The organism is Kitasatospora purpeofusca, from assembly GCF_000718025.1.
Taxonomy (GTDB): domain Bacteria; phylum Actinomycetota; class Actinomycetes; order Streptomycetales; family Streptomycetaceae; genus Kitasatospora; species Kitasatospora purpeofusca.
In genome coordinates, this window is sequence record NZ_JODS01000015.1 from 55530 (window position 1) to 112041 (window position 56512).

50 protein-coding genes (2 of these 50 only partly in view) are annotated in these 56512 nt (G+C 74.7%); 22 read left to right on the top strand and 28 right to left on the bottom strand.

The features are described 5' to 3' along the window. Positions 1–371: the 5' portion of a cold-shock protein gene (locus IF01_RS0121765; RefSeq protein WP_030395157.1), read on the bottom strand. The gene continues 58 nt to the left of window position 1, outside the view; the window shows 371 of its 429 coding nt (coding positions 1–371); its start codon is at positions 369–371; its stop codon lies off the left edge, out of view. 136 nt (positions 372–507) lie between these two features. Then, entirely contained in the window at positions 508–1164 is a 657-nt protein-coding gene (locus tag IF01_RS0121770; protein WP_030395158.1) for a hypothetical protein, read from the bottom strand. Between the two features lie 960 nt (positions 1165–2124). Here IF01_RS0121770 and IF01_RS0121775 point away from each other — a divergent pair. Continuing rightward, a complete protein-coding gene (locus tag IF01_RS0121775) occupies positions 2125–3252 on the top strand; it encodes a nucleotide disphospho-sugar-binding domain-containing protein (protein ID WP_030395159.1) in 1128 nt (375 codons plus the stop codon). A 109-nt stretch (positions 3253–3361) separates the two neighbouring features. On the opposite strand, the gene IF01_RS0121780 is transcribed toward IF01_RS0121775, so the two are convergent. Together IF01_RS0121780 and IF01_RS0121785 are read right to left on the bottom strand one after the other, a co-directional pair. Then, complete coding sequence (locus IF01_RS0121780) at positions 3362–3799, bottom strand: hypothetical protein (RefSeq protein ID WP_051755849.1); 438 nt, start codon at positions 3797–3799, stop codon at positions 3362–3364. Beyond that, positions 3796–4230 carry a MarR family winged helix-turn-helix transcriptional regulator gene (locus tag IF01_RS0121785; protein ID WP_051755850.1) on the bottom strand — a complete coding sequence of 145 codons (435 nt, stop codon included), beginning with the start codon at positions 4228–4230 and terminating at the stop codon, positions 3796–3798. The genes IF01_RS0121780 and IF01_RS0121785 overlap by 4 nt, the downstream gene beginning before the upstream one ends. 170 nt (positions 4231–4400) lie before the next feature. On the opposite strand from IF01_RS0121785, the gene IF01_RS0121790 reads away from it, so the two are divergent. From IF01_RS0121790 to IF01_RS0121810, 5 genes are all read left to right on the top strand, one after another. Continuing rightward, on the top strand, positions 4401–5339 hold the full coding sequence (locus IF01_RS0121790) for an FAD binding domain-containing protein (protein WP_078880177.1): 939 nt from the start codon (positions 4401–4403) through the stop codon (positions 5337–5339). Next, a complete protein-coding gene (locus IF01_RS0121795; protein WP_078880178.1) occupies positions 5336–8161 on the top strand; it encodes a molybdopterin-dependent oxidoreductase in 2826 nt (941 codons plus the stop codon). The genes IF01_RS0121790 and IF01_RS0121795 overlap by 4 nt, the downstream gene beginning before the upstream one ends. Positions 8162–8398: 237 nt before the next feature. Continuing rightward, positions 8399–10153: a helix-turn-helix domain-containing protein gene (locus tag IF01_RS51100; protein WP_051755852.1), complete on the top strand. Its 1755-nt coding sequence runs from the start codon at positions 8399–8401 to the stop codon at positions 10151–10153. A gap of 152 nt (positions 10154–10305) precedes the next feature. Next, a complete protein-coding gene (locus IF01_RS0121805; protein WP_167349764.1) occupies positions 10306–12372 on the top strand; it encodes a hypothetical protein in 2067 nt (688 codons plus the stop codon). Positions 12373–12460: 88 nt separating this feature from the next. Further along, positions 12461–13993 (top strand): hypothetical protein, encoded by a 1533-nt coding sequence (locus IF01_RS0121810; protein WP_030395166.1) that lies wholly within the window; start codon positions 12461–12463, stop codon positions 13991–13993. 71 nt (positions 13994–14064) lie between these two features. On the opposite strand, the gene IF01_RS0121815 is transcribed toward IF01_RS0121810, so the two are convergent. From IF01_RS0121815 to IF01_RS44150, 8 genes are all read right to left on the bottom strand, one after another. Continuing rightward, the gene (locus tag IF01_RS0121815) at positions 14065–15459 is read right to left on the bottom strand and encodes a HAMP domain-containing sensor histidine kinase (protein ID WP_051755854.1); all 1395 of its coding nucleotides are present in this window, start codon (positions 15457–15459) and stop codon (positions 14065–14067) included. Beyond that, positions 15459–16157 carry a response regulator transcription factor gene (locus tag IF01_RS0121820; protein WP_030395168.1) on the bottom strand — a complete coding sequence of 233 codons (699 nt, stop codon included), beginning with the start codon at positions 16155–16157 and terminating at the stop codon, positions 15459–15461. Before IF01_RS0121820 ends, IF01_RS0121815 begins: the two co-directional genes overlap by 1 nt. Before the next feature lie 58 nt (positions 16158–16215). Then, complete coding sequence (locus IF01_RS0121825) at positions 16216–17760, bottom strand: alpha/beta fold hydrolase (protein WP_051755856.1); 1545 nt, start codon at positions 17758–17760, stop codon at positions 16216–16218. Positions 17761–17904: 144 nt separating this feature from the next. Next, a complete protein-coding gene (locus tag IF01_RS0121830) occupies positions 17905–18627 on the bottom strand; it encodes a polysaccharide deacetylase family protein (protein WP_208624340.1) in 723 nt (240 codons plus the stop codon). A 138-nt stretch (positions 18628–18765) separates the two neighbouring features. Further along, the gene (locus IF01_RS0121835; protein ID WP_030395171.1) at positions 18766–20127 is read right to left on the bottom strand and encodes an FAD/NAD(P)-binding protein; all 1362 of its coding nucleotides are present in this window, start codon (positions 20125–20127) and stop codon (positions 18766–18768) included. Positions 20128–20306: 179 nt separating this feature from the next. Then, positions 20307–21218 (bottom strand): arginase family protein, encoded by a 912-nt coding sequence (locus IF01_RS0121840; RefSeq protein ID WP_030395172.1) that lies wholly within the window; start codon positions 21216–21218, stop codon positions 20307–20309. Between the two features lie 201 nt (positions 21219–21419). Then, the gene (locus tag IF01_RS0121845; protein ID WP_030395173.1) at positions 21420–21713 is read right to left on the bottom strand and encodes a putative quinol monooxygenase; all 294 of its coding nucleotides are present in this window, start codon (positions 21711–21713) and stop codon (positions 21420–21422) included. Continuing rightward, complete coding sequence (locus IF01_RS44150; protein ID WP_157855306.1) at positions 21710–22657, bottom strand: helix-turn-helix transcriptional regulator; 948 nt, start codon at positions 22655–22657, stop codon at positions 21710–21712. The genes IF01_RS0121845 and IF01_RS44150 overlap by 4 nt, the downstream gene beginning before the upstream one ends. A gap of 50 nt (positions 22658–22707) precedes the next feature. Here IF01_RS44150 and pip point away from each other — a divergent pair, with 50 nt between their 5' ends. Beyond that, on the top strand, positions 22708–23667 hold the full coding sequence (gene pip, locus IF01_RS0121855; RefSeq protein WP_030395175.1) for a prolyl aminopeptidase: 960 nt from the start codon (positions 22708–22710) through the stop codon (positions 23665–23667). A 57-nt stretch (positions 23668–23724) separates the two neighbouring features. Here pip and IF01_RS0121860 read toward each other — a convergent pair whose 3' ends face one another. Beyond that, positions 23725–24828, bottom strand: coding sequence for an NADH:flavin oxidoreductase/NADH oxidase (locus IF01_RS0121860; RefSeq protein WP_030395176.1), 1104 nt, complete (start codon positions 24826–24828; stop codon positions 23725–23727). Positions 24829–25119: 291 nt separating this feature from the next. Here IF01_RS0121860 and IF01_RS0121865 point away from each other — a divergent pair, with 291 nt between their 5' ends. From IF01_RS0121865 to IF01_RS0121880, 4 genes are all read left to right on the top strand, one after another. Next, a complete protein-coding gene (locus IF01_RS0121865) occupies positions 25120–26148 on the top strand; it encodes an MDR family NADP-dependent oxidoreductase (RefSeq protein WP_030395177.1) in 1029 nt (342 codons plus the stop codon). A gap of 45 nt (positions 26149–26193) precedes the next feature. Further along, complete coding sequence (locus tag IF01_RS0121870; protein WP_030395178.1) at positions 26194–26616, top strand: MerR family transcriptional regulator; 423 nt, start codon at positions 26194–26196, stop codon at positions 26614–26616. 148 nt (positions 26617–26764) lie between these two features. Continuing rightward, entirely contained in the window at positions 26765–27586 is an 822-nt protein-coding gene (locus IF01_RS0121875) for a lipase family protein (RefSeq protein WP_051755862.1), read from the top strand. Between the two features lie 135 nt (positions 27587–27721). Beyond that, positions 27722–28441, top strand: coding sequence for a hypothetical protein (locus IF01_RS0121880; RefSeq protein WP_157855307.1), 720 nt, complete (start codon positions 27722–27724; stop codon positions 28439–28441). A gap of 44 nt (positions 28442–28485) precedes the next feature. Here the strand turns inward: IF01_RS0121880 and IF01_RS0121885 are convergent, their stop codons facing one another. Further along, positions 28486–29082: a TIGR03086 family metal-binding protein gene (locus IF01_RS0121885; protein WP_030395181.1), complete on the bottom strand. Its 597-nt coding sequence runs from the start codon at positions 29080–29082 to the stop codon at positions 28486–28488. Between the two features lie 151 nt (positions 29083–29233). Next, entirely contained in the window at positions 29234–30265 is a 1032-nt protein-coding gene (locus IF01_RS0121890; protein WP_030395182.1) for a medium chain dehydrogenase/reductase family protein, read from the bottom strand. Between the two features lie 259 nt (positions 30266–30524). Between IF01_RS0121890 and IF01_RS0121895 the strand changes: the two genes are divergently transcribed. The 3 genes from IF01_RS0121895 (at position 30525) to IF01_RS0121905 (ending at position 33260) form a co-directional block, all read left to right on the top strand. After that, positions 30525–31256, top strand: coding sequence for a dienelactone hydrolase family protein (locus tag IF01_RS0121895; protein WP_030395183.1), 732 nt, complete (start codon positions 30525–30527; stop codon positions 31254–31256). A 142-nt stretch (positions 31257–31398) separates the two neighbouring features. Then, complete coding sequence (locus IF01_RS0121900) at positions 31399–32598, top strand: FAD-dependent monooxygenase (RefSeq protein WP_051755864.1); 1200 nt, start codon at positions 31399–31401, stop codon at positions 32596–32598. Between the two features lie 362 nt (positions 32599–32960). Continuing rightward, positions 32961–33260 carry a hypothetical protein gene (locus IF01_RS0121905; RefSeq protein ID WP_149030272.1) on the top strand — a complete coding sequence of 100 codons (300 nt, stop codon included), beginning with the start codon at positions 32961–32963 and terminating at the stop codon, positions 33258–33260. A 313-nt stretch (positions 33261–33573) separates the two neighbouring features. Here the strand turns inward: IF01_RS0121905 and IF01_RS0121910 are convergent, their stop codons facing one another. From IF01_RS0121910 to IF01_RS0121940, 7 genes are all read right to left on the bottom strand, one after another. Next, positions 33574–34020, bottom strand: a complete 447-nt coding sequence (locus tag IF01_RS0121910) for a GlcG/HbpS family heme-binding protein (protein ID WP_030395186.1) — start codon at positions 34018–34020, stop codon at positions 33574–33576. A 32-nt stretch (positions 34021–34052) separates the two neighbouring features. After that, positions 34053–35255 carry an MFS transporter gene (locus IF01_RS0121915; RefSeq protein ID WP_030395187.1) on the bottom strand — a complete coding sequence of 401 codons (1203 nt, stop codon included), beginning with the start codon at positions 35253–35255 and terminating at the stop codon, positions 34053–34055. 249 nt (positions 35256–35504) lie between these two features. Beyond that, positions 35505–35972: a MarR family winged helix-turn-helix transcriptional regulator gene (locus tag IF01_RS0121920; RefSeq protein ID WP_030395188.1), complete on the bottom strand. Its 468-nt coding sequence runs from the start codon at positions 35970–35972 to the stop codon at positions 35505–35507. Positions 35973–36063: 91 nt separating this feature from the next. Next, complete coding sequence (locus IF01_RS0121925; RefSeq protein WP_030395189.1) at positions 36064–37221, bottom strand: RNA polymerase sigma factor; 1158 nt, start codon at positions 37219–37221, stop codon at positions 36064–36066. Between the two features lie 8 nt (positions 37222–37229). Further along, positions 37230–37637 (bottom strand): YciI family protein, encoded by a 408-nt coding sequence (locus tag IF01_RS0121930; protein ID WP_030395190.1) that lies wholly within the window; start codon positions 37635–37637, stop codon positions 37230–37232. A gap of 167 nt (positions 37638–37804) precedes the next feature. After that, entirely contained in the window at positions 37805–39895 is a 2091-nt protein-coding gene (locus IF01_RS0121935; RefSeq protein ID WP_078880180.1) for a galactose-binding domain-containing protein, read from the bottom strand. Positions 39896–40183: 288 nt separating this feature from the next. Beyond that, entirely contained in the window at positions 40184–42025 is a 1842-nt protein-coding gene (locus tag IF01_RS0121940) for a glycoside hydrolase family 15 protein (RefSeq protein WP_030395192.1), read from the bottom strand. A 225-nt stretch (positions 42026–42250) separates the two neighbouring features. Here IF01_RS0121940 and IF01_RS0121945 point away from each other — a divergent pair, with 225 nt between their 5' ends. Further along, on the top strand, positions 42251–42451 hold the full coding sequence (locus tag IF01_RS0121945; RefSeq protein WP_030395193.1) for a DUF8691 family protein: 201 nt from the start codon (positions 42251–42253) through the stop codon (positions 42449–42451). An 89-nt stretch (positions 42452–42540) separates the two neighbouring features. On the opposite strand, the gene IF01_RS0121950 is transcribed toward IF01_RS0121945, so the two are convergent. Next, complete coding sequence (locus tag IF01_RS0121950; RefSeq protein WP_051755866.1) at positions 42541–45372, bottom strand: winged helix-turn-helix domain-containing protein; 2832 nt, start codon at positions 45370–45372, stop codon at positions 42541–42543. A 311-nt stretch (positions 45373–45683) separates the two neighbouring features. Between IF01_RS0121950 and IF01_RS0121955 the strand changes: the two genes are divergently transcribed. Beyond that, positions 45684–46232, top strand: coding sequence for a hypothetical protein (locus IF01_RS0121955; protein WP_233290014.1), 549 nt, complete (start codon positions 45684–45686; stop codon positions 46230–46232). Positions 46233–46305: 73 nt separating this feature from the next. Here the strand turns inward: IF01_RS0121955 and IF01_RS0121960 are convergent, their stop codons facing one another. From IF01_RS0121960 to IF01_RS0121970, 3 genes are read right to left on the bottom strand one after another with little or no spacing between them, the layout of a single operon-like run. Next, entirely contained in the window at positions 46306–47925 is a 1620-nt protein-coding gene (locus IF01_RS0121960) for an MFS transporter (RefSeq protein WP_030395196.1), read from the bottom strand. A gap of 2 nt (positions 47926–47927) precedes the next feature. Beyond that, on the bottom strand, positions 47928–48206 hold the full coding sequence (locus IF01_RS0121965) for an SHOCT domain-containing protein (RefSeq protein WP_030395197.1): 279 nt from the start codon (positions 48204–48206) through the stop codon (positions 47928–47930). A gap of 52 nt (positions 48207–48258) precedes the next feature. Beyond that, on the bottom strand, positions 48259–48744 hold the full coding sequence (locus tag IF01_RS0121970) for a DUF6325 family protein (RefSeq protein WP_051740264.1): 486 nt from the start codon (positions 48742–48744) through the stop codon (positions 48259–48261). Between the two features lie 366 nt (positions 48745–49110). Between IF01_RS0121970 and IF01_RS0121975 the strand changes: the two genes are divergently transcribed. After that, complete coding sequence (locus tag IF01_RS0121975; RefSeq protein WP_208624341.1) at positions 49111–50559, top strand: TgpA N-terminal domain-containing protein; 1449 nt, start codon at positions 49111–49113, stop codon at positions 50557–50559. Between the two features lie 34 nt (positions 50560–50593). Here IF01_RS0121975 and IF01_RS0121980 read toward each other — a convergent pair whose 3' ends face one another. Both IF01_RS0121980 and IF01_RS0121985 read right to left on the bottom strand, forming a co-directional pair. Then, positions 50594–50992, bottom strand: coding sequence for an SHOCT domain-containing protein (locus IF01_RS0121980; protein ID WP_030395200.1), 399 nt, complete (start codon positions 50990–50992; stop codon positions 50594–50596). 162 nt (positions 50993–51154) lie between these two features. Continuing rightward, positions 51155–51793 carry an HD domain-containing protein gene (locus IF01_RS0121985; protein ID WP_030395201.1) on the bottom strand — a complete coding sequence of 213 codons (639 nt, stop codon included), beginning with the start codon at positions 51791–51793 and terminating at the stop codon, positions 51155–51157. Positions 51794–51938: 145 nt separating this feature from the next. Between IF01_RS0121985 and IF01_RS0121990 the strand changes: the two genes are divergently transcribed. The 5 genes from IF01_RS0121990 to IF01_RS44155 all read left to right on the top strand — a co-directional run. Continuing rightward, positions 51939–53021, top strand: coding sequence for a GlxA family transcriptional regulator (locus tag IF01_RS0121990; protein ID WP_078880181.1), 1083 nt, complete (start codon positions 51939–51941; stop codon positions 53019–53021). Positions 53022–53283: 262 nt separating this feature from the next. Beyond that, positions 53284–54651, top strand: a complete 1368-nt coding sequence (locus tag IF01_RS0121995) for an ABC transporter substrate-binding protein (protein ID WP_094745616.1) — start codon at positions 53284–53286, stop codon at positions 54649–54651. Beyond that, entirely contained in the window at positions 54648–55589 is a 942-nt protein-coding gene (locus tag IF01_RS0122000; RefSeq protein ID WP_030395204.1) for a carbohydrate ABC transporter permease, read from the top strand. The genes IF01_RS0121995 and IF01_RS0122000 overlap by 4 nt, the downstream gene beginning before the upstream one ends. Then, positions 55589–56437, top strand: a complete 849-nt coding sequence (locus IF01_RS0122005) for a carbohydrate ABC transporter permease (protein ID WP_030395205.1) — start codon at positions 55589–55591, stop codon at positions 56435–56437. Before IF01_RS0122000 ends, IF01_RS0122005 begins: the two co-directional genes overlap by 1 nt. Then, positions 56434–56512, top strand: the 5' portion of a protein-coding gene (locus IF01_RS44155; RefSeq protein ID WP_051755869.1) for a glycoside hydrolase family 36 protein. 1889 nt of this gene lie beyond the right edge of the window; 79 of the gene's 1968 nt are visible here — the first part of the coding sequence; it begins with the start codon at positions 56434–56436; its stop codon lies beyond the right edge, outside the window. The genes IF01_RS0122005 and IF01_RS44155 overlap by 4 nt, the downstream gene beginning before the upstream one ends.

The window sequence follows — 56512 nt, forward strand, 5'->3', positions numbered from 1 at the left end:
AGCACCTGCTCACCGGTCAGCGACGGCGCGTGCGCCAACAGCAGCTCGGTCACCTCCGCCACGAACTCGGCGGAGGTGAGGACGTCGTACTCCGCGTCGTCGTGGTCGGCCGCGGACCGCGGAACGAGGGGGACCGGACCGGCCGCCCCGGCCGGACGCGCGAGCGCGCCCTTGGGAAGCCGCACCGACGAGGCCTTGAGCCCGCGGTCGCCCTCCTCCATCTCGAACTCGACCACCAGACCCGAGTGCACCACGGACTCCGGCATCAACATGTCATTGACGTGCAGGAAGACATCCTCCCCGCCGTGGTCCGGAGCGATGAACCCGTAACCCCGCACGCTGTCGTAACGCACCACACGACCGGTGACCACTCGTACCCCCAAGGAACAACCCGGGCCCCCTGCCCGACACCTGACGTAGAGGATAGACGACCGGGCACCCGGGACGGTGCCGGAGCGGACTTCACCGGGCCGGACTTCAACGGGCCGGACTTCACCAGGCCGGACGTCACCGGACCAGACCCGCGACCCGGGCCTTCCAGCGGAGGACCGTCGCGAGCATCACCGTGCACACGAACGCGGCCAGCGCGATCGCGCCCCAGAACGGGACCGCGATCCCGCTCGGCCGCTCGGTGATCATCCGGTCCCCGTCGAGCCACACCGAGGTCTCCCGGCCGTCCGGGTACAGCGTCCCGGTCGGCCGCTCCTCGCGGAACTCGTGGTCGTCGACGAACCAGCGGTAGGTGCAGCCGTAGAGGTCGTGCCCGATGTTCTGGTCGTCGATGCTGCGCCCGGTGACCCGGCAGTCGGTCGTCGTGGCGGCGACCCGGCGCGGTTCGTGCCACGCCGAGTCGACGGCGTGGGAGGTCTGCGCCGCCGCGAACACCGTGGCCAGCGCGAGCGCGGGCACTGCCAACAGGCCGACCCAGGCCGCCGCGTAGTCGCGGTCCGACAGCTCGTTGACCACCGTCCGGGCGACGGCGAGGAGTGCCACCAGGGCGGCGCCGGCGGCCAGCAGCCAACCGGTCCGGGTGCCCGGCGTGTCCTGCGACTCCCACCACACGACCGGCGCGGCCGCGGCCACCAGCCCCGCCGCCGCCACCGGCACCAGCAGGGCGCACCGCCGCTGCGCCGCCGTCCACCGTTCCCTGTCCGCGGCCGTCAACCCGGCCCCCTTCCCCCCGAGTTCCCCCGAGGCCCCGTGGTGGCGGACGCCCCCCCGGACGTCCGCCGCGACGAGTGTCACGTGCCGCCGCCCGCCGTGCCCACCCCGCCATCGCTCCCGGGCCCGGCCCGGGTCGGAACGGTGACACGGCCGCGACATCGTCACGGCGGACCCGTCGGGGTACCACCCGCCCGGGCGGTCGACCGAGCGGAGGCCGACGGTTCCCGCGGCGGCGTCCGACCGCTTCCCACCCCCGGTCCGCTCAACTCGACGTCCGGGCCACCGGGTCCGGTGCGTGCCCGGACGGGGGCCGGCGGGCAGCGGGATCCGGCCATCCCCCGAATTCCGTGCGCGGACGGCCGGTTCGTCGTAGCATCGACGCCGGAACGCGCGAAAGCACAGCCCGGTCGGTAGTCCGGGCGCCGTCGGCCCTCGGTCGGCGGCCAGTCATTCCCTCCCAGGGTGTCCGGTGCGTTCCTCCCGGTGCGCGATCGCGCGCGGGACGCGGCACCACCATGGGGGGAAGCAGCATGCCGAGGACGATCGCCGCCCGGCCGCCGGGGACCGCGCCCGCGGTCCGGCCGTCCCGCGCCGACGCCGGGCACGCCGCCGCCGAGTGCCTTCCCGTGGCGGTCCGCTTCCAGGAGAGACGGGCCCCGGCCCGGACGCGTACGGGCAGATAGCCCGTCCGTTCCGGGCGCGCCGCGAGCCCTTCGTGGCCCCGGCCCCGGCAGATCCCTTGCGTCGCCCGGCGGTCCGTCGCCCCGGCCGGTCCCTCCGTCCGTCCGTCTCCGTCCGTCCTGCCGTCCGGGACGCCCGGACACCCGGACACCCGAACGTCCGATTGTCGATCCTTCGTGGAAAGAGATCTGACCGTTCGTCAGTTGACGCTTGCGGGAGACGGATCGGTCCGCGCGCGATCCGTGGCACGACCCGATCGAGAACTATCAGGAGATCACTGTGCGCATACTCTTCACCGGCCCGGCCGCGCCGAGCCACCTCTTCCCGATGGTGCCGACCGCCCAGGCCCTGCGGGCCGCCGGGCACGAGGTACTGTTCGCCAGTCCCAGCCCGTACGACCAGCTCCGGCAGGCCGGCTTCCCGATCGTCGCGATCGGCGACGGGCGGCCGCTGCGGGAGTCCTTCGAGGCGACCTCCGACGGTCCGATGAGCTACGCCCAGCCGGGAATGACCCAGGACGAGATCCTGTCGATGGCCGCGGCCGCCTTCGCCCACGCCTCGCGCTCCACGGTGGAGGACCTGCTCGCGGTCGCCGAGGGCTGGGGCGCCGACCTGCTCGTCCACGACTCCTGCCTGGCCTCGGCCCAGCTGGTCGCGGCCCGGCTCGGTATCCCGGCGGCGCTGCAGAACTTCGGCATCATCTCCGGCCTCGACCTGGCCGCCCGGCTGGCCACCCACTTCACCGACGTCTACGAGAAGCACGGTGTGGCCGGCCCCGCGCCGACCACACCGCTGAACATCGTCCCGGCCTCGCTCGGCGGCGACCCGGGCGGCCTTCGGATGCGCTACCTCCCGTACAACGGAGGGGGTGTGGTCCCGGTCGAGCTGCTGGAGCGGGGCCACCGGCCGAGGGTCGCGGTCACCCTGGGCACCGTCATCACCGGGATCGACGGCGTGTCGGCGATCTCCCGGCTGGTCGAGTCCGCCGGCGCGGTCGACGCCGATTTCCTGCTTGCCGTCGGCGACGCCGACCTCGGCAAGCTGGGCGCCCTGCCGGACAACGTCCGCCCGCTGCCGTGGGTGCCGCTCGCGGAGCTGCTGAGGGTCTGCGACGCGGTGGTGCACCACGGCGGGTCCGGCAGCACCCTCACCGGACTCCAGGCGGGTGTGCCCCAGCTCCTGCTGCCCCAGGGCGCCGACAACTTCGCGGTGGCCGACGCCCTGACCGCTGCGGGGGCCGCCCTGAGCTCCGGCTCCGACGCGGTCGACACGGCCCTGCTCACCCGGCTCGTCACGGACCCGGGCCTGCGCGAGGGCGCCGCACGCCTACGGGCCGAGAACGACGCGCTGCCGACCCCGGCGGCCCTCGTCCCCGAGATCGAGGCCCTGGTCACCGACCACCGGTGACCGGTCCGACCGTTCGTCGGAGGCGCTGAGCACGAGCCGCCTCCCGTCCCCGGTGGAGGTGCCGCCCCGCACCCCCACCGGGGACGGGACGGCCGTTGCCCGGCCCCGGTCAGTGCGCCTGCGTCTCCCGGGCCTGCCGCCGATCGGCCTCCCAGGGGAACGGGGCGAGGTCGGGCTCGACCCAGCCGGCCTTCGCCTGCGGGCCGGCCAGCGTCGCCGGACGGTAGAACCGGGTCAGCAGGCGCTTGTCGAGCAGCGCGGGATGCTGGTCGGCGAAGGTGGTGAAATCGTCGCCGTCGTGTTCGGCGGCATGGTGGCCCACGAGTTCCACCCAGGCCCGGCTGACGGTCGCGTGGTACTTCTGGGGTGCTCCGGCGTAGCGGGCGGTGCGTCGGATGCCATCGCTGACCAGGCCGACCGCTGCGGGCGTGCCGAACCGTCGCACGGCCAGCCAGGTCAGATGGACGTGCTCCCGGTGGCCGAACTTCTCCGAGGCTGCGGTCGCTTCGGCCATCAGCGCGCCGAAGTCGGTGGACTGCTCGGTCATGAGGACACCTCGGTGAGGGCTTCCAGTGCGGTGCGCAGCGAGGCGATCGCGTCGGCCGGCAGGCCACGGAGCGCGCGGCGCTCCAGGTCGGTGATCGCCCCGCGGATGGTGTCGGCGGCCACGCGGCCGGAGGCGGTGAGTTCGACGAGCACCGCGCGCCGGTCTCCCGGACGGGTGCCGCGGGTGATGTGACCACGTCGTTCCAGACGGTCCAGCACGCTGGTGAGCGTGGTGGGGCGGGTGCCCACGGCCGCGCCGAGCTCGGAGACGGTCCGGCCCCGGCCGTCGGCGAGGTTGGCCAGCGCGTTGATCTCGGAGGGGGTCAGGTCCAGGTCGACGAGCTCCGCGGCGAGGACTTGCAGGGTCGCGTGGGTGGCCCGCTGCAGCGCCAGCAGGGCCGACCACTCGGACGGTACGGATTCGGACTTCATGATTTCGAACTATACGATTTCGTAGTACCTGTCGCAAACGGGACCGGCCGGGGCCCGCCCTGGGTGATCGTCCAGTTCGGGGGCGGTGCGCTGGTGTGCGGATCCACCCGTTCCGGGCGCGGCGCGTTGCTGCAATACCCATGTCGATCTGTCGAGGACGGTGGATGCACATGGACCTGAACACCGTGGTGGAACTGCGCGATGCGCGCGAACGCGGGACGTGGCGGCCGGGGGACGCCTGGCTGGGGGGCGGGACGTACCTGTTCTCGGAGCCCCAGCCGCACATCCGGCGGCTGTTCGACCTCAACCGGATGGGCTGGGAGGCGCTGCGGCCCACCCCGGACGGCGGGCTGGAGATCGCCGCGACCTGTACGATCGCGCAGCTCTCCCGGCACCCGAAGCCGGCCGGCTGGACGGCGGCGCCGCTGTTCGAGCAGTGCTGCCGGGCCTTCCTCGCCTCCTGGAAGATCTGGAACGCGGCCACCGTCGGCGGCAACCTCTGCAACGGCCTGCCGGCCGGGCCGATGATCTCCCTCACCGCCGCCCTCGACGGCGTCTGCCGCCTGCTCGACCGCAGCGGCGCGACGCGCACCCTGCCGGTCGGGGACTTCGTGCTCGGCGCCGGGGTCAAGGACCTGCGGCCGGGCGAACTGCTGCGCTCGATCACCCTGCCGGGCCGGGCGCTGGCCCGGCGGACGGCGTTCCGGCAGGCCTCCCTCTACGGGCTCGGCCGCTCCGGCGCGCTGGTGATCGGCACCCTGGACCCGGTGGACGGGGAGTTCGCGCTGCACATCACCGCGGCCACGGTCCGGCCGGTCCGGCTGGGCTTCGCCGTGCCGCCGAACGCCGAGGCGGTGCGGGAGGCGGTGGAGCACGCCGTCGCGCCGGACGAGTACTTCGACGACATCCACGGCCTGCCGGCCTGGCGGCGGCACATGACCCTGCGGTTCGCCGAGGAGGTCCGGCGCGAGCTGGTCGAGCCGGACCGATCGGTGGAGCCGGACCGATCGGTGGAGTCGGGCGGGCCGGTGGAGCCGGTCGGGCCGGTCGAGAGCGCCGGGCCGGTGGCTTCAACGGCGTCCGACACCACCGAGGAGGCCGGCCGATGAGCTTCACCGTCCGCGTCAACGGCGAGGACTCCGCCGCGGAGCCGCGCCCCGGCCAGTGCCTGCGCACCTACCTGCGCGACCGCGGCTGGTTCGGCGTCAAGAAGGGCTGCGACGCCGGCGACTGCGGCGCCTGCACGGTGCACGTCGACGGCGAGCCGGTGCACAGCTGCCTCTACCCGGCGCGGCGCGCCGACGGCCGCGCGGTGACCACCGTCGAGGGGCTCGCCACCGACGACGGCCTCCACCCGGTGCAGCAGCGGTTCCTCGACGCCCAGGGCTTCCAGTGCGGCTTCTGCACGGCCGGTTTCCTGATGACCGCCGCCAAGCTCGACGAGGACCAGCTCGCCGACCTGCCGAGGGCACTCAAGGGGAACCTGTGCCGCTGCACCGGCTACCGGGCGATCGAGGACGCCCTCCGCGGGGTGAAGCACACCGAGGAACCGGCTCCCGGCGAGGCGGTCGGCCGCAGCCCGGGCGCCCCCGCCGGACCGCAGGTGGTCACCGGCACGGCGCGCTACACCTTCGACCTGGAGGTCGAGGGACTGCTGCACATGAAGCTGCTCCGCTCCCCGCACCCGCACGCCCGGATCGTGTCCGTCGACACCTCGGCGGCGCTGCGCGTCCCGGGCGTGCGGGCGGTGTTCACCCATCACGACGCGCCGGAGCGCCTCTACTCCTCCGCCCGGCACGAGCACCCGACCGAGGACCCGGACGACACCCGGCTGCTGGACGACGTGGTCCGCTTCGCCGGCCAGCGGGTGGCGGCGGTGGTCGCCGACAGCGAGGCCGCCGCCGAGGAGGGCTGCCGCCGGGTCGCGGTGGAGTACGAGGTGCTGCCGTACGTCCTGGACCCCGAACTCGCCATGCTGCCCGGCGCCCCGGTCCTGCACCCCAAGGGCCCGGAGTCGCGGATCGCCCGCCCGGCGAACAACGTCTGCGGCGAGGTGCACGGCGAGATCGGCAGCGTCGAACAGGGCTTCGCCGAGGCGGCGGTCGTGTACGAGGAGACCTTCCGCACCCAGCGGGTGCAGCACGCCAGCCTGGAGACGCACGGCTGCCTGGTGTACTTCGAGGAGCACGAGGAGACCGGCGAGGAGCGGATCGTGGTGCGCTCCTCCACCCAGGTGCCCTTCCTCACCCGGCGCGCCCTGTGCGCGCTGTACGACCTGCCGCCGGAGCGGGTCCGGGTGGTGGCGGGCCGGGTCGGCGGCGGCTTCGGCGGCAAGCAGGAGATGCTCACCGAGGACATCGCCGTCCTGGCCGCGCTGCGGCTGCACCGGCCGGTGAAGCTGGAGTTCACCCGGGCCGAGCAGTTCCTCGGCGCCACCACCCGGCACCCGTTCACCATCACGGTGAAGGCGGGCGCGACGGCGGACGGCACCCTGACCGCCCTGAGCTTCCGGGTGGTCGCCAACACGGGGGCGTACGGCAACCACGGCCCGGCGGTGATGTTCCACAGCGTCGGCGAGTCGATGGGCGTCTACCGGGCGCCGCACAAGAAGGTCGAGGCCTACTCGGTCTACACCAACGGCGTGCCCGCCGGGGCGTTCCGGGGCTACGGCCTGGGCCAGGTGACCTTCGCGGTGGAGTCGGCGATGGACGAGCTGGCCCGCCGGCTGGGCATGGACCCGCTGGAGTTCCGGGAGCGGAACATCATCGGCCCGGGCGAGCACATGGTCGGCCCGGCGGGCGAGGAGGAGGACCTCCACATCGCCTCCTACGGCCTGGACCAGTGCCTGCGGGTGGTGCGGGACGCCCTCGCCGACGACCGCAGCGCCGAACTCGCCCCCGAGGGCTGGCTGGTGGGCCAGGGCTTCGCGACGTCGGCGATCGCGACCGGCCCGCCCGGCGGCCACTTCGCGGACGCCGCCGTGACGCTGCTGGAGGACGGCGGCTACGACATCGCCGTCGGCACGGCCGAGTTCGGCAACGGCACCACCACCGTGCACAAGCAGATCACCGCCGGGGCGCTGGGGACCACGGTCGACCGGATCACCGTCCGGCAGTCCGACACCGACGTGGTCCGCCACGACACGGGGGCCTTCGGCTCGGCGGGGACCGTGGTCGCGGGCAAGGCGGTGATGAAGGCGGCCAACGCGCTCGCCGAACGCATCCTCAGTTTCACCGCCGAGTACGCCCGCACCCCGCGCAGCCGGATCACGCTCGGCGCCGAGGCGGTGGAGTGCGAGGGGCGCCCGGTGCCGCTCAAGGAGGTGTTCGCGGCGGCCGCGGCGCAGGGCGTGACGCTGACCGGGGAGGGGCACTGGGGCGGCTCGCCGCGCTCGGTGGCGTTCAACTCCCAGTGGTTCCGGCTCGCCGTCGACCCCGACAGCGGGGAGATCCGGATCCTGCGCAGCGTCCACGGGGCCGACGCCGGGCGGGTGATGAACCCGCTGCAGTGCCGCGGCCAGGTCGAGGGCGGCGTGGCGCAGGCCCTCGGCGCCACCCTGTTCGAACGGGTCCTGGTCGACGAGCGGGGCGAGGTGACCACGGCCGCGTTCCGGCGCTACCGGCTGCCGGCCTTCGCGGACGTGCCGCGGACCGAGGTGCACTTCTCCGAGACCTCCGACTCGATCGGCCCGCTGGGCGCCAAGTCGATGAGCGAGAGCCCGTTCAACCCGGTGGCGCCGGCCTTCGCCAACGCGCTGCGCGACGCGACCGGCGTCCGGTTCACCGAGACGCCGTTCCTGCGCGACCGGGTGTGGCAGGCGATCGACGAGCACCGCCGGGGCGGGGGAGCCGGTGCTGGGGGAACCGGAGCTGGGGGAGCCGGCGGTGGGGCGGCCGGCGGTACGGGCCGGGGCGCACCGGCCGGGGCCTGAGGCGGAAGCGCGCGGCCGACCCGCTTGAGGTCGGGGCGGCCGCGCGTTCCCCGCACACCGATCCAAGCGCGGCGCCACTGTCCGGACCACTGGACATCGGTACCACCCGCGGGCCCCGCCCCCGGGTGATCGAACAAGAGGGAAGAAGACTCGTGGTCCTTGCATTTACCATGCCCGAACGCACAGAAACATCGCATGGGCGAGGGCAGTCCGCGCGTACGGCACAGGGAGCACAACATGATCGTCGGGGACCTCCTGGCGCTGGACGAACTGCACATCGAGGTGGCCTGGGCGACCCCCGACCTGCTCGGCCGCGAGGTCACCGGGGTGACCTCTACTGACCTCCAGGACCCCGCCCGCTACCTCCGGCCGGGCGAGGTCGTGCTCACCGGCCTGGTCTGGTGGCGGCCCGAGGACACCCGCCCCGCCCCGAGGCTCGCCACCGCCCTGCGCTTCGCCAACGCCCTGCGCAGCGCCGAGGCGGCGGCGCTGCTGGCCGGCGAGGGCACCCACGGCACCGTCCCGCCCGAGCTGGCCGAGGCCTGCCGCCGCCACGGCGTACCGCTGCTGTCCGTGCCCAGCGGCACCAGCTTCCGGGCCGTCACCGACCGGATCTACCTGCGGCTGTGGGGCGACCTCCAGGCCGGCGCCGAGGGCCGGGCCGGCCTGCCGGCCGAGGTGCGGCGCACCCTGACCTCGATGCTGGGCGCGGACGCGCCGCTGGACGGACTGCTGCGCCGGGCCGTCGCCGACCTGGGCGTGCCCGACTGCTCCCTGCTCACCGGCGCCGGCCGGGTGCTGGCCTCCTCGGCGGACGCCCGCCCGGGCCGGCCGCGAACCGCGGTCCCGCCGCGAGCCCCGGCCACCGTCCCGGCCCCGGCCCGGCTCCCGGTCCCCACCCTGGTCCCGGCCCTCGCCCCCGCCCCGATCCAGGTCGGCCCGCCCGGCACCACGCCCTTCGACGGCTGGCTGCTGCAGCCGCACACCGAGCCGGGGCCCGCCGCCGCCACGATGCTGCACGGCCTGGCCGAACTGCTCGCACCGCTCGCCGAACGCGCCCGGGCCACCGCCGCCGCCCAGCGCCAGGCCGGTACCCGGCTGCTGGAACTCCTCGCCGCCGGCGCCGACCCGGAGGCCGACCACGCCCTGTCCCTCGCCGGACTGCCGCCGCGGCTGCCGCTCACCCCCGTCGCCGCCCGCTTCGGAAGCGCTGCGGGAAGCGCCGGGGGAAGCACCGCCGCAACCGTCCCCGGTACCGCCCCGGGCACCGCCGCCCCGCCCGGTCCGGCCGACCCCTCCGGGGCCTGGGCCGCCGCGGCGCTCGCCGAGGCCCTGCACCCGACCGCCGCCCCGTTCGTCGCCGCCCCGGACGGCCGCGGCGGCGCCGTGGCACTGGTCGCCCTCCCCGAGGACGCCGTCGCCGCCGCCCTGGACCTCACCCTGCCCCGGCTCGACGAAAGGCCCGGCCAGACCGGCCCCCGCGCCCAGGCCGGACCGGGAGGTCCCGCCGCCGGCGTCGGCCCCACCGTCCCGCCCACCGCCGCCGACCTGCGCCCGGCCCTGGTGCAGGCCCGCTACGCCCTGGACGCCCGCCCGCCCGGCGCGGTCGGCCGCTGGGCGAGCACGGTCTCCCTCGCCGACCTGCTGCGCGGCATCCCGCCCGAGGTCACCGCCGCCTTCCACCAGCGGCTGCTCGCCCCGCTGGTCGACCACGACCGGCACAACACGGTCTCCCTGGTCGCCACCCTCGACGCCTTCCTGCGCCACAACGCCTCCTGGTCCCGCACCGCCGAGGCCCTGCACGTCCACGTCAACACCGTGCACTACCGGGTCAAGCGGATCGAGGAACTGACCGGCCGGAGCCTGCTGCGGCTCGACGACCGGCTCGACCTGCGCACCGCCCTGCTCTGCGCCCCATCCGCTCTGCTCCGCGCCCCCGCCGCTCCGGAGGCGCCGATCGTGGCCAAGGGTCGTGCGCGCCGGGCCGGCTGACGATCAGTCGGAGCGGCGCGGATCCGGAACCGCCCTTGTTGGTGGTATCCCTGCACAGGACGGTTGCGGTCGCCTATCCTCCAGGCGCACGGCGAGGTACGGCCTCGCCGGACGGCTGGGGGGTCGCGGTGGTTCTGCACGGGCGTGCAGCGGTGTTCGAGACGGTCGTACCTTCACTCGTCGGCCTGGAAGTGAACGGCGAGGAACCGGGCGTCAGGACGCGGCGGCTGCCCGTCCCGAACGGCACCCCGCCGGTGGTCGAGTGCGCGGGCGGGCGCCTCAGCGGGCGCACCGCCCTCCTGGCCGGCCTGGACGCGCGGTACGCCGCCCACCTGCGCCGGGCCTCGGCGGACCTCGGCCGCCCCGACCTCGGCCGAGCCGACCTCGCACTGGCCGCCGACGACGAGGACCCGACCCGGCGCAACGCCTCGCACCTCTCGGACCTGCTGTTCCACCTGCGCCACGAGCTGAGCCGCCGGCCCGGGGACTTCGGCGGCACCATCGCCTTCCCCCGGCTCACCCAGGGCCTGCTGGCGGTGACCTCCTGGCAGGCCGTCGGCGCCGGCGAGCCGGAGGCGGCCGTCGGGCGCCTGGAGAGCCTGCTCCGGGAGACCGTCCCACCCGGGCCCGCCCGGCGCGCCCGGGTGGCCCAGTGGATGCGCCAGGCGGCCCCCGGCGCGGCCGCGGCGGCGGGCCCCGGGGCAGCGCCGAACACGCTCGTCGCCCGCCTGGTCGACCTCGTCACCCCCGAACTGCTCGGCCCCTCCGCCCACCGGCAGGGCCTGCGCTGGTGGGCCGTCCGCCAGGTCGCCGGCCCGGGCACCGACCACGTCCAGCTGTCCGAACTGGCCCGGCGCTTCCGCGGCGACCCGGACGACCGGGAGGCCGCGGAGCGCCAACTGATCGCCGCGTTCCTGGCCGACATCGACAGCCACTACACCTGGTCGCGCCGGATGAACCGGCTGCCGCGCCCGCTGCTGCTCCTCGACAACGCCCACACCCCGCTCGGCCGGCCGGTGGTGCGCGCGCTGCTCCGGGTCTGGCACGAGGAACCGGCCGGGACCCGGCCGGGCGTGATCACCACCGTCCTGGCCGGGGAGCCCTCCGACCCCGACGACACCGCGGCGTCGACGCGCCGCGCCCCGGGCCCGTTCTGGCGCCAGGACCGCCCCGGAACGGCGGCCGACTGGACGGTGCGGCTGCCGCTGGCCCCGCTCGGGCTGGAGGAGATCACCCTGATGTTCGGCACCGAGCACCCCCCGTCCGGCACCGCCCGGGTGATCCACCGCCTCAGCGCGGGCCGCGCCGGGATCGCCCACGCCCTGGTGGAGGCCGCCCGGAGGGCCGTCCGCCAGCGCGACAGCGCGGAGCCGCGCTGGCTGCTCGACCTCCCGGCCCACGACGCGCCCGCGCGCACGGTCCACGAGCAGCTGCTCCGGGTCCTGGTCCCCGGGGAGCGCGACCGGGAGCGGCTCATGTTCTACAGCCCGGCCCTCGACGACGGTGCCGCCGACCTGCTCGGCGCCTACTACCCGCGGACCGACCACAGCCCGCTGGACGTCCAGGAGGCCAGGCGGCTGCTCGAACGCAACCACTGGGCCGCCGCACACCATGCCGCCCATGCCACCGCCACGCCGCAGGCCGTCGTCGACGCGCCGTTCGTCCAGGACCGCACCATGCGCACCCTGCTCGGCCACCGCCTCGCCGTCCAGGTCGCCGGCGAGCGCGACATGCAGACCTGGCGGCACCTGCACGGCACCGTGCGCGCGCGGTACGCGCCGACCGGCGCTGGGCTGCCCGACCAGGCCCTCCACCACGCGCTCGCCGTGCACGACACCGGAGTCGTCGTCCGCACCCTGCACCAGCGCCTGGCCGAGCGGAGCGCCGCCGACTGGCTCGCCTCGGTCAACCTGATCTGCTCCGCCCCGCACCCGCCGGAGCCGGTGCCGACCGCCGCCGCGACGAACGAGCAGTGCCAGGCCTGCCGGCACGGCGAGATCGCCGTGCACCAGGCGATCGACCGGCTGGTGGTCAGCCTGTGGGTGCAGTCGCACCCGCTCTCGGTGCCCACCCCGGCGCTGATCGACAGTGTCCGGCTGCAACTGCTCACCCTGGCCCAGTACACCGGGGCGGCCGACCAGGCGGTGTTCTTCCAGGCGCACGAGACCTGGCCCGGACGGCTGCGCCGCTGGCACCAGGCACCCGACCTGCCGACCTGACCCGGGCCCGGAACCTGACCCGGAACCTGGCCCTGGTCCGGTCCTGCCCGCCTCGTTCGACCCGCCCGACCTTAGGAGACGCCCGACCGTGAAACTGGAACTGCCCCAAGGGCCCCTGAACCGCGCGCTGGTGATCCTGCTGGCGGTCGCCGTCCTCGGCACCGCCGGGTACTTCGGCTACGGCTTCCTGACGGATCCCAGCTGCGCCACGGGCGTGAAGAAGGTCAGGAACGAGTGCGTCGGCGTCACCGACGGCTCGTACGTCTTCAACGACGACCTGGGGCCGGTGACCGCGCGCATCAAGGAGGAGAACGACAGCGTGGCCGGGAAGCACCCGGTCACCTTGGCGCTGATGATCCCGCTGGTCTCCGACCAGCAGGCCGAGCGGCGCGAGATGGTCGAGCAGGTCCAGGGCGCCTACCTCGCCCAGTACCGGGCCAACCGGGAGAGCGGCAAGCAGCCGCCGGTCCGCCTGGTCCTCGCCAACCCCGGCCGGGAGTACGGGGAGTGGCGTCGCGTGTCGGACCAGCTGGCCAAGGCGGCGGCCGACGGCAAGCAGAACCTGCGGGCCGTCACCGGCATCAACATCAGCATCACCAACAGCGAGGCCGCGGTGCACTACCTCACGGCGGACAAGCACATCCCGGTCGTCGCCGGCCCGATGACCGCCGACGACATCGTCAACAGCGTCGCCGATCCGCGCCACTACCCGGGCCTGGCCCGGATCGCTCCCAGCAACAGCGACCAGGCGGCCGCCCTCGCCGCCTACGGGGCGGGGATCAAGCCGGCCGAGACCCTGGTGGTCGAGGACACCCGGGAGAACGACAACTACCTCGCCACCCTGCGGGCCACCTTCGCCAAGCTCACCAAGGGCGCGCCCAACGAGCCGGAGACCTTCGAGTCCCCGAAGGACTTCACCCAGGAGGGGAACCTCGGCAACGTCTTCCAACGGATGGTGCCCGAGATCTGCAGCTCCAACGCGTCCACCCTGTTCTTCGCCGGCCGCCCGGTGCAACTGCGGCTGTTCCTGGTGGCGCTGGGCGACCGGAAGTGCAACAAGCCCTACACCGTCATCACCGGCTCGCACGCCTCCACACTGATGGTCGACCAGGAGTTCGAGAAGCACTGGAACGCGCTCACCAAGAGTCAGGGCATCACCGTGCGCTACACGGCGCTCGCCCACCCCGACAGCTGGGGCGAGGCGAGCACCGAGGGCCCCGGCGGCTCCAAGGGCCCGACCGCCGAACTCGCCGCCCTGCTGAAGGCGGACGACACCAAGCAGCCCGACCGGATCGGGCCCGCCGACCGCCGCGACGGCCGGATCATCATCACCTACGACGCGGTGACCACCGCCGTCGAGGGGATCCGCAAGGACGTCGGCGAGTCCGTGGCCATGCCCTCGCTCGACGACGTCACCCAGAGCTGGCGCCGGCTCCACGGCGGCAACCGGGTGGACGGCGCCAGCGGCTGGATCTGCCTCGACCAGTACGGCAACCCGTACAACAAGGCCGTCCCGATCGTCCACCTGGACCCGACCGTCCGCGGCGCCGTCCTGGACGCCGTCGCCTGGCCGCTCGGCCACGCCCCCGACAGCAACTGCTCCATCGGCGCCGGGGGCTGACGAGCGCCGACGAGCGGCGTCGACGAGGGCTGGCGAGGGCTGGCGAGCGCCGACGAGGACCGACGGCCGCGCTACCCGCGGCGCGCGGCGGGGACGGCGCGGGGGAGGGTGAAACCGACCTCCGCGCCGCCCCCCGGGCCGGTGCCCGCGAACACCGTGCCCCCGTCGGCGGTGACGAGGTCGTGCACGATCGCGAGCCCCAGCCCGGAACCCGGCGTCGACTGGGTGCCCGCGCCCCGGTAGAAGCGGTCGAAGACGGCGTCCCGCTCCTCGGGCCCGATCCCCGGCCCGAGGTCGCGCACCACCAGCCGCACGTACGGCACCCCCGGCCGGGCCCGGCCCCGGCCCGCACCGGCGGGCGCCGACTCGACCAGCACCGTGACGGGGGTGTCCCCGGGACTGAACTTGACCGCGTTGGCCAGCAGGTTGTCGATGCAGCGGTGCAGCGCGCGCGGCCGCGCGAGCACCACCACCGCCCCGTCCCGGTCCGGCCCCGCGCCCGCCGCGCCGACGTCGATGACCCGCCCGGTGCGCCGCCGGAAGCGTTCCGCGCAGTCCTCGGCCGCCGCCGCCAGGTCCAGCGGCACCTGGTCCTCGTCGGCCTGCCGGTCGGTGGCCAGCTCGACCAGCTCGCGCACCAGTTCGTCGAGCGCGACGCTCTCCGTGACCAGGGTGCCGAGGATCTTCTCCTCGTCCTCGGGAGCCAGCCGGCCACGGGCCCGCTGCAACAGCTCCGCGCTCCCGCGCACCGAGGTGAGCGGGGTCCGCAGCTCGTGGCTGGCGTTCTGCACCAGCCGCTGCTGCGCCTCCCGGGAGCGGCGCAGCGCGTCGAGCATCACCTCGAACGCGAGGGTCAGCCGGCCCACCTCGTCGCGCCCCGCGGCCGGGAGCGCGGTGCCGAGGTCCTGGGTCGAGCTGATCCGCTCGGCGGCGCGGGCCAGCCGGCGCATCGGGCGCAGGATCCGGCCGATCAGCAGCCAGCTGAGCGCGGCGCAGGCGGCGGCCGAGCCCGCCGTCGTCCAGCTGATCCGCCCGAGGAACTCCTGGTCCATCCGCTCGGCGTCCGCGTAGTCCTGACTGACGACCAGGGCCCCGTGCCCCTCGCCGCGTCCCAGGACCAGCACCCCGAAGGTGCGGTCGCCGACCGTGGTCTCGGCCGTCAGCCGTCCCTCCCCGGAGCGGGCGACGGCGAGCGCGCCCGGCGGGACCGGCAGGGCGGCGCGGCCGGGGGAGAGCGGCCGGACCGTGCCGTCCGGGAGGAGCAGCTGCTCGGCGGTGTCGGGCCGCTCGGCGGGGACCCGCCCGGCGTCGAGGACGGCGGCGACGGCGTCCGCGCGGTCGACCAGCGCCCGGTCGAACTGGTCGGCGACCATTCCGGTGACGCCGCGGTAGGAGCTGACGACGGAGACGACGATGGCCAGCAGGGTGGCGGCCACCACCACGAGGGTGATCCTGGTGCGCAGCACTACGCGGCCCGCACGAGGTAGCCGACGTTGCGGACGGTGTGGATCAGCCGGGGCTCGCCGCCCTCCTCGCTCTTGCGGCGCAGGTAGCCGATGTAGACATCGAGCGAGCGCGAGTCGGTGTCGAAGTCGTAGCCCCAGATCCGCTCGTAGATCTGCGGGCGGGTCAGCACCGCGCCCTGGTTGCGCAGCAGCAGTTCCAGCAGGTCGAACTCGGTCTTGGTGAGGTCGAGGAGCCGTCCGCCGCGGTGGGCGCGGCGCGCGGCGGTGTCCAGCGCGAGGTCCTGGCAGGCCAGCACGCCCGAGTCGGCGGGCGGGGCGGAGCGCCGGAGCAGGGCGCGTATCCGGGCCAGCAGCTCCTCGGTGGCGAAGGGCTTGGCCAGGTAGTCGTCCGCCCCGGCGTCCAGCCCGGCGACCCGGTCGCCGAGCTGGTGCCGGGCGGTGAGCACCAGGACCGGCAGCCGGTCGCCGCGGCGGCGCAGCATCCGGCACAGGGCGAGCCCGTCCAGCCGGGGCATCACCACGTCCACCACGGCGAGGTCGGGGCGGTGGCGCTCCAGCAGCTCCAGGGCGTCCTGCCCGTCGGTGGCGGTCAGGACCCGGTAGCCCTCGAAGCGCAGCAACTGGTCGAGGGTGGTGCGGACACCGGGGTCGTCCTCGACGACGAGCACGGTGCGGCCGTGGGTGGTGGCATCTGTCATGGCGTCATTCTCGCTGGTCACGGCGGACGGTCGGGGTGCGGACGGTTCTCCGTCGGTGTCAGCGCCGCACCGGGGAGACGGCGATCGGCGGGACGGCGGTCGTGCAGGAGGTGTCGCCCGGCTGCCCGGTGCGGACGAAGGAGTCCACGATCCCGAGCGTGCAGTGGGTGGACTCCAGCTCCGCCACGTGCCCGGCGTTGGGCACGGTGACGACGGTCGAGCGCCGGAACTGCGCGGCCGCCTGACGGGTGGCGCTCTCCGGGGTGTTGGAGTCGAGGTCGCCGGCGAACAGCAGCACCGGCACGTCCGGCTGCGCGGGGTCCACCGGCTGCGGGCGGGCGGTGCCGGTGCGCGGCCACTTGATGCAGGCATCGGCGCCGTCGGTCTGCCCCTCGGTGAAGCCCTTGACGCTGAACGCCCCGAACCGGCCCGGATCGGCGGCCGACAGCGCGGCCCGGTACTCGCGCCAGCGCTCCGGCAGCGAGGAGTCGACCGACCAGGCCCGCGGATAGTCGTTGCACACCACGGCCAGGAACGACGCCTGGTCCTCCCGCCCGGCCGCCCGGTAGTCGGCGTCGACCAGGGCCCGCAGCGCGCGGTCGTCGCCCTCGGCCGAGCTGTGCAGGGCGGCCGGCAGCTCACCGAGCAGCGAGCGCTCGGCCGGGCTCTCCCCGGCGCCGCGACTCGCCGCCTCGTACAGCAGATTGGCGAGCTTGTCCTCGGTGAAGCGCAGCGTGCGGGTCGCACCGGCGGCCTCGATCCGCAGCGTGAACGGCCGCTCGCGCAACTTCCCGGCCACGGTGCGGAGGTCCTCGACGGCGGTGTCCCCGTCACAGGCGGCGCTGCGCTCGCAGACCCGCTTCAGGGCCAGCGACACCGCATCGGCACTCGGCCGGGCCAGCGGGTCCACGCCGAGCGGGTAGGCCCCGGACAGCACCATCGAGTCGACCCGCCCGGGGTGGCGGCTCGCGTACACCGGCATCAGGTACGTGCCGTAGGAGAGCCCGTAGGGGATCAGCGAGGCGGCGCCGATCCGGGCCCGCACGGCGTCGATGTCGTCGGCGGTCGCGGCACTGGTGTACCCCTCGGCCCGGGGCCCCAGCGCGGCCGCGCAGCGGGCCACGGCATCGCGCTGCCCCGCACGGTCGGCGAACCGGTACTCGGCGTCGGTGACCCCGCACGGGATCCGCCCGGAGCGCCCGGTACCGCGCGGGTCGACCAGCAGCACGTCATGGCTGCCGAGCACCCCGTCGAGCCCGGCGGCGAACGCCCCCGCCCGGTCGATCGCGGTCTCCCCGGGCCCACCGGGGTTGACCGCGACCGTCCCCCGCGCCGCCCCCGCGTCCCGGTGCCGCAGCACCGCGTACGCGACGGAGACACTGCCCAGCCACGGCTTGCCGCTCACCACGGGCCGGCTGACGGTGCCGCAGTCCACCCGCAGCCCCTCCACCTCGGGGCACCAGGCCGCCTTGCCGGGCCGCGCCCCGTGCTGCGCCGCGACCGCCGCCCCGGCCGGCAGCACCGACATCAGCACCGCTGCCGCCCCGGCCACCGCCCCGACCCGCCGCACGGTGCTCGCGGTGGTCTTCCCGTTCCTCGTCATGGTGGTGTTCCTTCCGTCCCGTCGTTCTCCGGTGGTGAGGACGACACTGCCGGGCCCCGGTCAGGGGCTCGGCAGAGCGACGGCAAAGGCGTGTAAGAACTCGCGGGGCCCGGGATCGGGAGCGCAGCGGTGGCGGCGGTCCGGTCAGCGGCAGGGGAGGAGGGCGAAGGTGTAGCCGCGGGACTTGAGGGTGCGGAGGATGGCGGGCAGGGCGGCGACGGTCTGGCTGCGGTCGCCGCCGCCGTCGTGCATCAGGACGACGGCGCCGGGGGTGACCCGGTCCAGGACCCGGCGTTCGATCGCGGCCCGGCCGGGGCGGGCCCAGTCCTGGGGGTCGACGCTCCAGAGCTGGACGGTCTTGCCGAGTCGGGCCGCGCCGGAGCGGACGGCGGAGTTCACCGCGCCGTACGGCGGCCGCAGACAGCTCGGGGTGGTCCCGGTCCGCTCGCGGATGCGGGCGTCGGTGGCCGTCACCTGGGAGTCGAAGGAGGACTTGGAGAGGGAGCGCAGGTCGGGGTGGGACCAGCTGTGGTTCTGCACGCTGTGGCCCTGGTCGTGCACCCGGCGGGTGACCTCGGGGTACGCGGCGACGTTCTGGCCGATCTCGAAGAAGGTGGCGCGGGCCCCGTACTGGGCCAGCAGCGCCAGGACCTGCGGGGTGTAGCGGGGGCTCGGTCCGTCGTCGAAGGTCAGGTAGACGACCTTGGCCGGGGCCGCCTGGGCGGGGGCGGCGGGCAGGGCGACCACGGCGGTGGCGGCCGCCAGCAGGGTGCCGAGCGCGAGGCGGGCGGCGCGGCGCCCGCGGGGCCGGTCCGCCGCCCGGGGCGAGGTCACCGAGGTCACCGAGGTCACTCGGGTCGAGGTCACGGGTGCTCCCAACGGCCGCGGAACCGGAACGAACCCGGTGCCCGCCCCCCTCCCCGGCCCTCCGTCCAATGTAGCGGTCCGTCCCCGCACCGTCCCGGGTCCGGACGGCGCGGGGTCGGTCTTCGGCCAGACCCGGCGTCAGTCCGCGTCGGCGAGGATGTCCCCGGCGACCTCCCCGGCCTGGGCGCGGATCTCGGGGATGGCGGTGCTCTCCAGCAGGCTGCCGCGGCGCAGCGCGCCGAGCGTCCACAGCGGCGCGGGCGGGGAGCCGTCGGCGGGTCGCACCCGGCCGAGGGCGTCGGTGCGGAAGCCCTGGCCGAGGTCGTCGGGTTCGGCCAGTCCGGCGCCGAGCAGCACGGCCACCAGCGGGTCGGGCACCCGGCGGACGTCGGCCTGCGGGCCGGTGCAGTTGAGCACCGCGCCGACGGTCAGGGCGCGGCCGTCGCGCAGCCGGACCCGGACACCGTCACCGGTGGGGACGGCGTCGGCGAGTTCGCCCGGCCCCACCGTGATCCACCCCTCGGCGACGGCCGCCGAGAAGGCCCGGGCGGTCGCGGGCGCGGCCCGGTGGCGGTGGACGTCCCACAGCCGCCGGTCCTCGGTCTGGAAGCGCATCCGGTCGGCCGGGGAGAGGCCCTGCCACAGTGCGGCGGTGACGGGGCGCAGGCTGTCGATGCCGACCCGCCAGTCCCCGTGGGTGCGCCGGCAGGCCGAGACGTGGGCGAGCAGGGCCCGCCGGACCCGGGGCAGGCCCGCCGCCGGGTCGACCTGCGGCGGCCGCGCCGGGGGCAGCGCCGTCGCGGCGTGCGGGCGCGGGACCAGGCCGTGCCGGGAGACGGCGTGCACGCGCCGGCCGGGGCGGGCCAGCGCGAGCGCGACGTCGATCATGGTGAGGCCGGTGCCGAGGAGCAGGAGGTCCTGCTGCTCGGGGAGGCCGCGCAGCGCCCCCGGGGCCCACGGGTCCGCGACGAACCTCGGCGAGCGGCGGAGCCGGGCGGGCGCCCAGGCGTTGTCGGGCGGGAAGGCGCCGAGGGCGAGCACCACGGCGTCGGCGTCCAGGCGGCGTCCGGTGCCGAGCCGCAGCGACATCCCCGGTCCGGCGCGCCGGGCGGAGACGACCCGGTCGTCCACCCGGTGCAGCCGGGCGGTGCCGGCGCGGGCCTCGGCGGCCGCCAGCACCTCGCCGAGGTAGGCCCCGTAGAGGCGGCGGGGGACGTGGTCGGCGGCGGTGTGGACGCCGGGCGCGCGGCGGGCCAGCCAGTGGACGAAGTCGTCCGGCTCGTCGGCGAAGGCGCTCATCCGCCCGGCCGGGACGTTGAGCAGGTGGTGGTCGGCGGTCGTGGCGTAGGCCGTGCCCCGGCCGGTGGCGGGGGCACGGTCGATCAGCCGGACGTCGAGCGGGACGCCGGCCGACGCGGCGCGGCGCAGCAGTTGCGCGGCGGTGAGCGCGCCGGACGCGCCCGCGCCGACGACGGCGACGCGGCGGGGGTTCTCGGTCATGGGGTGGGGCCGGCCTCTCCCGGGTCGGGTGCGCTTCACGGGTCCGGATCGAACTGCCCAGCGGGTTGACCCATGTCCATCAACGGGGGCGGTCAAACAGGGGTGGTCGAACGAAGGTGGGCGAACGAGGGCGGTCGAACGGGCGGACGGGAGGACCGCGCTCCGCTCGTGCTGCCCGGTCAGTCGACGCGTCCGCCGAGCGCCCGGACCAGGGCACCGACCAGCGTGTCCACCATCGCCCCGTCCGGGTCGCGGTCCGGGTTGACCTCGGTCACCACCAGTCCGGCGAACTGCGGCGCGGCGCAGAACTCGGCCAGGCAGTCGAAGGCCACGCCGACCGGCAGACCCTCGTTGAAGTGCGGGAAGTTCGCCAGCGGGAAGTCCACCGAGTCGATCACGTCCACGTCGAAGTGCAGTACGAACCGCTCGTGGTCGGCGGCGAGCGCCCGCCAGGCGGCCCGCGCCTCGACGACCGGGTCCACCCGGGGCGAGGTGAGCTCCGTGCACGGCAGGGCGCGCAGCCGGTAGCGGCCCAGCCGCTCCCGCCCCGCCGCGCCCAGCTCCACCGGGTCGTAGCCGAACGCCACGATCCCCTCGGGCCCCAGCAGCGGGGTGCGCGGCCCGGCCTCCCGCAGCTCCGGCGCGCCCTCGCCGAGCAGGTGGGACAGCACCATGGTGTCCAGGATCCCGGAGCGGCTGGTGTCCGGCACCGACAGGTCGAGGTCCCCGTCGAAGTACAGCAGGCCGGTGCCCGGCCGGCGGGCGACGTACGCGGCGAGCACGCCCAGGGTGATGGTGCAGTCCCCGCCCACCACCAGGGGCACCGCGCCGTCGTCGAGGATGCCGCCGACGGCCTTGGCCACCGCGCGCACCACCTCGACCACCAGCGGCAGGTTCTGCCGGTCGCGGCGCTCGGGGTCGGTCCGGAACGGCACCGTCGGCAGGTCGCCGCGGTCGCTCACCGCGACCCCGGCCGCCCGCAGCCGCTCCACCAGGCCGGCGGAGCGCAGGGCCGCCGGGGCCTTCTCCTGGCCGGGGCCGTGCGTGCCCGCGCAGGACGGGACCCCCAGCAGTGCGAACTCCTCGGCCACGGCCGCTCCCTGTCCGTTCGTCCCGGCCCCGCCGGGGCCGCGTCCGCGCCCGGGACCGGGGCGGCGCGCGGGACGGAGCGCGGCAGTGGGCCGAGCGTATCGGCGGACGGGGCGCTCGGCGCGTTCCTCCCGGCGGTGTCGGCGGCCCCGGTTTCTACCGGCACCGGCGGACCCGGGCCCGCCCCCGCCCCGGCACGGCGCTCAGCGGGCGAAGGCGGTGACCACCTCGGCGAACTCGACCACCGGCTCCTCCGCCAGCAGCAGCGGGAACCGGTCGAGCAGCGCGACCACGTACGGGGCCGCGAAGTGGGCGTCGCGGGCCGCGCCGTCCGCGTACCGCTCCACCACCAGGAACCGGCCGCCGTCCTGCCGGGCCACCGAGTACGCCAGCGCGCCCGGTTCGCCCCGGGTGTGCCCGGCCACCTCGCGCAGTGCGGCGTCCAGCTCGTCCGCGTGCTCCGGCTCGGCCCGCAGCATCGCCAGCACCATGGTCATCGGGTCTCCTCCTGTGTCGGTCGGAGCCCAGCCTGGCCGTCGGCGGTCAGCGACGGATAGTAGAAATGCGACCGGCCGGGCCCGAGCAGCTCGGCCGGTCGCTCCCCGGTGAGCCGGCGGAACTCCCGGGTGAAGTGGCTCTGGTCGTAGTACCCGGCGTCCAGTGCCGCCGGGAGGCTGTGGGGCTGTTCCTCCCGCAGCAGCAGCCGGGCGAGCCGCTGGAACCGGGCCAGCCGCTGGAACTCCTTGGGTCCGGCGCCGACCGCCGCCGGGAACATCCGCTGCAGGTGCCGGGGGCCGACCCCGATCGTCTCCGCCAGCCGGTCGATCCTCAGTCCGGCGGGCCTGCGGTAGATCCGCCCCACCGCGGCGTCCAGCCACGGTTCCGGGCGCCGGTGCGCTTCGAGCAGTCCGGCCAGGAAGCGGTCCAGCACGGCCACCCGCTCGGCCGGGCCGCGGGCCGCCCCGACCCGCTCGACCAGCCGCCGCCCGGGGGCGCCCCACAGCTCCTCGGCGCCCACCACCCGGTCGGCCAGTTCGTCGAGGCCGGCCGGGACCAGGTGGCGCAGTGCGCCGGCCCGGAACCGCACCGCCACGAACCCGGGCCGGCCGGCCCCCGCCCGGTGCTCCAGGGACCAGGGCGTGCGCCGCAGGCAGACCAGGTGCGCGGCCGGCAGCGGCGTCGGCGACCGCCCGTCGACCGGCCCTCCGGCCGGCGGGCTCCCGTCCAACGACGCTCCGCCCACGGGCCGCAGGTCCACCCCGCCCGACCAGTGCACCCAGAGCTCCGCCCCGGTGCCGGGCAGCAGCCGGGGCAGCGCGCCCGCGCCGCCCTCGGACCACCAGTACCGCTCGACGAGGGCCGTCAGGCCCGGCGCGGGGCGTGCGAACGCCACGACCGGTCGGTCCGTCAGTTCCGGTTCCGGGTAAGGTGATCGGCTCATTCAGCAGATGGTACGACCGCCGCCGTCGGGTCCGCGTACGATCGATCGCCATGGTGGACCTCTACGCTCCGACCGACCCCTACGACCGCGGCTTCCTCGACACCGGGGACGGCAACCGCCTCTACTACGAGCAGTTGGGCAATCCGGCCGGAAAGCCCGCCGTCCATCTGCACGGCGGACCGGGCGCGGGCACGGCCGACCGCCCCGCGCGGGCCTGGGACCCGTCCCGCTACCGGCTGGTCCGCTTCGACCAGCGCAACTGCGGGCGCAGCACCCCGCACGCCTCCGACCCGGCCGTGGACATGAGCCTGAACACCACCCGGCACCTGATCGAGGACATCGAGCGGCTGCGCGAACACCTCGGCATCGAGCGCTGGCTGGTCAACGGCGCCTCCTGGGGGTCGGCGCTCGCGGTGGCCTACGCCCAGCAGCACCCGGAGCGGGTGAGCGAGGTGGTGATCGCCGCCGTGACCACGGCCCGCCGCTCCGAGATCGACTGGCTCTACCGGGGCGTGGCGCGGTTCCGGCCGGAGGCCTGGGAGCGCTTCCGGGACGCCGTGCCGGAGGCCGAACGCGACGGGGACCTGCTCGCGGCCTACGCCAGGCTGACGGCGCACCCCGGCCGGGCGGTGCGCGAGCGGGCCGCCGCCGACTGGCTGGCCTGGGAGGACGCGGTGGTGGCCGGCGAGCCCAACGGCGTGCCGGGCATGTACAGCCGCCGGGAGGCCGACGCCCAGGTGGCGTTCGCCCGGATCTGCGCCCACTTCTTCGGCCACGGCGCGTGGCTGGAGGAGGGGCAGCTGATCCGCGACGCCGGGAAGCTGGCCGGCATCCCGGCGGTGCTGGTGCACGGCCGGCACGACCTGAGCTGCCCGCCGCGGACCGCCTGGGAACTGGCCGCGGCCTGGCCGGGCGCCCGGCTGCACATCGTCGAGGACTCCGGTCACGCCGGCAGCGAGGAGCTGAACCTGCTCGCCCGCCGGGCGATCGAGGAGTTCAAGGACCGCTGAGCACGGCGGCGCCGGACGGGCCGCCCAGGGCCCGTCCGGCGTGGTGGCCGCGACCGGTCAGGCGCGGTGGTACGGCATCGGGCCGGTGACCTCGGCGCCGAGCGCGCTGGCGGCCTGGCGGGCCCAGAACGGGTTGCGCAGCAGCTCGCGACCGAGCAGGACGGCGTCGGCCCGGCCCTCGGCGAGGATCCGCTCGGCCTGCTCGTGGTCGGTGATCAGGCCGACCGCCGCCACCGGCAGGTCGGTCTCACGGCGGACCGCCTCGGCGAACGGCACCTGGAAGCCGGGGCCGGCCTCGATCCGGGCGTCCGGGACGAGACCGCCGGTGGAGACGTCCAGCAGGTCGACGCCGTGGGCGTGCAGCTCCTTGGCCAGTCGGACGGTGTCCGCGGAGGTCCAGCCCTCGCGCCCGTCCTCGGGGTTCTCGGTGAGCCAGTCGGTCGCCGAGATCCGGAAGAACACCGGCAGCTCCTCGGGCCACACCGCGCGGACGGCGTCGACGACCTCCAGCGCGAACCGGATCCGGCCCTCGAAGGAGCCGCCGTAGCCGTCGGTGCGCCGGTTGCTGTGCGGGGAGAGGAACTCGTGCACGAGGTAGCCGTGCGCGCCGTGGATCTCGGCGACCTGGAAGCCGGCGTCGAGCGCCCGGCGCGCGGCGTCGGCGAACTGCTGGACGATCGCGCCGATCTGCTCCACCGTGAGCTCCTCGGGCGAGACCCGGTCCGGCTCGAACGGCAGCGCGCTGGGGGCCACCGGCCGCCAGCCGTGCGCCTCGTCCGGCCCGATGGCCCGGCCCCGGTCGACCCAGGTCCGCTCGGTCGAGGCCTTGCGTCCCGCGTGGGCGAGCTGGACGGCGGCGACGGTGCCGTGCGCCTTCAGGAAGGAGGTGATCCGCCGGAACCCCTCGGTCTGGGCGTCGTTCCACAGCCCCAGGTCGTAGGGCGAGATCCGGCCCTCGGGGCTCACCGCGGTGGCCTCGGTGATGATCAGCCCGGTCCCGCCGGCGGCCCGCGCCGCGAGGTGGGTGAAGTGCCAGTCCGTCGGCACGCCCGCCGTTTCGCCGTCCGGCGCGGCGCTGTACTGGCACATCGGCGGCATCCACACCCGGTTGGGGACGGTCAGCGACCGCAGGGTGAAGGGGGTGAAGAGGCTGGTGCTCATGTCGGACTCCAGGAGACGGCCCAAGAGTGATTGCAGGTGCAATCTCTGTGGAAACAATAGTTGCATGCGCGCCACAATCGCAAGCCTCGGCCGCGGGCCGGGGGCCGGGGGCGGACCGCACGTGGGCGGGCGTGGGCGGGCGTGGGCGGGCGGGCCGGCCGTGGACTGTGGACGGGTCGGGCGTGCGCTTGCCCCTGACGCGCGGGGCAGGGGTTAGCGTCCCGCTGTCGGACGGCCCGCAGGCGGTCGTCCGGCACCGCCAACACCGGCACCGAACATAGGAGTTCACCCATGTCCACACTCCCCACCAGCACCCGTGAGGTCCGCCTCGTCTCAGCCACGGACGGGCTTCCCGTCCCCGCCGACTTCGCCGTGTTCGATGCCCCCCTGGCCGCGCCGGGGCCGGACCAGGTACTCGTCCGCAACCGGGCCTTCGTGGTCTTCCCCGGGCTGCGCAGCCTGATCGGCGGCGAACTCGAGTCCGCCGTCCTGCCGACGGTCCGGCCCGGCGACCGGATCTTCGGACCCGCGATCGGCGAGGTCCTGGCCGCGCCCGCCCAAGGGCCGCTGCGCCCCGGGGACCTGGTGACCCATCTGCTGGGCTGGCGCGAGCACGCCGTGGCCGAGGCCGCCGCCTTCACCCGGGTGGCCGACGGCTTCCCCGACCCGCTCGCCCTGCTGTCGCCCGCCCTGGCCGCCTACGGCGCGCTGACCCGGGCGACCGCAGTCCGGGAGGGGGACGTCGTCCTCGTCACCGGTGCGGCGGGAGCGGTCGGCACCGTCGCCGGACAGGTGGCCCGGTTGCTCGGGGCCGCGCAAGTGATCGGCACCACCGGCTCGGCCGAGAAGGCGAAGCGGCTGACGGAGGAACTCGGCTACGACGCCGTGCTGCTGCGCGGCGGGCGCCCCATCGCGGACCAGCTCGCCGAGGCGGCCCCCGAAGGCATCGACGTCCTGCTGGACATGGTCGGCGGCGAGCAGCTGACGGCGGCCGTCGACGCCGCCCGCCAGGGCGCGCGGTTCGCGCTGATCGGCGCGCTCGCCGGACAGTTCGACCCGGCCCGCCGCGGTGCCAGCGCGCCCGCCGTGGTGGACAGCTTCCGGCTGCTCGTCCGCGACGCCACCGTCCACGGCATCGCCGGCCAGCGCTACCAGGACCTGGACCCGGAATGGCGCGAGCGGCTCGCCGGCTGGCTGCGGTCCGGTGAACTGGCCGTCCCCCGCACCGTCCTGACGGGCATCGAACAGGCGCCGGGAGCGTTGTCCAGGCTGATCGAGGGCGACCTCTTCGGCGCACTGATCGTGGAACTGACGGACTGACCGAACAATCGGCTGACGGGCACAGGAGGACGGATGGCGACTCGGATGAGGATCGGCGACGCGGCGGCCGCCGCCGGCACCACACCCCGGGCGCTGCGCTTCTACGAACAGCGCGGCCTGCTCCCGCCACCCGACCGCAGCGCCTCCGGCCAACGCGAGTACGGGTCGCAGACCGTGGTCAGGGTGCGGGTCATCCGCGCCCTGCTGGCGCTCGGCCTCACCGTGGACGACCTGGTCAGCCGCTCGCACCGGTTGGACCTGCTCGCCGAGGACCCGCCGCGCAGCTGCGCCTCCGACGGGGACTTCGGACCGGACACCTTCGCCCCGGTGGTCGAGCGGCGGCTCGCCGCGCTGGACGCGGAGATCGCCCGGCTGACCCGGCTGACCCGGCTGCGCGAGGCGCTGGCCCGCCACACCGGGACGCAGGCCGGTCCGGACCTGCCGGGTCGAGCAGTACCGGGCCAGTAGCGCCGGGCGGTGCGGCGGGCCCACCGGGTCGTTCGGGTGACCCTGCGGTGCGGCGCCGGTCGTGCGTGGGCGATCGGGCGCTAGGAAGTGCAGGACCGCACCCCGCCGGTGGCCCGCCGGCCGCCGGTCCCACGAGAGGAGTTCCGGCGTGGCCGTCCCCACCACGTTCGACCATCGGGTGAAGAGCTACAGCCTGCCCCACGCGTACTGGCTGGCCCGGGCCGCCGACCTGGCCTACAAGGACAAGGGCGCCATCGAGCGACAGGCCCGCGACTGGGGCTTCACCGAGGTGCGGCACCACGAGACCACCTTCGCCCCACCCTTCCCGCTCCAGGACACCCAGGCCTTCACCATGGCCGGCGAGCACATGGTCGTGACCGCCTTCCGAGGCACCGAGCCGCAGCAGATCCGCGACTGGCTCTCGGACGCCTCCACCCCGCCCTGGCCGGGGCCGGCCAGGACCGGCTACATGCACTACGGCTTCGGCGAGGCCCTGGAGTCGGTCTTCCCGGACGTGCGGAAGGCCGTCACCGAGCTCCGCGCCGAGGACCAGAGCGTCTGGCTCACCGGCCACAGCCTGGGCGGGGCGCTGGCGATGCTGGCCGGCGCCCGGCTCCTGCTGGAGGACCCGCGACTGGCGGCCGACGGGGTGGTCACCTTCGGCCAGCCCCGGACCTGTGACCGCCTGCTGGCCGCGGCGTACAACAAGGGCTTCCAGAACCGGATGTACCGCTTCGTCAACAACAACGACATCGTCCCCCAGCTGCCGCCCGAGCCCGCCTACACCCACGTCGACGCGCTGCGGTACATCGACTCCGGCGGGAAGCTGCACGACTCGGTCGGCCCGGTCGGCGGCCTGGCGGACCGGGCGAAGGGCCTGACCGCCGACGCCTTCGCGCCGGCCAGTGACGGTATGCGGGACCACTTCATGCGCAACTACCTGGCCGCGCTGGAGAAGAACCTCGCCTGACGGCGATGGGGAACCGGGTCCGTCGGGCCCGGATTCCCGCGAACCGGCCCTTCCCGCCGCCGAGTTCTGAAAGCATCGACCTCGTTCCGGACCGATCCCGTTCCGGGAGGTGCGGTTGGAAAGGGGCCCGGGACGATGGGTGCGACGCGTAGGAGCCGGTCGGGAGCGGCGGTCCTCGCCGGGGCGGTGGCCGCCGCGCTGGGGGTCGCGGGTTGTACGTCCGGCGGCTCCACCGGGGCGGCGGGATCGCCCTCGCCCTCGGGCCCGGTGAGCACCTCGCCGTCCGCGTCGACGGCTTCCCCGACGGGCGCGACGGCGACCTCCTCGCCGCCCGCCGCACCGGCGCCGAGTCCGACCTGCTTCGACACCACCATGGTCGGCGACACCACGGTGGCCGGCTACCTCTCCCGGCTCCCCGGCGCCGCGCGGATCATCGATCCGGGGATCTTCATGGGCCTGGACGGCCTCCACCTGGACACCACGGGCGACCAGCGGCCCTGCGGACCGGTGACCGTGCGGATCACCCGGTTCACCGTGCGGCTGTCCCACACCGGTTCGGGCACCGTCACGCGCCCGTCGTACTCCTACAGCCCGCTGGACACCACCGAGGTGACGGTCGGTCCCGCCAACGGCCTCGCCCCGGGCAGCGCGCCCCCGGCGACCTCGCACTGCTCGGGGGTGCTCTCCGTGGTCCAGTTGGGCGCGCCGATCAAGGACGCCGACCTCCCGCAGCAGCTGAATCTGGTGACCCCGAGCCCGGCGCCCACCGGGCCGTACCATCAGATCGTGAAGGTGATCGGCGAGCGCCAGGTGGCCGCCGGCCTGGCGCTCCCGGCCGACGCCGCCACCTGCTGAGGGCCTCCACCTGTCGGCGCCGGCCCCTCCCCGTCGCAGCGGTACTACGCGGCCGGCGGCGCCCACTGCGGGTCGCGGCCGGTGAAGCCGAGCAGCTTCGCGGCCGGGCCCGCGTCGGAGGGGACCTCGACCACGGGGCCGAACTTGCCGAAGGTGTCCCGGACGAAGTCGACGATCCGGGCGGCCGGGCTCTCCAGCCCCGCCGCGAGGGAGTCGGTGAGCGGGAGGTCCTGACCGGTCGCGCGGGCGATGTCCCAGGCGTGCACGGCGGCGTCGAGCGCCGCGACCGCAGCCCCGGCCCCCGCCGGCATCGGGCCCATCGGCGTCGGCACGCTCTCGGCGTCCCGCACCGACTCCCAGGCCTTCGCCGCCCCCTCCAGCACCCGCGCCAGCTCGGCCACCGCGTCGTCGCCGCCGTCCGCCGGAGCGTCCGCCGGGTCGAACGGGTCGCCCGCCGGGGCCTCCTCGGTGATCTGCATGACCAGCGCCTGCTGGTCGAGCCGCGCGTGGTTCAGCACCTGACGCACCGTCCACTCGCTGCACGGCGTCGGTGCTCCCCAGGCACCCTCCGGCACCCCGCGCACCACGGTCAGCAGGTACTCGTGCGCCCCGGCCAGCAGCGCGAAACCGTCGACGGACATCCGGCATCCCCTCCAGATTCGTTCGGCATCGACCCGGGCGGCAGCACCGGCCGCCCCGAAGTCGTTCACCCTCACCATAGGCCCCGCCACTGACAATCGGCAGCTCCGGTGGTCTCGGCGGCATCGCGCGGCCGGACGCAGCACCGGCCGCTCAGGGCGTCAGGACGATCTTGCCGCCGACCGTGCCGGACTCCGCGAGGCGCAGCGCCTCCGCCGCCCGGGCCAGCGGGAGTTCGGCGGCGACCCGGGCCGTCACCTCGCCGCGGCCCACGGCGCCGAAGACCTCGCCGAGGTCGGTCCGCAGGCGGGCGCGGAAGCGGTCCTTGCCCAGCCCCCGGCCGGCCCAGATGTTGTAGAAGTGGGCCCGGCGGCCGTTCGGCAGGGTGTTCCAGAGCCAGGTGCGGGCCAGGATCTTGAGCACGGGCCACTGCTTGGAGCCGGTGTCGTCCCGGGTCGAGGCGCTGCCGTAGGCGATCAGCGTGCCGCCGGGGGCGAGCAGGCTCCAGGAGTCGATCACGCTGCGTCCGCCGACGTGGTCGAACACCGCGTCCACCCCGTCCGGCGCCAGCTCCCGGACCCGGGCCGCGACGTCGCCGGCGCGGTAGTCGACCGGCTCGACCCCGAGCTCGCGCAGGGCGTCGTGGTGGCGGGCGGAGGCGGTGCCGATCACCCGGACACCCGCCGCGCCGGCGAGCTGGACCAGGACGGAGCCCACGCCGCCGCTCGCGCCGTGCACCAGGACGGTCTGTCCGGCGCGCACCCGTGCCCGGCGGTGCAGCATCTGCCAGGCGGTGATGCCGTTGACCACCACGGTCTCCGCCTCGGCCGGGGTGAGGCCGTCCGGCACCGGTACGGCGTCGGCGGCGTCGACCACCACATGGCTGGCCCAGCCGCCGACCTTGACCAGTGCGGCGACCCGCTGCCCGAGCAGCCCCGGGTCGACGTTCTCGCCGGTGGCCAGCACCCGGCCGACCAGGTCGTAGCCGGGCACGAAGGGGAAGGGCGGCTGGTCGTAGTACCGGCCGCGGCGCATCTGCTGCTCGGCGAAGGAGACACCGGTGGCCTCGACGGCGATCACGATCCGGCCCGGCCCGGCCTCCGGCACGACCCCGTACCGGAGCTCAAGACCCTCCGGGGCCACGACACCCGGCAGTACGACCTCAAGCAGACGCTCGTCACCCATGATCGTGTTCTCCTTCTTCGTTCGGCAGATGCTTTCGCGTTCGTTATAAGTTATAACTCCGTCGGACGGTGAGCGTCAAGCGCAATCGTGAGACCCTCTAACTGTGCGCCGTTCAAGATCGCCGTGATACCTTCGCTCCCGCCGTGCGCCGCTGCGACCCGAGGAGGTGGGACCGATCAACGCTGCAACCCGTCGGGCACCCCTCCCTCGCATGGCCTGAGGGCTGCCCGTACCAGGCATCCCGAAAGGCCCGAACGTTATGCGCCTCATTTCTGACACCTCCTCCGACGGCATCCGCGAGCAGCTCCTCGTCGTCGACGACACCCCCGCCGCGCTGTGGACGCCGGACGGTCCCGCCGCCACCCGCCCGCTGGTCCTGCTGGGCCACGGCGGCGGCGAGCACAAGAAGGAGCCCGGCATCCTGGCCAGGGCCCGCCGGCTCGTGACCGAGTGCGGCTTCGCGGTGGTCGCACCGGACGTCCCCGGACACGGCGACCGCCCGGTCGAGGAGGACTACAACCGGCTCGCGATCGCCAACCAGGAGCGGATCGCGGCCGGCGCGGACCCGGGCCCGCTGCTCGCCGAGTTCCACGCCCTGGTGGCACGGCGGACGGTGCCGGAGTGGCAGGCCGTCCTCGACGCCGTCCAGCGGCTCGACCACGTCGGCGCCGGACCGGTGGGCTACTGGGGGGTCTCGCTGGGCTGCGGGCTCGGCGTGCCGTTCGTCGCCGCCGAACCCCGGGTCCGCGCGGCGGTCCTGGGCCTGGGCGGGGCTCTGGCCTCGGCGGCGGAGGCCGCGCGGATCACCGTCCCGGTCGAGTTCCTGCTGCAGTGGGACGACGAGCGGGTGCCGCGCGAGGCGGGCCTCGCCCTCTTCGAGGCGTTCGGCTCCGCCGAGAAGACGCTGCACGCCAACCCCGGCGGACACGGCGACCTCCCGGCCTTCGAACTCGACAGCACCCTGCGCTTCCTCGCCCGCCACCTCGGCTGACCGACGCCTCCGCCGACCGCTGTCGGCGTGCTGTCGGCGGGCCGACAGCGGCACCGGTGTCCTGTCGGTGTCCTGACGGCGCGCCGACGGCGGCCGGGCGGAACCTGGTGCGTGGCAGCACACGAACCAGGGGAGGCCCGCCATGCCGAACAGCACGCGACCGCAGCACTCTCGCCCGACCACGGTCCTGATCTCCGGTGCCGGGATCGCCGGCACCGCCCTCGCCCACTGGCTGGACCGCTACGGCTTCCGCGTCACCGTGGTCGAGCGCGCACCGTCCCTGCGCGGGGGAGGCCAGCCGGTGGACATCCGCGGCAACGCGCTCGAAGTCGTCGACCGGATGGGCCTGCTGGCGGAGGTCGGGGCGCGGCGGACCGGCCTGCGGGGGATGTCCGTGGTCGACGGGGACGGCCGGGAGCTGAGCCGAACCACCGAGCGCACGGCCAGCGGCGGCCCGGTCGACGGCCCGGACGTGGAGATCCTCCGCGACGAACTCGCCGAGCTGATCGCCGGGGTGGCGGGCAGCGGCGTCGAATACCGCTTCGACGACTCGATCGAGACCCTGGTGCAGTACGAGGAGGGGGTCCAGGTCCGGTTCCGCGGCGGCGAGGAGCGCTCCTTCGACCTCGTCGTGGGCGCCGACGGCCTGCACTCCAACACCCGCCGCCTCGTCTTCGGCCCCGAGGAGGACTACCTGCACCCGATCGACACCTATGTGGCGGGCTGGAGCGTGCCCAACCACCTCGGTCTGGACCGCTGGCAGGTCATCCACCGGCCGGGCGACTCCTCGGAGCGGATGTGCATGGTGATGACCGTCCGCGACAACGCCGAGCTGCGCGTCTTCGTCGGCTTCGGCTCGGACGAGCCGCTCGGGCGGATGCTCCCGCGCGACCCCGCCGAGCAGCGCCGCCTGGTCGCCGAGGTCGCCGCGGACCTGCGCTGGGAGGTGCCGCGCTTCCTGGCAGCCCTGGACGGGACGGACGTGTTCCACTACGACGTCGTCGCCCAGATCAAGATGGACCGCTGGTCGAACGGCCGGGTCGCGCTGCTCGGCGACGCCGGGTACTGCTGCTCGCCGCTGACCGGGCAGGGCACCAGCGTCGCCCTGACGGCGGCGTACGTCCTGGCGGGCGAGCTGCACCGGACGGACGGCGACCACCGGGCCGCCTACCCCGCCTACGAGCGGCGGCTGCGCGGGCACGTGGCCGCCAACCAGGCGATCCTGGAACTCACCGGCGACCGGCTGAAGGCGGACGGCGCCGAGGGCGGCTACGAGGAGATCGGCCCGGAGATGGACGCGGTCTTCCGCGCGGCCACGGTCTTCGACCTGCCGGACTACTGACGGACCGAGGACGCGCTGAGGACGCGCCGAGGACGCGCTGAGGCCGTCCGACAGAGTCCGTCGACCTGCGGTGGCACTTGCTTGCCTGTGTGGGAGTACTGGGGGCGGGCCGTGCAACGCGAGGCTGCCGAGCACGGAGTCCGGAGGCGCGGAGCGCACCTCGGGGCGACGGGGCCCGTCGTAGGCCACCGCCGCGTTCGCGAGCCGCAGTCAGATGACTGATGTCCGCCGGGCCACGGGTCGGCGAGAGTCGTGGCATCGGGCAGGACGAGGCCCCCGCTCCGGGGGCGGCCGCCCGGTGGCCGAGGAAGGTGCGCGGTGCGCGTCGTCGGCCGCTCGACCGAACAAGGGAGACCGCTTTCATGAAGCGCACGGTACGGACGTCAGCAGCTCTTCTCCTCGCGGCGGCCGCGACGACCGGGGCGCTCGTGGCGGGTGCCGGGACGGCCTCGGCGGCGGGCTACACCAACTCGCTGGTGCACACCTTCACCACGGGCTGGAGCGGCATCAACTGGAACGAGTGCGACATCACCATGCACGAGCAGAACGACATCCTGCTCCGGTCCGGGAACCGGGACTCGCAGGTGTACTACTACTGCTCGCCGGGGCAGTTCGCGCACGGCGAGCAGGCGGTGAACCTCTGGTTCAGGCACCAGGCCTGACGGTCGGCGCGCCCGTGCGGCGGACAGCGGGGAGTCCTGCTGTCCGCCGTCCCGCCGGGGACGCGCGAGGCCGCGGTCCCGGCATCCGACGGCCCCGGCCCGCCGAGGAGGCGGGCCGGGGCCGCGGTGGGTCTCGGCTCACGGAACACTTTGCAAAGTCGCCGACGACTTTGCAAAGTGTTCTGCTTTGCAAAGTGCGCTGCGCGCGAGGCGCCGGTGACGTGAGGGCTACAGAGGACTCGGTGCCCGGCCCCGATCCCGATCCCGGCCCCGATCCCGATCCCGATCCCGATCCCGGCCCCGGGGACGTGCGTCAGCCGGCGAGGTCCCGGAGGGCGGCGGTGGCGAAGCCGTGGTCCTGCTCGGGGGCGCCGCCGCCGATGCCGAGGGCGCCGATCAGCCGGCCGTCGCGGTGGACGGGGACGCCGCCGGCGATGAACAGCAGCGGCCGGTCGAGCGCGGTCGGCAACGAGTGGAACGGCCCGTCGGGCTTCACCAGGTCGACCAGGTCGGCGGTCGGGGCGTTCAGCTGGAGGGCGGTGTAGGCCTTGCGGGTGCTGGTCTCCCCGGAGACGAGGACGGCCCGGTCGTCGCGGCGGAAGGCCAGCAGGTGGCCTCCGGCGTCGAGGACGGTGACGCTCACCGCGACCCCGGCCGCCTCGGCGGCGGCGCGGGCGGCGGCGACCAGGGTCTCTGCGTCGGCGGTGGTCAGCGGGGCGACGGCGGTGGCGCTCGAGATGGTGTTCGTGGCGGTGCTCATGGTGGTGCTGCTCCTTGGAGGAAGGGGGGCGGTCAGTGGTGGACGGGAACGGCGGTGGGGGAGGGCGCGGTCACGGCCGTCGGGGCTCCGGCGGTGCGGCGCTCCAGGGCGGCGGACCAGAGGGCGAGGACCAGGGCCGCGGCCGCGAGGAGCGCGCCCACCCAGTTCGGCGCGGTGTAGCCGAGACCGGCGGTGATGACCATGCCGCCGAGCCAGGCGGCGAGCGCGTTGCCGAGGTTGAAGGCGCCGATGTTCACGGCCGAGGCGAGGGTGGGAGCACCGTGCGCCTGGTCCAGCACCCGCTTCTGCAGCGGCGGGACGGTGGCGAAGCCGAGCGCCCCGACGAGCACGACGGTGATCGCGGCGAGGACCTTGTCGTGGGCGGTGAGGGTGAACAGCGCGAGCACGAGGGCGAGGCCGCCGAGGGTGGTGTAGAGCAGCGGCATCAGCCGCCGGTCCGCGAACCGGCCACCGAGCAGGTTGCCGAGGAACATCCCGATGCCGAACAGCACCAGCAGCCAGGTGACCGCGCCGTCCGAGTAGCCGGCCACGTGGGTCATCATCGGGGCGATGTAGGTGATCGCGGCGAACACGCCGCCGAAGCCGAGCACGGTCATCGCCATCGCCAGCAGCACCTGCGGGTTGCGGAAGGCGGTCAGCTCGCGGCGCAGGTGGGCGCCCTCGGGGCGGGGCTGCTCCGGGACGAGCCTGGCGATCCCGGCCATGCCGAGCAGTCCGAGCGCGGCGACGATCACGAAGGTGGTCCGCCAGCCGACGGCCTGCCCGATGTACGTGCCGAGCGGGACGCCGACGATGTTGGCGACGGTGAGTCCGGTGAACATGGTGGCGATGGCGCCGGCCTTCTTGTCCGGGGCCACCAGTTCGGCGGCGACGACGGAGCCGATGCCGAAGAACGCGCCGTGGGCGAGCGAGGCGACCACCCGGCCGGCCAGCATCGTCCCGAAGGAGGGGGCGGCGGCGGAGAGCACGTTGCCGACCACGAACAGGCCCATCAGCAGCATCAGCATCCGCTTGCGGCTGACCTTGGTGCCGAGCACGGTGAGCAGTGGCGCGCCGAGGACGACGCCGAGGGCGTAGCCGGTGACCAGCAGGCCCGCGGTGGGGATGGAGACGCCGTAGTCGGCGGCGATCTCGGGCAGCAGGCCCATGATCACGAATTCGGTGGTGCCGATGCCGAAGGCGCCGACGGCCAGAGCGAGCAGTGCGAGAGGCATTGGGCTCGACCCTCCTGTGATTGCTTGAGTGAGCTCCTTGCGTGTCTTCACAATAATTGCAGACGCGTGCTAACTGCAAACGCGGGATGTCGCCGTGATCTGGATGTCAGCTGGTGCAAGCCGTGAAACCGGCCCCGGAACGCACAGGACCGGTCCCAGCGCAGTGCTGGAACCGGTCCTCGGGGTGCTGATGGGAGAGCGGACTCTGAAAAGCGGCTTCTGAAGAGTGGCCTCTGAAGAAGGTGCGGGCTACCGCGCGGCCGCCGGCGCGTCCACGGCTTCGACGGCCGCGACCAGGGAGGCCAGCTCGGGGTTGCGGGCCGCCTCGGTGAGCGCCTCGCGCAGGGCGGCGTCGTTGGTCGGTCGCGCCTCCGTCAGCAGCTTCAGCCCGGCCTCGCTCACATTGGTGTAGATGCCGCGCCGGTCGGTGGGGCACAGGTAGCGCGACAGCAGGCCCCGGTCCTCCAGTCGGGTGACCAGCCGGGTGGTGGCGCTCTGGCTCAGTACGACCGCGTCGGCGACCTGCTTCATCTGCAGGTGGCCGCCCTCGCCGTCGTGCTGGCGGCTGAGCACGTCGAGCAGCGAGTACTCCCGAACGCTGAGGTCGTGCCCGCTCTGCAGGGCGCGCTCGATGTGCCCCTCGATCCGGCTGTGCAGGAGGGAGAGTGCGCCCCAGCCGCTGGCCAGGGCGGTGAGCGCGGGGTCCGTGGCGGTCATGGGTCCGGGTCTCCTTCCGGTGGTGGCCGTTCCAGGATAAGCCATCGGAGGAAATACCGGCTAGAGCCGCTAGCAGGCGGATGCAAGTATTTCAAGGACGGCCGTCCTTGCCCACCGCCGTGTTGAGCCGGGCGGCCTGCCGGGTCAGATGGTCCCGCTCGGCGAGGTTCGACGCGGCCCGGGCCGCCTCCGCGTACAGCCGCGCCGCCGTCGCCCGGTCGCCGGCGCGCTCGTGCAGGTAGGCCGCCGCCGCCGTGCGGCGCGGCACCGCCGCGTCGACGTCCGCGAGCGCCGCCAGCCCCGCGTGCGGCCCGTCCGCCTCGCCGACGGCGACCGCGCGGTTCAGCCCCACCACCGGACTGTCGGTCAGCCGCAGCAACTCGTCGTACCACTCGACGATCTGCACCCAGTCCGTCTCCCCGGCCGTCGGCGCGTCCGCGTGCAGCGCCGCGACCGCCGCCTGCGCCTGGAACTCGCCCAGCCGGTCCCGGGCCAGGGCGCCCTGGAGCACCGCCACGCCCTCGGCGATCGCCGAGGTGTCCCACCGGGACCGGTCCTGCTCGGCGAGCGGCACCAGCGCGCCGTCCGGCGTCGTCCGGGCCGCCCGCCGGGCGTGGTGCAGCAGCATCAGCGCCAGCAGTCCCGCCACCTCCGGGTGGTCCACCCGGGCCGCCAGCTGCCGGGTGAGCCGGATCGCCTCGGCGGCGAGGTCGACGTCCCCCGAGTAGCCCTCGTTGAACACCAGGTAGAGCACCCGCAGCACGGTCGCGACATCGCCGGGGCGGTCCAGCCGCACCCCGGACACGGTGCGCTTGGCCCGGCTGATCCGCTGCGCCATGGTCGCCTCGGGCACCAGGTAGGCGCGGGCGATCTGCCGGGTGGTGAGCCCGCCGACGGCGCGCAGGGTGAGCGCGACCGCCGAGGCGGGCGACAGCGACGGATGGGCGCACAGGAAGTACAGCCGGAGCGTGTCGTCGACCTCGGCCACCGGGCCCGGCGCCGGCTCCTCCTCGACCCGGTCCTCGCGCCGCCGCCGGGCCGTGTCCGCCCGGGAGGCGTCCAGGAACTTCCGCCAGGCGACCGTGACCAGCCAGCCCTTGGGGTCGCGGGGCGGGTCCTCGGGCCAGACCCGCAGCGCCTCGACCAGCGCGTCCTGGACGGCGTCCTCGGCCGCCGCGAAGTCGGCTCCGCGGCGGACGAGGACGCCGAGCACTCCCGGGGTGAGACCGCGGAGCAGTGCCTCGTCCATGGGTACGGTCACTCGGTGACGGTGGGCGCGACGCCGTAGAACGGGCGCAGCTCCAGCCACTCGTGGATCGGCCGGCCGCCCGCGCCGGGGGCGGCGGACAGCTCGCCGGCCAGCTCGACGGCGCGCTCGTAGCTGTCGACGTCGATCACCATCCAGCCGGCGATGAGGTCCTTGGCCTCGGCGAACGGGCCGTCGGTGACCGGCGGGCGGCCCTCGCCGTCGTACCGGACCCAGGTGCCCTCGGGGGCGAGCGCCTGGCCGTCGACGAACTCGCCGGTCTTCTCCAGCGCGGCGGCGAAGTCGTTCATGTACTGGATGTGGGCCGAGACCTCCTCCGGCGTCCAGCGGTCCATCGGCACGTTGTTGACCGCCTCCGGCGCGCCGCGGTAGTGCTTCAGCAGCAGGTACTTCGCCATGGTGTCCCTCTCCTCGGGGGTGGTGCGGCCCATTCTGGCCGCGCTCACCCCTGGGACGGAGCAGGCCACGGGTTCTCGACACCGCTGCCGAAGATTTTTCGAGAATCTCCCAAGGGCCCGCCGGGGGCGGTCGCGCCGACCACCCCCCCCGACGGGCCCGGTGCAGGTCAGGCCCGGTACACGCCCACGTCGTACAGCGAGTACCCCCACGAGGTGGCCCGCTGCTCGCCGTGCACCCGGACGTACCGCGCCGGGACGCCGGCGAACCGGGCGGTGTCCAGTCCGCCGTCACCGGAGGTGGTGGACCAGACGGTCCGCCAGTTGCTGCCGTCGGTGGACACCTCGATCCGGTACGCCCTGGCGTAGGCGCGCTCCCAGTCCAGGGTGACCCGGGAGACCAGGGTGGTGGTGGACAGGTCGAGCTGCAGCCACTGGTCGTCGCTCCAGTCGCTGGCCCACCGGCTGGACGTGCTGCCGTCGATCGCCCGGTCCGCGGCGTAGCTGACGAACGGGTTCCACTCGGTGGAGCTGGCGGTGGCGGAGGCCCCCGCGGTGAGGTTGGCGGCCGCCTGGTGGTGCTCCGCGGCGCCCAGGGTGGTGAGGTAGGACTCCGCGCCCCGGAACAGGTCGTCGACCACGTCCTGCCCGCCGACCTGCCGGATGTCCTCGATCCAGTCCGGCACCAGGCCGTAGTGCGCGGCCCCGTCGGTGTTGAGGTCCCAGGTTCGGCTGCCCGCGGTGGCGCGGTCGACCAGGGAGCCGCCGTCGGCGGTGCGGAACGGGTAGCGCACGGGGTTGGGGGTGTCGGCCCCGCGCGGGCCGGGCCAGCCGCCGACGCCGTTCATGTCGGTGCCGTAGCCGTAGCCGACGCCGTACTTGTCGCGCAGCGCGTCGGTGCGCTTGGCCTCCGAGCTGAACGCCTCCGCGCCGTTCATGTACTGGGCGACGAAGCCGCCGAGCTTGTAGACGCGCTCCATCCAGCCGAGGTCCATCCAGCTGTGGGAGGAGACGACGCCCGGGTAGGACTGCGATTCCAGGATGTCCAGCGACCGGCCGGCCGCCTTGACGCTCATGTGGTCGAGCTCCAGCATCATGCCGCGCCGCATCATGCCGCGCAGCGCGTACTCGCCGAGCTCGGTCAGCCCCCTGGTGTTGCACTGCGCGTCCCCGGCGTACGAGGGCACGGTGACCCCGGCGGGCAACTGCTGCTGGATCGAGGCGGGGGTCGGTGCCAGCCCGATCGGGTTGTCGTGCTGCGGGCCGGCGCACTTCTCGGTCTGCCAGAAGGTGCCGGTCGACAGGAACTGCCCGGCGTTGATCGCCGTGCCGAGCGCGCCCTCGTCGAAGCGGACGCCGCACAGCGCGTTGTCGAACTTGTGGCACAGGAACATGCTGCGCACGCCGAGCCCGTACAGCTCGTCGAGGCCGCGGTCGATGTCGGCGCGGCTGCACTGGGCGACGTCCAGGACCTGCTTGCAGCCGAAGGGCTCGGAGGTCTCCACCCCGAGCACCACGGCCAGCTTGCCCTGGCGGACCACCTCGCGGGCCTGCGCGCTGTCGGTGACGATCCGGAACCAGCCCTTGCCGGGCCCGCCGTACATCTTGTCGACGTACGCCTGGAGGTCCCATGACTTCTGGGCCTCCAGCCGGATCGCGGTCATCTCGTCGCAGCTGCGGTCCTTGAAGAAGTAGACCGAGCAGATCACGCCGTTGGTCACCAGGTCGTTGACCAGCACCCGCTCGCCGCCGCGCCAGGCGCGCTCGATCCAGGCGTAGTAGTTCTGCTGGTGGGTCAGCGAGTCGTGGGCCGGCCAGTCGGCGAAGGTCGGCCAGCCGACCGGGTCGTGCTTGCCGTCACCGCCCTTGGTGATGAGGTCGAAGATGGCGAGGGAGCCGTCCGGGTAGTGCTCCGGACAGTCCTTGAGGGCGTCCTCGACCCCGGCCTCGGAGAAGGCCTTGCCGCAGATGAGGCGGCCGCCGAAGCCCTCGGCGGCCATGATGTGGTCGTGGGCGTCGACGAAGCCGCGGACCTTGCCCTGGGCGTCGGTGCCGGTGAACGGCGCGCCGGTGACGCCGATCGCGGCGTCGGGGGTGGGCCGGGCGACCGGGTCCCACCAGTTGGGCCCGGCCGCGCCGTGCGCCGGCGCGGCGAGGGCCGCGGCGACCAGGGCGAGCAGTGTGGCGATCAGGGTGGCGATCCTGCGGCGGACGGGGAAGCGCTGTGCGTGGGGACGACGTGGGTGGGGGAGTCGCGTCATGTGCACCCCAGTTCCGGGTGGCGGGCGGACGACGCGGACGACGCCCGCCCGCGGCACGGAGCGCCGCCCGGGCGGGCTGTCATGTCCTGCGTACTCGGTGGGTCGAGAATCGCCACTGTTGGATTTTTCGTCAATAGCCGTGGCACAACCCGCCCGTGCCAATACCGGCGGGACCCGGCCGAGCGCACCGGCGGGGACCCCGCCGAGGGCACCGGCGGGGCCCAACGCTGGGGCTCAACGGCGGGGCTCAGTGGTCGGGCTCAGCGCTTGGGCGCGCCCGCCGGTCGGTCAGGCGATGCCCCGCCGGTCGAGCTCCTCGTCCAGGGCGAGGGCCGCGTCGATCAGCGCGAGATGGGTGAACGCCTGCGGGAAGTTGCCCAGTTGCTCGCCGGAGGGCCCGATCTCCTCGGCGAACAGGCCGACGTGGTTGGCGTAGGTGAGCATCTTGTCGAAGGCGTAGCGGGCCCGTTCGATCCGGCCGGCCCTGGCCATGGCCTCGACGTAGAGGAAGGTGCAGAGGTTGAAGGTGCCCTCGGAGCCGCGCAGTCCGTCGGGGGAGGCGGCCGGGTCGTAGCGGTAGACCAGGCTGTCGCAGACCAGTTCGCGGTCCATCGCGTCCAGGGTGGACAGCCAGTCCGGGTCGGTGGGGGAGAGGAAGCCGACCTTGGGCATCAGCAGCAGCGAGGCGTCGAGCACCTCGGTGCGGTAGTGCTGGGTGAACGCCCGGCGTTCGGGGTTCCAGCCGCGCTGCACGATCTGGCGCAGGATGTCGTCGCGTTCCGAGGTCCAGCGGTCCAGGTCCGCGGGGCGGGCGTGGGCGCGGGCGAGCCGGATCGCGCGGTCGAAGGCCACCCAGCACATCAGCCGGCTGTAGGTGAAGTCCTGGCGGCCGCCCCGGGTCTCCCAGATCCCCTCGTCCGGGCGGTCCCACTGCTCGGTCAGCCAGTCGACCATCCGCCGGAACGCGTCCCAGCCGCGCAGCGCGCCCATGTCGCCGGTGCCGTCACCGTCGCCGGCCGCGAACGCGAACGCCGCCTCGCCGTAGATGTCCAGCTGGAGCTGGTCGGCGGCGCCGTTGCCGACCCGTACCGGCGCGGAACCCCGGTAGCCCTCCCAGTGCGGCAGCGTCTCCTCGCCCAACAGGCGTTCGCCGTCCACCCGGTACATGATCCGCAGGCCGTCGTGCTCGGCGCCGGCGCTCTCGATCCGCTCCCGGACCCAGCGGCGGAAGGACTGGGCCTCCTCCCGGAAGCCGAGGCCGATCAGGGTGTGCACGGACAGCGAGGCGTCCCGGATCCAGGTGTAGCGGTAGTCCCAGTTCCGCTCGCCGCCGATCTGCTCCGGCAGGCCCATGGTCGCGGCGGCGATCGGCGCGCCGGTCGGGTGGTAGCTGAGCAGCTTGAGCGTGATCGCCGAGCGGTCCACCATCTGCCGCCAGCGGCCCCGGTAGGTGGACGACCTGAGCCACTCGTACCAGAACGAGCGGCAGGCCTCGAAGGCCGCCCAGTTCGCCCGGTCGTCCGTGGCGGCGGGCGGCTCGGCGCCGGAGGGCAGGGCGGTCAGGCACACGGTCGCCGTCTGCCCCGCGTCCAGGACGAACCGGGCCGTCACATCGTCCCCGTCCGGGCGCAGCTCCAACGGCCCGGCGGCCTGCACGCAGAGGTCCTGGCCGGGCCCCCGCAGCCGCACACCGCGCTCGTCGAGCACGGCCAGGGTGTGGTCGGCGCGGCCGTAGTCGAACCGGGGCCGGCACTCCAGGACGAACGGCACCCGGCCGCGGACCACCCGGGCGGCGCGGACGATCCGGTGCCGGTCGCTCGGGGTCGGCGAGGTGTCGGGCGGCATGAAGTCGACCACCTCCGCCACCCCGTCCGGCGAGAGGAAGCGGGTGACCACGATCGCCGTCCCGGCGAGGTAGAGCTGCTTCACCGTGACCTCGGGCACCGCGTCCCGGTCGACCGCGAGCCGGCAGCGACCGCCCCCGGCGTCGTCCAGCAGGGCGGCGAACAGGCTGGGGGAGTCGAACCGCGGGACGCACCACCAGTCGATGTCGCCGGCCGTGGAGACGAGGGCGGCGGTCTGGAGGTCGCCGATCACGCCGTGCTCGGCGATCGGGGGGTAGGGACTCATGGAGGGGCTCCCCTGGCGGACGGAGGGACTGGCGGCGCGGCCACCGTACGGAGCGGCGCCGGGTCGGCGGATCACCCGTGGTGGGTGACCGCCGGCCGCTCCCCGGGCCGCCGATCCGGTCCGCCGCCGTCCGCCCGCCGCGCGCTCACCTCACGGGGGTGATGCGGCGGGCTCCGCGCGGCGGCGAGACTGGACGCCACCGCCGAGGCGAAGGGAGCCGGCCCCATGCGCTACGAGATCCGGGTGTCCGGCGTACTGCAGGAGACGACCCGCCGGGAGGGCTTCCCGGAGCTGGCGAGCACGGTCGTCCCGGACCAGACGGTGCTGGTCGGCGAGGTGGTCGACGACGCCCACCTGTACGGGCTGCTGAACCGGTTCCAGGCGCTCGGGCTGACGGTCACGGAGCTGCGCCGACTGCCGGAGTAGCCGTTCGGGCCCCGGCCCGGCTGAGTGCGCGCCCAGGCTCAGCGCGCGTCCAGGCTCAGGGCGCGTCCAGGCTCAGCGCGCGTCCAGGCTCAGGGCGCGTCCAGCAGGCGCAGCCTGGTGGCGGTGCGCACCGCGTCCCGGCGGTTGGCCGTCCGCAGTTTGCGGTTGACGCTCTTGAGGTGCGTCTTGACGGTGTTCGGCGACACGTACAGCTCGTCGGCGATCTCCTGGGTGGACAGCAGTCGCGCGGCGCAGAGCAGGATCTCCCGCTCCCGTCCGGTCAGCGGCTCGACCGGCGCCCCCGGCACCGGCACCGGCGCGGTGTCCGCACTCCGCTCCGGCACCGGGTCGCGGGCGGGCGGCCGCAGGTCGGCCGGCAGCCAGCCGTGGGCCGCGGCGACGTGGGGCAGTCCGCGCAGCCGTCGGCGCACCCAGGGCGCCGACTCGCGGAACGGCCGGCACAGCCGCTCCGGCTCGGCGGCGGCGAGGGCCTCGGCCAGCAGCCGGGCGCTGCCCGGACCGTCGCGCTCGGCCTCGGCCTGCGCGAGCAGCAGCAGCGCCCGGGTACGGGTCGCGCTGCCCACGGCCGGGTCCTCGCGCAGGGCCCGCAGCGCGGTCAGGGTGCCCTGTTCGTCCCGGCCGGCCGCGAGCCGGGCCCGGGCCGCCACCACCAGCGAGTCGGGCGCCCGGACCGGCACGTCGTCCAGGGCCGCCAGCGCCGCCCCCGGCCGTCCGGCGGCCAGGTGCGCGGCGCAGGCCGTGACGGCGAGGCGCTCGCGGCTCCAGTCGGAGGCCCGGTCCGCGAGCCCGTGCCGCCGGGTCTCGTCCAGCAGCCGCAGCGCGCTGTCCGGACGGCCCTCGGCCAGGTGCAGCCCGGCCCGGACCACGCCGGTCCCCAGCGTGACCACCGGGTCGTGGCCCGGCCCGCGGCCGCCGGCCGCCCGGTGCAGCGCCGCCCGGGCCTCGGCCGGCTCGTCGCGCTCCAGGGCGGTGGCGGCCAGTACGAGGTCCCGGACCTCGGTGCGGCTGTCCGGCGGCAGGCTGGACCGGTCGGCCTCCTGGTCCGCCTCGCGCACCCGGCGCTCGGCCCGCCCCGGCCGGCCGCGCAGGTGCTCGACGAGCGCCAGCCGGCACAGCGCGTCGTGGCGCAGCCGGGCGGTGGCCGGCGTGAGCGGGGCCCGCGCCGCGCGTTCCAGCGCCCGGCCGGCCTCCTCCAGGCGCCCGTGCCAGAGCAGCGTCGAGCCGAGGTCGGCGGCCATCAGGGCGAGCAGTTCGGGGTGCCGCTCCAGCAGCTCGGCGGGCACCCGGTGCTCCAGCTCCTCGATCCGGCGGGCGGCGCGGTCGGCGAGCGGGGCCGAGCCGAGCAGCCGGGCGGCGCCGGTGCGCACGAGGACGGCGGCCAGCTGCAGCGGGGTCCGTTCGGCGGGCAGCAGCGGTTCGACGTGCTCCAGGATCGTCAGCGCGCTCGCGGCCTCGTCGCGGGTGAGGTGGACGGCCGCGCGGACCAGTTCGGCGGCCGGGCTGTGCTCGGTCGCCGGCATCCGGGCGAACAGTGCGCACAGCCGGGTCGCGTCGCGTCCGGCCAGCAGCTCGCCGAGGGCGCACTCGTCCACCAGCAGCCGCGCGGCCAGCGCCCAGGCCCCGGCCTCGGCCGCGTGGTCCAGCGCGGCCCGGTACTGGCCGTGGCCGGCGAGCCAGTGCGCGGCCCGCACCCGCAGCTCGTCGACCCGCTCCGGGGCGGCGGCGCGCAGGTGCAGGCGCAGGATCCCGGCGAACATCGGGTGCAGCCGGTACCAGCCGTCGGGCAGGGCGTCGGTGAAGGCGTTGTCCTGGTGCAGCCGGTCCAGGATCCGCCGGCCGTCGCGGCGGCCGGTGAGCGCGTCGGCGAGGTCGGGGTGGACCCGGCCCAGGATGCTGCAGCGCAGCAGCAGGTCCTGGGTCGGCGCGGGCTGGGTCCGCAGCACCTCGGCGAGCAGGAAGTCCGACAGCGCGGTGGGACCGGCGTCGATCCGTCCGAGGTAGTCCTCGGGGTCCTCGGCGTCCTGCGCGGCGAGGGCGAGCAGCCGGACCCCGGCCGTCCAGCCGGACAGCGCGTGGTGCACGGCCTCGACGGCGGCCGGGCCGACCCGCAGCCCGTGCCGTTCCAGCACGGCGGCGGTCTCGGCGCGGTCCAGCGCCAGCTCGCCCGCCCGGATCTCGGCCAGCTCGTCCGCCGCCCGGTAGCGGTGCAGGGGCAGCAGCGGCTCGCTGCGGCCGACCAGGACGAGCCGCAGCCGGCCGGCGGTGTGCCGGACCAGGTCGTGCAGCTGTTCGGCGAGCCGGAGGTTGTCGAGGTGCTCGCACTCGTCCAGGACCAGGACCGGCGGCCGGGGGAGGGCGTTGATCCAGGCGGCCAGCCGCAGCAGCAGGGACGGCTCGACGTGCTCGGCCCGGGCGGGGGCGCCGACCTCCGCGGGCAGCCCGGCGACCCCGGTCTGCAGGGCCTCGCGGACGTAGGCCCAGAAGGTGCCGGGCTGGTTGTCGCTCGGCTCCAGGGTGAGCCAGGCGGCCGGGCCGGGGAGGCGGCCGCGGGCCAGCCAGTCGGCCACCAGCAGGGTCTTGCCGGCCCCGGCCGGGCCGTTGACCAGGGTCACCGGGCGGAGCGCGGCCGCGTCGAGACGGCCGAGCAGGCGGTCGCGGGGCAGGAAGGCGGCGGCGGGCGGGCGGGGCGGCCGGACCCGGGTGGCCAGCATCGGGTCGCCGTTGGGCAGCCGCTCCGGGGCGGGCGGCTCCGCGGCCGGGAGCGGCTCCGAGGCCGGGAGCGGCTCCGAGGCGTTCGTGCCCGCCGCCGGGGCCGGGGAGGAGGGCGCGGGGGCGAGCACCGGTGGGGAGGCGTGCCCGGTCGGGGAGGGGGGTGCGGGCGCTGCGCGGGTGTACGGCATGGGTCCACCGCCTGGTGGTTCCGCCCGAGGGCTTGTCCGGGCGTGACGCGGGACGCGGTTCCCGGCGGCGGGCGCCGCCGGACCGCCCGGGGGAACGTCCCTTCGACCGTAGTACGGCCCCGAGGCCGGGTGCCATCCGAGCGGGGTGCCGTCCGCGCCGGGTGCTGTCCGGCCCGGCCCGGTCCCGGCCGCCGTCGGGCTCCGCCCGCCGTCCGGCCGCGCCCGCCGGAGGTGGCCGGGCGGGGCCCGAGCGGCGAGGATCGCGGCAAGGACTCGGCGAGCCGGCCGAGCGCAGCTCCCAGGAGGCCGCCGTGAGCGTCCCCGGACCGGCACCCCGCCGCCGTGTCCCCGGCCCGCCCGAACCGGGCGCGGCCGACCCGGGCTCCGACTTCCCGCAACGGCGGACGGACTACGCGGGCGCGGTCTACGGCTCGATGCTCGCGGCCTCCGTGATCGCCGCGTCCAGCACCCAGGAGGCCCACCCGAGGCTGTCGCTCATCCTGCTGCTGGTGATCACCGGGCTGGTCTTCTGGGCCGCCCACGTCTACGCGCACGTCGCCGGGCAGCGCGAGGCGGGCAAGGACGTGACCTTCCGCCAGGTGCGCCGGGTCGGCCGGCACGAGTGGCCGATCGTCGAGGCCGCGGCGCTGCCCGCGCTGGCGGTCCTGGTCAGCCCGTGGCTGGGCGCCGGGGAGAACGCCTGGCTCGCGCTGACGGTCGCGATCTGCCAGCAGGTGGCCTGGGCCACCCTGGGCGCCCACCGGGCCGGCGCCCGGCCCCGCCAGGTCGTCGTCGAGGGCGCCGTCAACCTGGTGCTGGGACTGGTCATCGTCGCGGCCAAGGTCGCCGTCGGCCACTGACCGGCGCCCGCCCGGCGCGGGCGGGGCGGACGGGGTGGAGGACGCGCTGCGGCGGACGGGGTGGGGACGCGGTTCAGTCACCCGTTCGGCGGGACGACCGGGTGGCCTTCGGCCGGTCCGGCCGGGTGGCCGGCAGGTGGCCGGTGAACAGCACCGCGCCGGCCGTGATGCAGGAGCAGGCGAGCACGGCGGCCTTGAGACCGTCGATCTGTGCGTCCTGGTAGTTCTCCACCACGGCGGCCGCCTCCTGCGGCGGCACGTCCGGACGCGACGCCAGCGCGGACGCCACCTGGTCGGCCGGTACGAAGGACAGTCCGGCCTCCACCTGGACGGCGGTCTGCTGCGCGACGGCCCCGGAGACCCGGGGATCGCTCTCGATCTGGCTGGTCACCGAGGTCGCGAGGGCACCGATCAGGATCGCCCCGATCAGCGCCGTCCCGAGCGAGGAACCTAGGTTCTGCGCGGTGTACTGCAGCCCGCCGGCCTCGCTGCGCTCCTCCGGCTGAACGCTGGACTGCACCGTGTTGCCCAGCTGCGAGGCGAGCATGCCCATCCCGACGCCGAGCAGGGCCATCGCCCCGGCGAAGGAGGCACCGTGCAGGTCCGGTCCGATCGCCGTGATCAGCCACAGCGTCGCGGCGAGCAGGACCAGCAGCCCCGCCCTGGCGATGGTGCGCGGCGAGGCGAAGCGCAGCAGCAGGGTGCCCGACATCGAGGCGCCGAGCATCGTCACGGACACCGGCAGCAGCCGCAGACCGGTCTCGAAGGCGTTCAGGCCCTGCACGACCTGGAGGTAGAGCGGGATGACGAAGAACAGGCCCAGCAGGACGGTGTTCTGGTTGAACAGGCTGATCAGCCCCGAGCGCAGCGTCCGGTTGCCGAACAGGTCGAGCGAGACCAGGGGCGTGCGGCCCCGGCCCTCGCGCCGTCGCTCGTGCACGCAGAACGCGTAGGTCAGGGCGGCGCCGAGGGCGACGACGAAGAGGGTCGGCGCGAAGCCGAGCACGGTGAACGGCGGGTTGCGCGGCTGGACCCAGCCCCAGGTCCCGCTCTGCAGCACGGCCAGCACCATCAGGGCCAGGCCCGCCGCGGACAGCACGACGCCGAGCAGGTCCAGCCGGGGCGGGTCGGTCGGCCGGGGCTGCGGCGGTATCCAGCGCATCAGCAGCAGGATGGTCACGACCAGCACCACTTCGCCGGCGAACACCAGCCGCCAGGTCAGATAGGTGGTCACCCAGCCGCCGAGCAGCGGGCCCACCGCGATGCCGGCGCCGGCCAGGCCGCCGATCACGCCGTAGGCGACGGCGCGGTCGCGGCCGGAGTAGGAGCCGGCCACCAGGGCGGCCAGCGCGGGCAGCACCAGGGCCGCCCCCAGGCCCTCGACGACCGACCAGCCGAGGGCGAGCACCCCGACCGTGGGCGCGACCGCGGTCAGCCCCGAGCCGACCGCGTACACGACCAGGCCGATCACGAAGACCCGGCGGCGTCCGAACATGTCGCCGATCTTGCCGCCGGTCAGCATGAAGGCCGCCATCACCAGGGTGTACAGGGTGATGACGGCCTGGATGGCGGTCACCTCGGTGTCGAAGTCCTCGACCAGCTGGCTGATCGAGACGTTCATCACCGAGGCGTCCAGCACCATCAGGAACTGGGCGGTCCCGAGGACGGCCAGGGGCTTCCAGCGGTTCGCCATGGTCAGCTGCCGAGGATCCGGGCCTTCTGCGCGGCGAACTCCTCCTCGGTGAGGACCCCCTGGTCCTTGAGCGTCGCGAGGTCCTTGAGCTGGTCCAGCTTCTCCTCCATGGTCGGCGCGGCGGCCGGCGGGGGTGCGGCCGGGGCGGCGGGGGCGGGTTCGGCGTAGGACTCCTGTTGCGCCCAGCGGCCGGCCTGGCGGCGGGAGACTCGGTTGGAGACGGCGGTGGCCGTTCCGGCGACGACCGCGGTGCGGGCGACGCCACGTAGCAGTCCGGGCATGGCTTCCTGCCTGGGGTGAGGGAGATCGGGGGTGGGGTGGGGGCCGCGCGGGTCAGCCGGCGGCGTCGAGCTCCTCCAGCGCGTCCAGCACCTCCAGGAGGTCCTGGACCGGGACGCGGCCACTGGCGACCATGCGCGCGTCCGCCCGCCGCAGGGCGGCGGCCAGCGGGGCGGCCCACCGGTTCTCGTAGAGGAGCACCACGGCGGAGTCGCCGGGTTCCAGGAGCAGACCGGCCTCGGTGACGTCGGCGTCCCCGAGCAGACCGGAGGAGGCGCCCTCGAAGACGGTCAGGTCGAGGATCCCGTCGCCGTCCACGTCGGCCAGTTCGACGGCGGTGACCGTGCCGTCCTCGTCCTTGCGGACGAAGATCAGGTCGAGGATCCGGACGATGTCGCGTTCGACCAGGTCGACGAGCAGCGGCAGTCCCTCGCCGCTGAGGTGGCTGCCGGGGAACGCGATCACCAGGTAGTCGATGGGGCCGAGGTCGACCGGTTCGGTTTCGTCCGCCCCACCGGGCGCATCGGGTGCGTTGCTCACGTCGGCTCCTCCTGGTGTCAGGGCGTGCGGTCCGGCCGGTCGGGTGCGCCGGTCGGGGGCCGGTCCGGGCGCCGCCCGGACACCGACCCGCAGCGACGCTAACCCGCCGCCCGCGGTCGGCGGCTCACCTGTTCGGGGTGACGGAGGGACGGGGCGACAGGGTGACGGAGGGGACGGGGACGGGTCGGTGGGGTGCCGGGCGACCGGGTGGCGGACGGGGCCGGGGTCACCCCGCTGGGTCAGCCCTGCTCGCCGAGCGCCGCGCGGGGCCCTTGGCTGGGTGCACCGGTGTTCGCGCCCCCGGCGCCACCGGTCCGCCCGGGGCGCCCCCCGACCCCGGGCCGCCCAGAACGAGGAGCCGCGCCCATGCCACCGACCGAGCCCGGCCCCGCGCAGCCCGACCCTTCGCAGCCGGGCCCTTCGCAGCCCGACCGCCCGGACAGCGCCGAACTGGACGCGCTGCACCGCCGGGTCGCCGAGCTGGAGGCGGACGCCCGGGGCAGGAAGGAGCACCACCGGCTGCGCACCACCGGCTCGGTCGTCCTGGTGGTGGTCGCGTCCGTGCTGTCGCTGCTCGCGGTCATCGCGGTCTGGGCCCACGACGAGATCACCGACACCGACCGGTTCGTCGCCACCATGGCGCCGCTCGCCCACAACCCCGACGTCCAGAACGCCCTGGCCAACCGGATCACCGACGCCGCGACGGAGCAGGTCGACGTCAAGGCCCTGGTGAACGACCTGTCCCAGGCCGCCGCCGAGCAGGGTGTGCCGCCCCGGCTGGCCCAGCTGCTGGGCGGCCTGACCGGCCCGCTGGAGGGGGCGCTGACCAACCTGGTGCACTCCGCCGCCGAACGGGTGGTCACCAGCGACGCCTTCGCCACCGTCTGGGAGGAGGCGGTCCGGGCCGGGCACGCCACCATGGTCAAGGCCCTCACCGGCGAGGGCGGCGGCGCGGTGGTGCTGAAGAACGACGAGGTCGTGATCGACATCGGGCCGATGGTGGACCGGGTGAAGACCGCCCTGGTCCAGGCCGGGTTCGCGCCCGCCGCCAAGATCCCGGAGGTGCACACCCAGTTCGTGGTGTTCTCCTCGCCCGACCTGGCCAAGATCCGCGGCGGCTTCCGGCTGCTGGAGATCCTCGGCTGGTGGATGCCGGTGGTCACGGTCCTGGTCGCGGCCGGCGCGGTGTTCACGGCCGTCAACCGCCGCCGCGCGCTGGCCGGTGCCGCCCTCGGCATCGCGGCGGCGATGCTGCTGCTCGGCATCGCGCTGACGGTGTTCCGCTCCTACTTCCTGGACCACCTGCCCACCGACGCCTCGCCCGCCGCGGCCGGCGCCGTCTACGACGCGCTGGTGACCTATCTGCGCACCTCGGTGCGGGTGGTCGGCTTCCTGGCGCTGGTGGTGGTGCTCGGCGCCTTCCTCATCGGCCCCTCGCGCGCGGCCGTCACCGTCCGTTCGGTGGCCGGGCACGGGGTGGCGGCACTGCGCTCGGCGGCCGACTCGGCGGGCTTCCGGGCCGGGCCGGCGGAGCGCTTCGTCCGCCGCTACAAGCGCTGGACGGGCGTGGCGATCCTGGTCGTCGCCGCCGTGCTGTTCGCCTTCTGGGACCACCCGACGGCGATGGTGGTGTTCTGGTTCGCCGTGGTCGTGCTGGCCGCGTTCGCGGTCCGCGAGTTCCTCGCCCCCGCCTACCGGACCGCCGCCCCGGCCGAGCCGCCGCCGGCGGAGCCGCCCCCGCCGCCCGGGCCGCCGACGCCGCCGGTGCCGCCCGCGCCGCCGGGACCCCCGACCGTGACGGTCCAGGGCCCCTGACGGCACCGTTCCCCTTGCCTCTCCTGCGGGCCGGTCACTCCAGCACGAGCGCCTTGGCGCGCTGGTACTCCTCCTCCGTGATGGAGCCGTCCCGCCGCAGGTCCGCCAGCCGGGCCAGCTCCTCGGTGGCGCTGGGCCGCTTGGCCTCGGACCCGGCGGCGTCCCGCACGTAGTCCCGGAACTCGGCGTCCGCCTGCTTCACCCGGGCCGCCTCCCGCATCCCCATGCCCTTGCCGCGGGCGATCAGGTAGACGAACACGCCCAGGAACGGCAGCACGATCAGCAGCACGCACCAGCCGGCCTTGCCCCAGCCGCCGACCGAGTCGTCGCGGAAGAGGTCCCCGAAGACCCGGAACAGGAGCATGAACCAGAGGATCCACAGGAAGATCCACATGGTCGTGAGGAAGATGTTGAGCAGCGGGTAGTCGTCCATCGCCTGCCTCCGGAGAACGAGCCGACCGGACCACCGGGCACCGGGGTCCGACCCCCCCGTGGCCCACGGTGACGCCCCCCGCCCGCGCGCGCACCACCCCGGGCGGGTGAGGCGGGACCGCCGCGGAGCCCGGATGCCGCGCTCACCCCGCGGGCACCGGCCTCACTCGTACCAGTCCGAGCCGAGGATCACCTCGACGAAGTCGCCCCGCTCGAAGCCCGGGACGAAATGCGCCAGGACGTCGGCCTTGACATTGCCGAAGGTGCTGGCCGGGCGGTCCCTGATGCCCTCGGTGAACGCGGCAAGGATTCGGTTCTTGAAGTCCGGCCGGGGGTGCGCGGCCGTGACGGCGGCGCGCTGCTCGTCGCTCACCGCGTGGTAGCCGATGCCGAGGACGTCCAGCTCGACGCCCCGGGTGACCAGGGCGATCTCGGGCGCCATGTGCAGCGGGACCTCCGGGGTGGTGTGCAGGGCGATCGCCGTCCACACCCGGTCGGCCGGCTCACCGGTGATGCCGTGGGAGAGCAGGAACCGCCGGGCCTCCTCGGCGCCGTCGATCTCGAACCGCCGGTCGGTGCGGGCGAACCGCCCGGTCAGCCCGAGGTCGTGGAACATCGCCCCGACGTAGAGCAGCTCCGGGTCGTAGTCCAACCCCTGCTCGGCGCCGCGCAGCGCCCCGAACAGGAACACCCGGCGGGAGTGGTCGAACAGCAGCGGCGGGGCGGCGTCCCGCACCAGCTCGGTCGCCTCCCGGGCCAGGGCGCTGTCCGGGACCCGCACTCCGGCAATCGTCTCGCTCATCCCGACTTCCCCATTTCCATTGGTACTTCCGGTACTTCCGGTACGTCGAAGGTCTCTCGGTACCGCTCGGCGAACCCCTCCACTGTCGCGCGGTGGCGTAGCCTGGCGCCATGTCCTTTCTGCCCTCCGCACCACGGATCCGGACATGACCGATCCGGACACGACGCATCCGGGCGCGACGGAGCAGGCCACGACGCATCCGGACACGACGGCGCAGGCCACGACGCATCCGGACACGACGGCGCAGGCCACGACGGAGCAGGACCCGCCCGGCCGGGTCGCCTTCCTCGTGTTCGACGAGCTGACCCTGCTCGACCTCAGCGGCCCGCTGGAGGTCTTCCACCTGGCCGGTGCGCTCGGCCACCCCTACCCGACCGTCCTGGTCTCGCCCTGGGGCGGCACCGTCACCGCCTCCAACGGTGTCGCCCTCGCCGGGACCGTCGCCGCGGCGGACACCGGCCCGCTGGACACCCTGGTGATCGCCGGGGCCGACCACCTCGCCGTCCGGGGGCCCGACCGGGAACTGCTCGCCGCCGCCGGGGACCTCACCGAGCGGGCCCGGCGGGTGGCCACGGTCTGCAGCGGCGCCTTCGTCCTGGCCGCGCTGGGACAACTGGACGGCCGCCGCGCCACCACCCACTGGCGGCACGCCGCCGCGCTGGCCCGGCGCCACCCCGAGGTGCGCGTCGAGCCCGACGCCCTGCATGTGCGCGACGGCCGCTTCCACACCGGTGCGGGCATCAGCGCGGGCATCGACCTCGCCCTCGCGCTGGTCGAGGACGACCACGGCGTCGACACCGCCCGGGGCATCGCCCGCGAACTCGTGATGTTCATGCGGCGCCCCGGGGGCCAGTCCCAGTTCTCCACCGCCGCGGCCGGTCCGCCCGCGCTGGGCGACCTGCTGCGCGCCGTCACCGAGGCCGTCCTGGCCGACCCGGCGGCCGACCACGGCCTGCCCGCGATGGCCGCCACCGCGGCGGTCAGCACCCGTCATCTGACCAGGCTGTTCCGCGCCGAGCTGGACACCACCCCGGCCCGCTGGGTCGAGCGGGTGCGGCTGGACCGCGCCCAGCAGCTGCTGCTGGACGGCCACAGCGTCACCTCGGCCGCCCGGCGCAGCGGGCTGGGCAGTGACGAGAGCCTGCGCCGGGCCTTCGCCCACCATCTGGGCACCACCCCCTCCGACTACCGCCGACGCTTCGGTACCGCCCGGCTCCCACCGCGCTGACCTGCGAAGCCCGTGCCGCCGGTGACCGGCGGCACGGGCTTTCGCATGCCCGGGCCCGGGCTCGGTCGTCACGTTGTAACGTTTTCGCTCTACACGACGAAAAATTTTCGAAAACTGTTGTTAACCCCTTCGTGGCCTGGCTAGATTCACTCCCGTTCCCGCGATCGGCGGGACGGCGGCGGCACCGATCGGTGGTGCGTCGCAATCGGTCGGGACCGCCGCGTGCGGCGGCGGTCCCGAGCAGAGCGAAGGAGCTCCGGGCATGGGTGGCAGAATCGTGGGCGGGCCGAGTCGGCGTGGCTTCCTCAAGGGGATCGGCGCGGCCGCGGTGGCCGCCGGCGGGGGTTCGGTCCTGGCGGCGTGCGGCGGTTCTGACTCCGGCGGGGGCGACGCGGGCGGTTCCGGCGAGCTGTCCGGATCGGTCACCGTCTGGAGCTGGAAGAACCCGGCGGCCGAGCTCAAGGCCCTGATACCGGCCTTCAACGCCGTCCACCCCAAGGTCAAGGTGACCGTCCAGGACATCGGCAACCCGGCGATCTGGGACAAGATCACCATCGCGATGGCGGCCGGCGGCCAGGGACTGGCCGACGTGCTGCACATCGGCGTCGACTACCTGCCCGGCTACATCGAGAAGTTCCCCGGCGGCCTCGCGGACCTCGGCGCGCTGGGCGCCAACAAGTACGCCGACGCCTTCGCGCCGGGCCTGTGGCAGACCGTCTCCCGCCAGTCCAAGGTCTACGCCCTGCCGTGGGAGGCCAACGCCAGCGGCTTCTTCTACCGCTCCGACCTCTTCCAGAAGGCCGGCGTCGACGCCGCCTCGCTCGCCACCTGGGACGACGTCATCGCCGCGGGCAAGAAGGTCAAGGAGGCCACCGGCACCGCGCTGCTGGCCGTGGACCGCTCGGCCTCGCAGGCCGACTCGGCCAACCTCTTCCAGCTGCTGCTCCAGCTCCAGGGCACCTTCTACTTCAACATCGACGGCAAGATCACCATCAACTCGCCGGAGGCCGTCCGGGCGCTCACCCTGATCAAGGAGATGAACGACGCCGGGCTGCTGCTCGACGTCCAGGGCTCGCCCGGCGCGCCCGGCTACGACGCCGCCGTCAAGGCCGGCAAGGTCGCCGTCTGCCCCAACCCCGCCTGGTACGGCGGCTACATGGAGTCCCTCGCCGCCGACCAGAGCGGCAGCTGGCGCCTGATGCTCCCGCCGGCCGTCACCCCCGGCGGGTCGCGCTCGGCCATCGTCAACTCCACCCACCTGGCCGTCGCCGGCTCCAGCAAGAACCAGCGGGCGGCGTTCGCCTTCGCCGAGTTCGCCCTCACCCGGCCCGAGTCGCAGGTCCCGATCTACAAGAACAAGGGCATCTTCCCGGCCCTGCTCAAGGCCTACGACGACCCGGCCTTCCACACCGAGAGCGCCTACTTCGGCGGCCAGAAGTACGCCGAGGTGCTCCTCGAGGAGCTGTCCAGGCCCTCGGTGCCGACCAACTACACCGCCGACTACGCCCGGGCGCTCAAGGTCATCGACGACGCCCAGACCAAGGTCCTGCTCCAGGGCGCCGACCCGGCCACCGTGCTGCGCGCCGCCGCCGACCAGCTCGTCCAGCAGACCCTGAGGGCCCAGGCATGACGACCGCCGCACCGGCGAGGGCGGGAGCCGGATCCCACCCCGGACCCGCCGCCGCCCCGGCCCGCCGGCGGTCGGGCCGGGGCGGCGGCGCCCGCCTGGCGCCGTACCTGTTCGTCCTCCCGGCCCTCGCGCTGTTCGCCGCCTTCCGGCTGTACCCCGTGGTCTGGTCCTTCGTCCTCAGCCTGTACCGGACCGAGGGCACCACCCAGACCTGGACCGGCCTCGGCAACTACGAACGGCTGCTGAACGACCCGCTGTTCTGGAAGGCCCTCGGCAACACCGCGCTGATCCTGGTCGTCCAGGTGCCGGTCATGCTCGCCCTCTCGCTGGGCCTGGCCGTGGCGCTCAACTCGGCGCTGCTGCGCTGGAAGCCGCTGTTCCGCCTGGGCTTCTTCCTGCCGGTGGTGACCGGCCTGGTCACCTACGGCCTGATGATGGGCGCCCTGCTCAACCAGGACTCCGGCGCCGTCAACTGGCTGCTCCAGCTGGTCGGCCTGCCCGAGGTGCACTGGCTCAACGACCCGTTCTGGGCGCGGGTGTCCATCATGCTCGCGCTGACCTGGCACTACACCGGCTACAACGCGGTCATCTACCTGGCCCGGCTCCAGTCGATCCCGGCCGAGCACCACGAGGCCGCCGCCGTCGACGGCGCCGGCCCCCTGCGCCGGTTCTGGCACGTCACCCTGCCCGGACTGCGCCCGGCCCTGCTGCTGACGGTGGTGCTCTCCACCATCGGCACCCTGCAGCTCTTCGACGAGCCGTTCATCATGACCGGCGGCGGCCCCGACAACGCCACCACCACCATCGGCGTGTACCTGTACCAGACCGGCTTCCGGTACTTCGACTTCGGCTACGCGTCCGCCATCGGCTACGCGCTGGTCCTGATCATCTCGCTGTTCGGCCTTGTCCAGGTCAAGCTCGCCAAGGAGGAGGACTGATGGCCGCCACCACCAGCCCCGCGTTCCGCGCGTCCCGACGCGGCCAGGTGCTGCTCACCGCCGGGATGCTCGCGCTGCTCGCCTTCACGGTCGCGCCGCTCTACTGGCTCGCGATCGCCTCGACCCACACCTCGCACGACATCTTCGGCCGGCCGCCGAAGCTGCTGCCGGGCGGTGAGCTCGGCACCAACCTCGGCAACCTGGAGGAGTCCGTCGGCTTCGGCCGGGTGGTGCTCAACTCCCTGATGCTGTCGGTCACCTACACCGTGCTCGGCGGGATCGTCTGCACCCTGGCCGGCTACGGCTTCGCCAAGTTCCGCTTCCGCGGCCAGGGCCTGATGTTCTCCGTGCTGCTGCTCGCCCTGGTGGTGCCGACCCAGCTCACCATCGTCCCGCTGTTCAAGATGATGGTGAACCTGGACTGGCTCAACACCTACCAGGCCGTGCTGCTGCCCAACCTGGCCCTCCCGTTCGGCATCTTCCTGATGCGGCAGTCCATGAGCGCGCTGCCGGACGAACTGCTGCAGGCCGGCCGGATCGACGGCTGCGGCGAGCTGCGGCTCTTCCTGCGGATCGCCCTGCCGACCATGCGTCCGGCGCTCGCGGCGCTCGCCATGTTCCTGTTCCTGTTCCAGTGGAACGACTTCCTGTGGCCGCTTATCGCGCTGCGCGACCCGGCCTCGTACACCGTCCCGGTCGCCCTGGCGGCGCTCACCGGCAGCTCCGACGTCGACTACGGCCAGCTGCTCACCGGCACCGCCGTCGCGGCGGTCCCGATGGCCGTGCTCTTCCTCTTCCTGCAGAAGCACTTCGTCTCCGGGATGCTCGCCGGGGCCGTCAAGCAGTGACCGCGGCAGCGCAGGACCCCGGCACCGCCCGCGGTACCACCACCGGCACCGCCCGCGCTACCACCACCGGCACCA

Bases quoted from the DNA above. Each gene is read 5' to 3' on its own strand.
- IF01_RS0121780 (WP_051755849.1), bottom strand. From the start codon at position 3,799: ATGACCGAGCAGTCCACCGACTTCGGCGCGCTGATGGCCGAAGCGACC.
- IF01_RS0121785 (WP_051755850.1), bottom strand. From the start codon at position 4,230: ATGAAGTCCGAATCCGTACCGTCCGAGTGGTCGGCCCTGCTGGCGCTG.
- IF01_RS0121790 (WP_078880177.1), top strand. From the start codon at position 4,401: ATGGACCTGAACACCGTGGTGGAACTGCGCGATGCGCGCGAACGCGGG.
- IF01_RS0121795 (WP_078880178.1), top strand. From the start codon at position 5,336: ATGAGCTTCACCGTCCGCGTCAACGGCGAGGACTCCGCCGCGGAGCCG.
- IF01_RS51100 (WP_051755852.1), top strand. From the start codon at position 8,399: ATGATCGTCGGGGACCTCCTGGCGCTGGACGAACTGCACATCGAGGTG.
- IF01_RS0121820 (WP_030395168.1), bottom strand. From the start codon at position 16,157: ATGACAGATGCCACCACCCACGGCCGCACCGTGCTCGTCGTCGAGGAC.
- IF01_RS0121825 (WP_051755856.1), bottom strand. From the start codon at position 17,760: ATGACGAGGAACGGGAAGACCACCGCGAGCACCGTGCGGCGGGTCGGG.
- IF01_RS0121835 (WP_030395171.1), bottom strand. From the start codon at position 20,127: ATGACCGAGAACCCCCGCCGCGTCGCCGTCGTCGGCGCGGGCGCGTCC.
- IF01_RS0121845 (WP_030395173.1), bottom strand. From the start codon at position 21,713: ATGACCATGGTGCTGGCGATGCTGCGGGCCGAGCCGGAGCACGCGGAC.
- IF01_RS44150 (WP_157855306.1), bottom strand. From the start codon at position 22,657: ATGAGCCGATCACCTTACCCGGAACCGGAACTGACGGACCGACCGGTC.
- pip (WP_030395175.1), top strand. From the start codon at position 22,708: ATGGTGGACCTCTACGCTCCGACCGACCCCTACGACCGCGGCTTCCTC.
- IF01_RS0121860 (WP_030395176.1), bottom strand. From the start codon at position 24,828: ATGAGCACCAGCCTCTTCACCCCCTTCACCCTGCGGTCGCTGACCGTC.
- IF01_RS0121865 (WP_030395177.1), top strand. From the start codon at position 25,120: ATGTCCACACTCCCCACCAGCACCCGTGAGGTCCGCCTCGTCTCAGCC.
- IF01_RS0121870 (WP_030395178.1), top strand. From the start codon at position 26,194: ATGAGGATCGGCGACGCGGCGGCCGCCGCCGGCACCACACCCCGGGCG.
- IF01_RS0121880 (WP_157855307.1), top strand. From the start codon at position 27,722: ATGGGTGCGACGCGTAGGAGCCGGTCGGGAGCGGCGGTCCTCGCCGGG.
- IF01_RS0121885 (WP_030395181.1), bottom strand. From the start codon at position 29,082: ATGTCCGTCGACGGTTTCGCGCTGCTGGCCGGGGCGCACGAGTACCTG.
- IF01_RS0121890 (WP_030395182.1), bottom strand. From the start codon at position 30,265: ATGGGTGACGAGCGTCTGCTTGAGGTCGTACTGCCGGGTGTCGTGGCC.
- IF01_RS0121895 (WP_030395183.1), top strand. From the start codon at position 30,525: ATGCGCCTCATTTCTGACACCTCCTCCGACGGCATCCGCGAGCAGCTC.
- IF01_RS0121900 (WP_051755864.1), top strand. From the start codon at position 31,399: ATGCCGAACAGCACGCGACCGCAGCACTCTCGCCCGACCACGGTCCTG.
- IF01_RS0121905 (WP_149030272.1), top strand. From the start codon at position 32,961: ATGAAGCGCACGGTACGGACGTCAGCAGCTCTTCTCCTCGCGGCGGCC.
- IF01_RS0121910 (WP_030395186.1), bottom strand. From the start codon at position 34,020: ATGAGCACCGCCACGAACACCATCTCGAGCGCCACCGCCGTCGCCCCG.
- IF01_RS0121915 (WP_030395187.1), bottom strand. From the start codon at position 35,255: ATGCCTCTCGCACTGCTCGCTCTGGCCGTCGGCGCCTTCGGCATCGGC.
- IF01_RS0121920 (WP_030395188.1), bottom strand. From the start codon at position 35,972: ATGACCGCCACGGACCCCGCGCTCACCGCCCTGGCCAGCGGCTGGGGC.
- IF01_RS0121925 (WP_030395189.1), bottom strand. From the start codon at position 37,221: ATGGACGAGGCACTGCTCCGCGGTCTCACCCCGGGAGTGCTCGGCGTC.
- IF01_RS0121930 (WP_030395190.1), bottom strand. From the start codon at position 37,637: ATGGCGAAGTACCTGCTGCTGAAGCACTACCGCGGCGCGCCGGAGGCG.
- IF01_RS0121935 (WP_078880180.1), bottom strand. From the start codon at position 39,895: ATGACGCGACTCCCCCACCCACGTCGTCCCCACGCACAGCGCTTCCCC.
- IF01_RS0121940 (WP_030395192.1), bottom strand. From the start codon at position 42,025: ATGAGTCCCTACCCCCCGATCGCCGAGCACGGCGTGATCGGCGACCTC.
- IF01_RS0121945 (WP_030395193.1), top strand. From the start codon at position 42,251: ATGCGCTACGAGATCCGGGTGTCCGGCGTACTGCAGGAGACGACCCGC.
- IF01_RS0121950 (WP_051755866.1), bottom strand. From the start codon at position 45,372: ATGCCGTACACCCGCGCAGCGCCCGCACCCCCCTCCCCGACCGGGCAC.
- IF01_RS0121960 (WP_030395196.1), bottom strand. From the start codon at position 47,925: ATGGCGAACCGCTGGAAGCCCCTGGCCGTCCTCGGGACCGCCCAGTTC.
- IF01_RS0121965 (WP_030395197.1), bottom strand. From the start codon at position 48,206: ATGCCCGGACTGCTACGTGGCGTCGCCCGCACCGCGGTCGTCGCCGGA.
- IF01_RS0121975 (WP_208624341.1), top strand. From the start codon at position 49,111: ATGCCACCGACCGAGCCCGGCCCCGCGCAGCCCGACCCTTCGCAGCCG.
- IF01_RS0121980 (WP_030395200.1), bottom strand. From the start codon at position 50,992: ATGGACGACTACCCGCTGCTCAACATCTTCCTCACGACCATGTGGATC.
- IF01_RS0121985 (WP_030395201.1), bottom strand. From the start codon at position 51,793: ATGAGCGAGACGATTGCCGGAGTGCGGGTCCCGGACAGCGCCCTGGCC.
- IF01_RS0121990 (WP_078880181.1), top strand. From the start codon at position 51,939: ATGACCGATCCGGACACGACGCATCCGGGCGCGACGGAGCAGGCCACG.
- IF01_RS0121995 (WP_094745616.1), top strand. From the start codon at position 53,284: ATGGGTGGCAGAATCGTGGGCGGGCCGAGTCGGCGTGGCTTCCTCAAG.
- IF01_RS0122000 (WP_030395204.1), top strand. From the start codon at position 54,648: ATGACGACCGCCGCACCGGCGAGGGCGGGAGCCGGATCCCACCCCGGA.
- IF01_RS0122005 (WP_030395205.1), top strand. From the start codon at position 55,589: ATGGCCGCCACCACCAGCCCCGCGTTCCGCGCGTCCCGACGCGGCCAG.